52 protein-coding genes, 1 tRNA gene, 4 pseudogenes and 1 riboswitch (1 of these 58 only partly in view) are annotated in these 55,554 nt (G+C 62.8%); of the genes and pseudogenes, 21 read left to right on the top strand and 36 right to left on the bottom strand.

The genetic code is table 11. From position 1 onward, the window contains the following. Positions 1-881: the 5' portion of a LysR family transcriptional regulator gene (locus EOC93_RS11505; RefSeq protein ID WP_127204663.1), read on the bottom strand. Its footprint begins 31 nt before the window's first position; 881 of the gene's 912 nt are visible here — the first part of the coding sequence; it begins with the start codon at positions 879-881; its stop codon lies off the left edge, out of view. 159 nt (positions 882-1,040) lie between these two features. Here EOC93_RS11505 and EOC93_RS11500 point away from each other — a divergent pair, with 159 nt between their 5' ends. Next, a complete protein-coding gene (locus EOC93_RS11500) occupies positions 1,041-1,937 on the top strand; it encodes an MBL fold metallo-hydrolase (RefSeq protein ID WP_206072955.1) in 897 nt (298 codons plus the stop codon). A gap of 217 nt (positions 1,938-2,154) precedes the next feature. Here the strand turns inward: EOC93_RS11500 and EOC93_RS11490 are convergent, their stop codons facing one another. Next, a complete protein-coding gene (locus EOC93_RS11490; protein ID WP_095485644.1) occupies positions 2,155-2,973 on the bottom strand; it encodes a phosphosulfolactate synthase in 819 nt (272 codons plus the stop codon). Between the two features lie 115 nt (positions 2,974-3,088). On the opposite strand from EOC93_RS11490, the gene EOC93_RS11485 reads away from it, so the two are divergent. Next, entirely contained in the window at positions 3,089-4,216 is a 1,128-nt protein-coding gene (locus EOC93_RS11485; RefSeq protein ID WP_095485643.1) for a CapA family protein, read from the top strand. Between the two features lie 27 nt (positions 4,217-4,243). On the opposite strand, the gene EOC93_RS11480 is transcribed toward EOC93_RS11485, so the two are convergent. From EOC93_RS11480 to EOC93_RS11470, 3 genes are all read right to left on the bottom strand, one after another. Next, on the bottom strand, positions 4,244-4,648 hold the full coding sequence (locus EOC93_RS11480; protein WP_095485642.1) for a c-type cytochrome: 405 nt from the start codon (positions 4,646-4,648) through the stop codon (positions 4,244-4,246). 163 nt (positions 4,649-4,811) lie between these two features. Continuing rightward, on the bottom strand, positions 4,812-5,429 hold the full coding sequence (locus tag EOC93_RS11475; RefSeq protein WP_095485641.1) for a hypothetical protein: 618 nt from the start codon (positions 5,427-5,429) through the stop codon (positions 4,812-4,814). A gap of 113 nt (positions 5,430-5,542) precedes the next feature. Next, positions 5,543-5,902: a hypothetical protein gene (locus EOC93_RS11470; protein WP_095485640.1), complete on the bottom strand. Its 360-nt coding sequence runs from the start codon at positions 5,900-5,902 to the stop codon at positions 5,543-5,545. A 356-nt stretch (positions 5,903-6,258) separates the two neighbouring features. On the opposite strand from EOC93_RS11470, the gene EOC93_RS11465 reads away from it, so the two are divergent. Continuing rightward, positions 6,259-7,410 carry a helix-turn-helix transcriptional regulator gene (locus EOC93_RS11465; RefSeq protein ID WP_127204662.1) on the top strand — a complete coding sequence of 384 codons (1,152 nt, stop codon included), beginning with the start codon at positions 6,259-6,261 and terminating at the stop codon, positions 7,408-7,410. An 11-nt stretch (positions 7,411-7,421) separates the two neighbouring features. Here the strand turns inward: EOC93_RS11465 and EOC93_RS11460 are convergent, their stop codons facing one another. Next, positions 7,422-8,123: a response regulator transcription factor gene (locus EOC93_RS11460; RefSeq protein WP_127204661.1), complete on the bottom strand. Its 702-nt coding sequence runs from the start codon at positions 8,121-8,123 to the stop codon at positions 7,422-7,424. A 282-nt stretch (positions 8,124-8,405) separates the two neighbouring features. Between EOC93_RS11460 and EOC93_RS11455 the strand changes: the two genes are divergently transcribed. Both EOC93_RS11455 and EOC93_RS11450 read left to right on the top strand, forming a co-directional pair. Further along, positions 8,406-11,066 (top strand): PAS domain-containing sensor histidine kinase, encoded by a 2,661-nt coding sequence (locus tag EOC93_RS11455; protein WP_127204660.1) that lies wholly within the window; start codon positions 8,406-8,408, stop codon positions 11,064-11,066. Then, complete coding sequence (locus EOC93_RS11450) at positions 11,063-11,776, top strand: response regulator transcription factor (protein WP_095485636.1); 714 nt, start codon at positions 11,063-11,065, stop codon at positions 11,774-11,776. Before EOC93_RS11455 ends, EOC93_RS11450 begins: the two co-directional genes overlap by 4 nt. Before the next feature lie 49 nt (positions 11,777-11,825). Here EOC93_RS11450 and EOC93_RS11445 read toward each other — a convergent pair whose 3' ends face one another. Further along, entirely contained in the window at positions 11,826-12,521 is a 696-nt protein-coding gene (locus tag EOC93_RS11445) for a hypothetical protein (RefSeq protein WP_127204659.1), read from the bottom strand. Positions 12,522-12,848: 327 nt separating this feature from the next. Between EOC93_RS11445 and EOC93_RS11440 the strand changes: the two genes are divergently transcribed. Together EOC93_RS11440 and EOC93_RS11435 are read left to right on the top strand one after the other, a co-directional pair. After that, positions 12,849-13,334, top strand: coding sequence for a hypothetical protein (locus tag EOC93_RS11440; RefSeq protein WP_126107019.1), 486 nt, complete (start codon positions 12,849-12,851; stop codon positions 13,332-13,334). A gap of 95 nt (positions 13,335-13,429) precedes the next feature. Then, a complete protein-coding gene (locus EOC93_RS11435; RefSeq protein WP_127204658.1) occupies positions 13,430-14,299 on the top strand; it encodes an ADYC domain-containing protein in 870 nt (289 codons plus the stop codon). Between the two features lie 112 nt (positions 14,300-14,411). Here EOC93_RS11435 and EOC93_RS11430 read toward each other — a convergent pair whose 3' ends face one another. The 5 genes from EOC93_RS11430 to EOC93_RS11410 all read right to left on the bottom strand — a co-directional run bounded on the left by EOC93_RS11430 (position 14,412) and on the right by EOC93_RS11410 (position 20,934). Continuing rightward, the gene (locus EOC93_RS11430; RefSeq protein ID WP_095485632.1) at positions 14,412-15,281 is read right to left on the bottom strand and encodes a patatin-like phospholipase family protein; all 870 of its coding nucleotides are present in this window, start codon (positions 15,279-15,281) and stop codon (positions 14,412-14,414) included. A gap of 20 nt (positions 15,282-15,301) precedes the next feature. Next, positions 15,302-16,552, bottom strand: a complete 1,251-nt coding sequence (locus EOC93_RS11425) for a pitrilysin family protein (RefSeq protein ID WP_245461439.1) — start codon at positions 16,550-16,552, stop codon at positions 15,302-15,304. A gap of 276 nt (positions 16,553-16,828) precedes the next feature. Beyond that, entirely contained in the window at positions 16,829-18,193 is a 1,365-nt protein-coding gene (locus EOC93_RS11420) for a pitrilysin family protein (RefSeq protein WP_127204656.1), read from the bottom strand. 97 nt (positions 18,194-18,290) lie between these two features. Further along, the gene (gene rsmD, locus EOC93_RS11415) at positions 18,291-18,845 is read right to left on the bottom strand and encodes a 16S rRNA (guanine(966)-N(2))-methyltransferase RsmD (protein ID WP_127204655.1); all 555 of its coding nucleotides are present in this window, start codon (positions 18,843-18,845) and stop codon (positions 18,291-18,293) included. Beyond that, positions 18,826-20,934 carry a pseudouridine synthase gene (locus tag EOC93_RS11410; protein WP_127204654.1) on the bottom strand — a complete coding sequence of 703 codons (2,109 nt, stop codon included), beginning with the start codon at positions 20,932-20,934 and terminating at the stop codon, positions 18,826-18,828. Before EOC93_RS11410 ends, rsmD begins: the two co-directional genes overlap by 20 nt. A gap of 77 nt (positions 20,935-21,011) precedes the next feature. On the opposite strand from EOC93_RS11410, the gene EOC93_RS11405 reads away from it, so the two are divergent. Further along, on the top strand, positions 21,012-21,464 hold the full coding sequence (locus EOC93_RS11405; protein ID WP_095485627.1) for a nucleoside deaminase: 453 nt from the start codon (positions 21,012-21,014) through the stop codon (positions 21,462-21,464). 23 nt (positions 21,465-21,487) lie between these two features. On the opposite strand, the gene EOC93_RS11400 is transcribed toward EOC93_RS11405, so the two are convergent. After that, entirely contained in the window at positions 21,488-22,165 is a 678-nt protein-coding gene (locus EOC93_RS11400) for a hypothetical protein (RefSeq protein ID WP_095485829.1), read from the bottom strand. Between the two features lie 310 nt (positions 22,166-22,475). Continuing rightward, a complete protein-coding gene (gene ileS, locus EOC93_RS11395; RefSeq protein ID WP_127204653.1) occupies positions 22,476-25,475 on the bottom strand; it encodes an isoleucine--tRNA ligase in 3,000 nt (999 codons plus the stop codon). A gap of 43 nt (positions 25,476-25,518) precedes the next feature. Here ileS and EOC93_RS11390 point away from each other — a divergent pair, with 43 nt between their 5' ends. Continuing rightward, on the top strand, positions 25,519-25,704 hold the full coding sequence (locus EOC93_RS11390; protein ID WP_127204652.1) for a hypothetical protein: 186 nt from the start codon (positions 25,519-25,521) through the stop codon (positions 25,702-25,704). A 104-nt stretch (positions 25,705-25,808) separates the two neighbouring features. Here EOC93_RS11390 and EOC93_RS11385 read toward each other — a convergent pair whose 3' ends face one another. Further along, complete coding sequence (locus EOC93_RS11385) at positions 25,809-26,621, bottom strand: MipA/OmpV family protein (RefSeq protein ID WP_127204651.1); 813 nt, start codon at positions 26,619-26,621, stop codon at positions 25,809-25,811. Positions 26,622-26,829: 208 nt separating this feature from the next. Here EOC93_RS11385 and EOC93_RS11380 point away from each other — a divergent pair, with 208 nt between their 5' ends. Beyond that, on the top strand, positions 26,830-27,384 hold the full coding sequence (locus EOC93_RS11380; RefSeq protein WP_127204650.1) for an HdeD family acid-resistance protein: 555 nt from the start codon (positions 26,830-26,832) through the stop codon (positions 27,382-27,384). Positions 27,385-27,442: 58 nt separating this feature from the next. On the opposite strand, the gene EOC93_RS11375 is transcribed toward EOC93_RS11380, so the two are convergent. Continuing rightward, entirely contained in the window at positions 27,443-28,426 is a 984-nt protein-coding gene (locus tag EOC93_RS11375) for a bifunctional riboflavin kinase/FAD synthetase (protein WP_095485625.1), read from the bottom strand. Between the two features lie 26 nt (positions 28,427-28,452). Beyond that, positions 28,453-29,313: a TIGR01459 family HAD-type hydrolase gene (locus EOC93_RS11370; protein ID WP_127204649.1), complete on the bottom strand. Its 861-nt coding sequence runs from the start codon at positions 29,311-29,313 to the stop codon at positions 28,453-28,455. 340 nt (positions 29,314-29,653) lie between these two features. On the opposite strand from EOC93_RS11370, the gene EOC93_RS11365 reads away from it, so the two are divergent. Both EOC93_RS11365 and EOC93_RS11360 read left to right on the top strand, forming a co-directional pair. After that, positions 29,654-31,606: a pilus assembly protein gene (locus EOC93_RS11365; protein ID WP_127204648.1), complete on the top strand. Its 1,953-nt coding sequence runs from the start codon at positions 29,654-29,656 to the stop codon at positions 31,604-31,606. A gap of 230 nt (positions 31,607-31,836) precedes the next feature. Next, on the top strand, positions 31,837-32,469 hold the full coding sequence (locus EOC93_RS11360) for a LysE family translocator (RefSeq protein WP_126107029.1): 633 nt from the start codon (positions 31,837-31,839) through the stop codon (positions 32,467-32,469). Between the two features lie 114 nt (positions 32,470-32,583). Here EOC93_RS11360 and EOC93_RS11355 read toward each other — a convergent pair whose 3' ends face one another. Together EOC93_RS11355 and EOC93_RS11350 are read right to left on the bottom strand one after the other, a co-directional pair. Next, positions 32,584-33,411 carry a DUF2189 domain-containing protein gene (locus EOC93_RS11355; RefSeq protein WP_127204647.1) on the bottom strand — a complete coding sequence of 276 codons (828 nt, stop codon included), beginning with the start codon at positions 33,409-33,411 and terminating at the stop codon, positions 32,584-32,586. Between the two features lie 235 nt (positions 33,412-33,646). Then, on the bottom strand, positions 33,647-34,396 hold the full coding sequence (locus EOC93_RS11350; protein WP_127204646.1) for an SDR family oxidoreductase: 750 nt from the start codon (positions 34,394-34,396) through the stop codon (positions 33,647-33,649). Between the two features lie 163 nt (positions 34,397-34,559). Between EOC93_RS11350 and EOC93_RS11345 the strand changes: the two genes are divergently transcribed. Then, the gene (locus tag EOC93_RS11345; RefSeq protein WP_245461438.1) at positions 34,560-34,862 is read left to right on the top strand and encodes a helix-turn-helix domain-containing protein; all 303 of its coding nucleotides are present in this window, start codon (positions 34,560-34,562) and stop codon (positions 34,860-34,862) included. Positions 34,863-34,954: 92 nt separating this feature from the next. Here EOC93_RS11345 and EOC93_RS11340 read toward each other — a convergent pair whose 3' ends face one another. Beyond that, entirely contained in the window at positions 34,955-35,659 is a 705-nt protein-coding gene (locus EOC93_RS11340) for a glutathione S-transferase family protein (RefSeq protein ID WP_127204644.1), read from the bottom strand. A gap of 108 nt (positions 35,660-35,767) precedes the next feature. Between EOC93_RS11340 and EOC93_RS11335 the strand changes: the two genes are divergently transcribed. Further along, entirely contained in the window at positions 35,768-36,133 is a 366-nt protein-coding gene (locus tag EOC93_RS11335) for a helix-turn-helix domain-containing protein (RefSeq protein ID WP_127204643.1), read from the top strand. A 144-nt stretch (positions 36,134-36,277) separates the two neighbouring features. Here the strand turns inward: EOC93_RS11335 and EOC93_RS11330 are convergent, their stop codons facing one another. Continuing rightward, positions 36,278-37,357: a mechanosensitive ion channel family protein gene (locus tag EOC93_RS11330; RefSeq protein ID WP_127204665.1), complete on the bottom strand. Its 1,080-nt coding sequence runs from the start codon at positions 37,355-37,357 to the stop codon at positions 36,278-36,280. Between the two features lie 247 nt (positions 37,358-37,604). Between EOC93_RS11330 and EOC93_RS11325 the strand changes: the two genes are divergently transcribed. Beyond that, positions 37,605-37,679 (top strand) — tRNA-Asn (locus EOC93_RS11325). Between the two features lie 57 nt (positions 37,680-37,736). Here EOC93_RS11325 and EOC93_RS11320 read toward each other — a convergent pair. From EOC93_RS11320 to EOC93_RS11300, 6 genes and pseudogenes are all read right to left on the bottom strand, one after another. Continuing rightward, a complete protein-coding gene (locus EOC93_RS11320) occupies positions 37,737-38,096 on the bottom strand; it encodes a VOC family protein (RefSeq protein ID WP_127204642.1) in 360 nt (119 codons plus the stop codon). A 136-nt stretch (positions 38,097-38,232) separates the two neighbouring features. Then, a pseudogene (locus tag EOC93_RS34745) lies at positions 38,233-38,454 on the bottom strand (hypothetical protein); the annotation flags it as partial. Positions 38,455-38,474: 20 nt separating this feature from the next. Further along, positions 38,475-38,521, bottom strand: a pseudogene (locus tag EOC93_RS34740) (hypothetical protein); the annotation flags it as partial. A 124-nt stretch (positions 38,522-38,645) separates the two neighbouring features. After that, complete coding sequence (locus EOC93_RS11310; protein WP_164759116.1) at positions 38,646-39,407, bottom strand: ferritin-like domain-containing protein; 762 nt, start codon at positions 39,405-39,407, stop codon at positions 38,646-38,648. Between the two features lie 260 nt (positions 39,408-39,667). Further along, a pseudogene (locus EOC93_RS11305) lies at positions 39,668-40,389 on the bottom strand (RNA polymerase sigma factor). A 408-nt stretch (positions 40,390-40,797) separates the two neighbouring features. Next, the gene (locus tag EOC93_RS11300) at positions 40,798-41,628 is read right to left on the bottom strand and encodes an alpha/beta hydrolase (RefSeq protein WP_127204639.1); all 831 of its coding nucleotides are present in this window, start codon (positions 41,626-41,628) and stop codon (positions 40,798-40,800) included. 397 nt (positions 41,629-42,025) lie between these two features. Here EOC93_RS11300 and EOC93_RS34070 point away from each other — a divergent pair, with 397 nt between their 5' ends. Next, entirely contained in the window at positions 42,026-42,208 is a 183-nt protein-coding gene (locus EOC93_RS34070; RefSeq protein ID WP_164759113.1) for a hypothetical protein, read from the top strand. Here the strand turns inward: EOC93_RS34070 and EOC93_RS11290 are convergent. Beyond that, positions 42,180-42,764, bottom strand: a complete 585-nt coding sequence (locus tag EOC93_RS11290) for a GNAT family N-acetyltransferase (protein WP_245461437.1) — start codon at positions 42,762-42,764, stop codon at positions 42,180-42,182. The two genes, EOC93_RS34070 and EOC93_RS11290, sit on opposite strands and share 29 nt — an antisense overlap. A gap of 363 nt (positions 42,765-43,127) precedes the next feature. Here EOC93_RS11290 and EOC93_RS11285 point away from each other — a divergent pair, with 363 nt between their 5' ends. After that, complete coding sequence (locus tag EOC93_RS11285) at positions 43,128-43,643, top strand: CAP domain-containing protein (RefSeq protein ID WP_126107044.1); 516 nt, start codon at positions 43,128-43,130, stop codon at positions 43,641-43,643. A 28-nt stretch (positions 43,644-43,671) separates the two neighbouring features. On the opposite strand, the gene EOC93_RS11280 is transcribed toward EOC93_RS11285, so the two are convergent. The 6 genes and pseudogenes from EOC93_RS11280 to EOC93_RS11255 form a co-directional block, all read right to left on the bottom strand. Further along, entirely contained in the window at positions 43,672-45,201 is a 1,530-nt protein-coding gene (locus EOC93_RS11280) for a DHA2 family efflux MFS transporter permease subunit (RefSeq protein WP_127204638.1), read from the bottom strand. Positions 45,202-45,652: 451 nt separating this feature from the next. Then, a complete protein-coding gene (locus EOC93_RS11275; protein WP_126107046.1) occupies positions 45,653-46,831 on the bottom strand; it encodes an HlyD family secretion protein in 1,179 nt (392 codons plus the stop codon). After that, the gene (locus EOC93_RS11270; RefSeq protein ID WP_095485822.1) at positions 46,828-47,307 is read right to left on the bottom strand and encodes a MarR family transcriptional regulator; all 480 of its coding nucleotides are present in this window, start codon (positions 47,305-47,307) and stop codon (positions 46,828-46,830) included. The genes EOC93_RS11275 and EOC93_RS11270 overlap by 4 nt, the downstream gene beginning before the upstream one ends. Before the next feature lie 81 nt (positions 47,308-47,388). Next, positions 47,389-48,375, bottom strand: coding sequence for an iron ABC transporter permease (locus EOC93_RS11265; RefSeq protein ID WP_095485821.1), 987 nt, complete (start codon positions 48,373-48,375; stop codon positions 47,389-47,391). A 29-nt stretch (positions 48,376-48,404) separates the two neighbouring features. Beyond that, positions 48,405-49,374 (bottom strand): annotated as a pseudogene (locus EOC93_RS11260) (ABC transporter substrate-binding protein). Further along, positions 49,371-50,189, bottom strand: coding sequence for an ABC transporter ATP-binding protein (locus EOC93_RS11255; RefSeq protein ID WP_127204637.1), 819 nt, complete (start codon positions 50,187-50,189; stop codon positions 49,371-49,373). The pseudogene EOC93_RS11260 and the gene EOC93_RS11255 overlap by 4 nt, the downstream one beginning before the upstream one ends. Positions 50,190-50,280: 91 nt before the next feature. After that, positions 50,281-50,485, bottom strand: a riboswitch (cobalamin riboswitch). A gap of 297 nt (positions 50,486-50,782) precedes the next feature. On the opposite strand from EOC93_RS11255, the gene EOC93_RS11250 reads away from it, so the two are divergent. Further along, positions 50,783-51,616 (top strand): AraC family transcriptional regulator, encoded by an 834-nt coding sequence (locus EOC93_RS11250; protein WP_127204636.1) that lies wholly within the window; start codon positions 50,783-50,785, stop codon positions 51,614-51,616. Between the two features lie 222 nt (positions 51,617-51,838). Here the strand turns inward: EOC93_RS11250 and EOC93_RS11245 are convergent, their stop codons facing one another. After that, a complete protein-coding gene (locus tag EOC93_RS11245; RefSeq protein ID WP_127204635.1) occupies positions 51,839-52,774 on the bottom strand; it encodes a helix-turn-helix domain-containing GNAT family N-acetyltransferase in 936 nt (311 codons plus the stop codon). Between the two features lie 78 nt (positions 52,775-52,852). Next, positions 52,853-53,728 carry a hypothetical protein gene (locus tag EOC93_RS11240; protein WP_245461436.1) on the bottom strand — a complete coding sequence of 292 codons (876 nt, stop codon included), beginning with the start codon at positions 53,726-53,728 and terminating at the stop codon, positions 52,853-52,855. 63 nt (positions 53,729-53,791) lie between these two features. On the opposite strand from EOC93_RS11240, the gene EOC93_RS11235 reads away from it, so the two are divergent. The 3 genes from EOC93_RS11235 to EOC93_RS11225 form a co-directional block, all read left to right on the top strand. Beyond that, a complete protein-coding gene (locus tag EOC93_RS11235; protein WP_127204634.1) occupies positions 53,792-54,589 on the top strand; it encodes a methyltransferase domain-containing protein in 798 nt (265 codons plus the stop codon). 160 nt (positions 54,590-54,749) lie between these two features. Next, positions 54,750-55,046 carry a co-chaperone GroES gene (gene groES / locus EOC93_RS11230; RefSeq protein ID WP_006203049.1) on the top strand — a complete coding sequence of 99 codons (297 nt, stop codon included), beginning with the start codon at positions 54,750-54,752 and terminating at the stop codon, positions 55,044-55,046. Between the two features lie 62 nt (positions 55,047-55,108). After that, a partial coding sequence (locus tag EOC93_RS11225; protein ID WP_281033133.1) for a TCP-1/cpn60 chaperonin family protein occupies positions 55,109-55,554 on the top strand: 446 nt, incomplete at its 3' end.

Here is a 55,554-nt window from a genome sequence, read left to right as displayed (position 1 = left end):
TCCTTCTGCTCAGCCGCAATCAGCATCTCAACAAACCTCGTCACCTTGGGCGGCCGGAAGCGCGCGGCGGGGTAGACCGTGTAGATGCCGCCGGAGGGCAGCTGCCATTCGGGCAGGATGTGGACGAGCCGCCCTGCGGCCAGCTCATCCCGCACCAAAAAATCCGGCAGCACCGACAGGCCGGCGCCGGCGCGGACGGCCGCCAGCACTGCCGGCGTCGCGTCGATGGCGATCGTTGCCTGCATGCGCACGGCCTCATGCTCGGCGTCGCCGCGCGAAAATTGCCATAGCAGCGGTTCGCGCAGCACCATGTTGGCGACGAAGGGTAGCCCGGCAAGGTCTTGCGGTTCGCCGGCCGTGAAGCGCCCGGCAAACTCAGCGCCGCACACCATGAATTGCCGGAAGGTGCCGATCCGTCGCGCCTGCAGGCTGGAATCGGCCAGCCAGCCGACGCGGATCGCCACGTCCATCCCGCCGGAAGCCAGGTCGATCGTCTCGTCGCCCAGAGTCAGCTCCACCCGGCAGGCGGGATAGCGCGCGCTGAAGGCGGCGACCACCGGCACCACCGCCGACGTGCCGTAGTCGTTGGGCGCCGCAATGCGCAGTGTGCCGGTCGGCTCGGTGGCCGCCTGCGCGAGCTCGTCGAAGGCATCCTCGGCCTGCTGCAGGACTTGTAGGCAGCGGGCATGGAATGTCCGGCCGGCTTCGGTCGGATGGACACGCCGCGTCGTGCGGATCAGCAGCGTCGTTCCGACATCGCGCTCCAGCCGCGCCACCTGCTGGCTGACGACCGCCTTGGTGATGCCCAGCCGCTCGGCGGCCCGCGTGAAGGAGCCGGCATCGACCACCGCGGCGAAATAGGCCAGCCGGTTCAGGTTCATGCGTGGCTCATGGCAAATGCGACCTCATTGTCAGGCAATGGCATACATTACGTCTATTTTGTTGGCCTTCAATACGCATTCTACCTTTGCCATCTTCCTAAGATCGAGGCTGCGCGGGAGCCGCCCGAAGTCGGCATTTTCAAACCCCAGGAGACGTCCATGTTCACACGGAGAGCCATCATGAAAACCACCCTCGCCGCCGGCGCCGCCGCCGTCTTCGCTCCCGCCGGGCTTGGCCATGCAGCTGGCGGACTTTCCTGGAAACATTTTCCGGCTGGGGAAAACGGCTTCTTTCGCGCCCCCGTGCTGATCACCGGCGCCTCCGAGGCGCTGCTGATCGACGGCGGTTTCACCTACCCCGACGGCCGAGCCGTGGCCGAGGCGACCAAGGCGACCGGCAAGACGCTGACCACCATCTATGTCAGCCAGTCCGACCCGGACTATTATTTCGGCCTCAAGCCGATCAAGGAGGCTTTCCCGCAGGCACGGGTGATCGCCGCAGCCGAGACGGTGGCCGCCATCAACGGCAGCGTCGACAAGAAAATCGCCGTTTGGGGGCCGCAGCTCAAGGAGAACGGCCCGCAGGCGCTCGCCGATATCGTCATCCCCGAAGTGTTCGACGGTAAGACGCTCACCGTCGATGGCGAGGCCATCGAGATCGTCGACGCGGAAGGCCTCGCCAACCGGCGCTATCTCTCGGTGCCGTCGCTGAATGCGGTGTTCGGCGGGGTGATGATTTTTTCGGGCGTGCATGTCTGGACCGCCGACACGCCGAGCAAAGAACAGCGCGCCGCCTGGCTCGCCAATCTCGAAAAGATCGCTGCCGCCAAGCCAGAAATCGTCGTGCCCGGCCACATGACGCCGCAGGCCGCCACCGACCTGTCGGGCGTTGAGCACACCAAGGCGTATCTCATTGCCTTCGAGGAAGAACTGGCCAAGGCCAAGGACGCGGCCGCGCTCAAGGGCGCCATGGAGGCCCGCTTCCCCGGCCTCGGCATGGGCGTCGCGCTCGACATCGGCTCCAAGGTCGCCACCGGCGAGATGAAGTGGGGCTGAGGGCGGCAATCTTTCCTTCTCCCCTTGTGGGAGAAGGTGGCCGCGAAGCGGTCGGATGAGGGGTGCTCCAGCTTGGCAAGGACGGCGCTCCGTCCAACAACCCTCATCCGGCTCGACGCTGCGCGCCGATCCACCTTCTCCCACAAGGGGAGAAGGCAAGGGGCGAGGGGCGGCGCAAAGCTGGAGTGATTGCCCTTCGCGGTCGCTCAAACGCCCCTCACCCAATGTTCTGAATCCGCCCCCAGGTGCTCTTGGTTCCCCAGATGCCGGAGCGTAGCGCCTCGAGCTGCACGATCTGGCTGTGGTCGACGAACAGATTGATCTCGTTGCCGTAGTTCTTGACGTACCATTCGAAGACCGCCGGGTCGGCGGCTTCGAACATCACCTTCTCCAGCTCGAGCTCGTTGATGATGCGGGCCACCACGTCGGTGCGCCAGGAGGTCACGTTTTCGGTGATTCCTTCACTCTCGATCATGATGATGTCGGCGCCGGCATCGAGGGCGCGCCTGGCCTGTGCGACCAGCCAGCCGACATCCCTGGTGCCTTCGGCTTCGAGCTCCTTGGCCGATGTGTCGCCACCGGCCCCGAACTGGATTCCGAGCTCCGGCTTGGCCTTGAGCCCGGCCTTTTTCACGGTTTCGACCAGGCGCAGCAGCGCTTCCGTGGGCAGGCTGATAAAGCCGGTGGAGATCTCGATCACGTCGAACCCCAGCGCCTTGGCTTCCTCGATGTAGCGGTCGACGGCGTCCGGGCCGAAGCGGAGGACATTCTCGATCCAGCCGCCCGTCGACACATAGGCATCGTGATCATGCGCAAGCTTGTTGATGGATTTCACCGCTTCGGGCGGCATCAGGGCGAATGATCCGCCGGCAAACTTGATGCCGTCGATCCAGTTGCCCATGATTTCCAGTACGTCGGCCAGATGGCGCGGCCCATAGGCGCTGTAATAAGGCCCGCGAATCTCGGTCAGGCCGGTCTTGCGCGGCTTGGAAGAGCGTGCGGCGCGCGGGATGAAGGAGAAGGCTGTGTCGGGCATTTCTGGCCTCGGCGGTCGGTTCTCCTGCGTTAACGATTTGGCCCGCGATCCGATCCCGCGCAAATTGGGCTGGAACCCTTGGCGTCACTGGTTGTTGGCGGGAAGGAGGTCTGGGATGCCGCAGATCGCGAACAATGCCGCCGCCCGAAGCAGCGCAAAACTGTTCCTGTGCGGCGACGTGATGCTCGGGCGCGGGATGGACCAGATCCTCGCCAATCCGGGCGACCCGCACCTGTCCGAGCGCTATGTCAAATCGGCGACGACCTATGTCGAGCTTGCCGAACGCATCAATGGCCCGATCCCTAGAAAGGTCGACGATGCCTATGTCTGGGGCGATGCGCTCAGCGAATTGGAGCGTGAAGCTCCCGATGCGCGCATCATCAATCTCGAGACCAGCATCACAACCAGCCTGTCCTTGGCGCCCAAGGGGATCAATTACAAGATGAACCCGGCCAACATCGGCTGCCTGGCGGCGGCGCGGGTTAGCTGCTGCGTGCTCGCTAACAACCATGTGCTCGACTGGGATGAGCCTGGCCTCGTCGAAACCCTCGGCACACTCCGGCATGCCGGCCTCGCCTATGCCGGGGCCGGCCTTGACGCGGACGAGGCGGCGGCGCCTGCCGCCATCGAACTGGCCGGCGGCGGCCGCGTGCTCGTGTTCGGCTTCGCGCTCGAGACGAGCGGCGTTCCAGCTTCATGGGCAGCCGGAGCCTACAAGCCAGGGATCAATCTGCTGGCGGATGTCTCTGCCCGGTCGCTCGCGCAGATCGCCCGATCCGTGGAGGCCATAAAACAGCCCGGCGACCTCGCGGTGGCCTCGATCCACTGGGGCGGCAACTGGGGCTACGAAGTCCCCGCGGAAGAACGCGCGCTTGCCCATGCTCTTATCGATGTTGCAGGTTTCGACGTCGTGCATGGGCACTCCTCCCACCATCCCAAGCCGATCGAAATCCATGACGGCCGGCTGATCCTTTATGGATGCGGTGACTTCCTCACCGACTATGAGGGAATTACGGGCTACGAAACCTTTCGCGGTCAACTTGCGCTGATGTACCTGCCGCGGCTCGCGATACCGGACGGCACGCTTGTTTCGCTCGACGTCGTGCCGTTCCAGCTCCGCAAATTCCGGCTAAACCGCGCCTCGCCCGAAAATGCCGTCTGGCTCGCGGCTATGCTCGAGCGCGAGTGCTCGCCTTTCGGCACTCATGTGGCGCTCGATAACCGTCTCACTGTCCTTTGGTGAAGCGCCTGCGGTTAGCAGCCAGCGATACTAATTTTCAAGCCTCTCCGGCCGTCCTCGGCCAAGCGCACCGTCGGCGCGGGCCTGCAGGTAGGCATAGATGTCGTCGATGTAGGGTGCGACGTTGGGATCGTCGGCGAAGCCCTTCATCACCGAAGGGCCGATGCGCACGCCGTCGCGAACGTTGCGGCGGAAGACCTCGATGGTGGGCAGCCGGTCGACAAGGGCCGAGGCGAACGTCGAGCCCATGCCATCGGGGCCATGGCAGTGATTGCAGCTGCCATGGTAGCGACGGAAGCCGTTGTAGGTTCGCGCGTCGACCTTAGCGCCGACAACTTCGTAGAACTTGCCCGCGGCCAGCTCAGCTTGCGAAGGCGCGCCGAAGCCGGCGGCAACGGTAAAGACGACGACAGACGGGATGAGCCATGGAGACATCGCCAAGGACGCGCGTGCGAAGAGTGACTGACTTCGACTAATCGCCGCTGCGCGCTGTCGCGAGCGCAAGCGAAAATCCAAAATAGTTGGAACCGTGCGGATTTTCGCTGGGTTTGGCGCGCCTCCGCTCATCCCAAACATTCGCGCCACTTCTCGAAACGTCTCAGTCGAAATTGGCCGGCGACGAGAACGGCCGATTGGCGTCGACAACGAAGATGGCCAGCTCATCGAGATCGTTTGTGCCGGCGTTGAACACCTCCATCGGCGTGTCGGCCCCGTGTCCGACCATCGTCGTGCCGGCTTCGGCATAGGCCACCCCGTGGGGTGTTCTCTGGCCGAGCTTGCCGGCCAGCACATAGAAGGCCTCCGGTCCCGGATGTGTATGGATCGGCGTCTTGACGCCGGGTGATCCACCGGCGCGGTTGACGCGCAGCAAATACTCGCTTGCGCTGATCGGAGGGACCGGTCCGATCTCGACGACCTTGGTTCCGCCGGTCGTAGAGCCATCCTTCGGTCCAAGCGTGAACAGCCAGACCTTGCCTGCGACCTCCGCCGCAAGCGAGGTCGGGCCCGCAGCGCTTTGGGCCTGCGCCAGCGTTGGGAAATTTTCCAGCCGCCAGTACAACGGTCCGGAAGGCAGTTCCCTCACCTTTTTCTCAACCACCGGCTCGACGGCGAATTTGCCGTCTGCGGGCATTGAGGCTGACGTCGTCAGTCCGAAAGCACACAGTGAGAACATAAGCAGGCCAATACGGCGGGCGCTGAGGGAATGCCGCTTCATGGTTGGTCCTCCTATCGATGCAACGTGCCCCGGATTGCGGTTGGTCGGCGGCTACGATGATGCAGCCAGCGCCGCCGCAACGCGCCTGCCCCCGGATCGCTCGACGGCGGTCATCAGTCAACGGCGAGCTTCGGAGAAGAAACCACGATCCCGTCTATCGGATGCGGGCTGACGACAAGCTTACCGCCAACGCGCAATATCTCGACGATCTGGTCCGACTCTCCCAGCTTGCCTGGCACCGAGAGCGCGACCTTCTGATTCTCGGTCAGTGTCGCCACGAAACGCACGGGCAAGCCAGCCTCGCCCTGCGCAATTGTGGTGACCACCCGATAGCCGTCCTCCTCCGGCGTGTAATAGACGACACCAAGAAAGCCGGCGAGATCGATGCTTTCGGCCTTCATGGCTCCAAGCTCGCCGGCATGCGCGGGCATCGCCGCCATGCAAAATGCTGCAAAAGCAATGTACTTGTACATAATGCTGCTCCATCCCGAATTGTCCGGGCCGAACCCGGCTCAAGGTTTCAGCAATAGATGTCGCGCGCCGTGATAGTCGGCGCACGCAGGCAGAATTCTTGATTAGTCCCCCCGGCTGCATCACTGTGGCGAAGGCTCGCGAGCCGGGAACGGCGCTGAACCCCACTGGTTGTCACAGTTCCGTGTGACCTTTTCTTCTGGGGCGCAAGCATTTCACTGCCCGGTTGCTTGCGCATCCCCTGTTTGGGGGAGATAATCGGAATTTAAGCGATCGCTAAAGTTTGGAGAGGCGAGAGCACTGTGAGAGCGCGCGGCTTTCCGCGTCGGACGCGCTGTCGACATGCGGGGGGCCGTCGATGGCCAAGGCATTGTCGCATCATGAGCTGTCGAAGCTGATCGGCTCGATCTACGATTGCGCACTCGACCCGGAGCGATGGGAGCACGCGCTTGCCGGGATCAGGGATGCGCTCAACGCCCAGACAGCGGTCCTGCACCTTGACGACCTCACCAACGACCGGCTGCTGATCCACAGGACCGTGGGAATAGAGCCATACTGGCTGGAGCAACAGGCGAAACACATCCCCGAGATCCATGCTCGGCTGATCGAGGATCTCGCGACATGGCCTTCACTCGAAATGCCGCATGTGGTCTCACGCCATATCCCTCAAACCGCCGTGGAGACCTCCCGATATTTTCAGGAGTGGCTGAAGCCGCAAGGCCTGGTCGACATCATGTCGTTCTTCCTGATCCACACCCCTACCCGTCTTGCCGGCTTCGCCGTTGCCCGACATAAGCGGCAAGGCCTTATCACCGAGCGCGAAATCAAGCTTGGCGGACTGTTGCTGCCGCATATGCGCCGCTCCGTGATGATCAGCAACATGCTCGACATGGGCACGATCGAGCGCGCACGGGTGGCCGAAGCGCTCGATGCGCTCACATGCGCCGTAGTCCTCACCAATGAACGTGGCGCGATCCTGCACGCCAACCACGCGGCCAAGCACATGCTGCGGAGCGGCGGCCCGGTCCAGGATGTCCATGGCATACTGCAAGCGAAGATCCCGTCGGCTTCCAGGGAGCTTCACAGCGCCATCATGCTTGCGGCTCAGGATGATGCGAGCATCGGCAAGACAGGGCTTGCCGTCCTCCTCACCGAACCCGGCCTGCCGCCCGTCTTCGCCCGCGTGCTGCCGATGGCCGGCGGCGATCTGCGCGCCGGCATGGATCCCGCGGCGGTAGCCGCGGTGTTCATCGGCAATGCACCAGACGAGCATGACGCCGCCGACATGCTGGCGAGAGCCTTTGGGCTTACGCTGGCCGAAACCCGCGTGCTTGCCAGCCTTCTCGCCGGGCACACCCTGGCCGAGACCGGCGCCAGCCTTCACATTGCCAGCACGACCACGAAGACGCATCTCGACAATATCTTCCAGAAGACCGGCGTCTCCCGTCAGGCCGATCTGATGCGCCTTGTCATGCAGATCGTTCCGCCCGCGGGGCAGCCTGTTCCCTGAACTACAGTCATTCACCGCTTTGGATACAGGTATCCAACGCCGCGGATCGTCTTGATCAGCTCCGGCTTGGCCGGGTCCTTTTCGAGCCGGCGGCGCAGCCGCGTGATACGGCTGTCGATGCTGCGGTCGAAGGGCTCGTCGCCCCTGGGTGGCGCAAGGTCGAGCAATTCGTCGCGACCAATGACCTGGCCGGCCCGGGTGGCGAAGGCGGCCACCAGATCAAGCTCCATCGGCGTCAGCGGAATGGCCACGCCGTTGGCGTCGACGAGGTTTCTCGCGCGGGCGTCAAACACATAGGTTCCGAAGGCGAAATGCCCGGCCGGCAAAGCGTCGGCATTGTTCAATCCCTTCGGCCTGCGCCTGCGCAACACCGCGGCGATCCTGGCTTCCAGCTCGACTGGTGCAAAGGGCTTTGCCAGATAGTCGTCCGCGCCGACCTCGAGACCCGCCACCTTGTCGAAGACCGAATCGGCGCCGGTCAGCATCAGGATGCCGGTGTCGTGATGCTCGCGCAGCCAGCGGGCCAGGCTAAAGCCGTTCTCGCCCGGCATATTGAGGTCGAGCACGACAAGATCCGCCTTCGCCGCCGCGATCGTCTCGCGCAATTCGGCACCGCCGGATGCCGTGCGCATGCGGTAGCCTTTCGCCTGCAAATAGTCGGCGATCATGAACGCAACGTCGGTCTCGTCGTCCACGACAATGATGTCGGCCATGCGTTCCCCCGCGGCGAGCGACGCTCCAAACCTACAGGGCGCATTAACCCCGGGTCAATGTGCCCTGTCTGCTGCCGATTTCGGGCTGGTTCGACACAATTGAAACAATAGAGGCCGGGAGATTCGGTTCGCGGCATCTTCGTGAAACATCCCGCGGTTATTTGTCGAACGTCCCAGGCGGATGGCCGAGCAGGCGGCTTGACAGGCCGCGGGCCGTTCAGTCCATTGGCCCGCACGGAACAGCAACCGTCGTGACGGCGCATCCGTCTGTGGAGACCTCGCGTGACGACCTCCTCGAAGCTGTCCAGGCATTACGCGTCGTTGATGGCGGCCTGCGTTTTGCCTCTCCTCCTGCTTGTCGCCGGCATCGGCCTCTACCAGTTCTACACCCTGCAACAGTCATTTTTTCCCTATTCGATCATTTTGGTCGGGTTGCTTGTCTCGGCATTCGCTTTGCACCGAATGCTTCTGAGGGAGGTCGTCGGCCCGGCGATCTCGCTTGTCGAGCATGTCCGCTCCGGCGCCGCCGGCGAAAGCACCGACCCCGGGGCCGCGATCAAAACCTCGGCGCTTTGGCAGCCCTGGATAGACATGGCTTCGAGCATCTTCGCCGAAAACCGCAGGGCGCTGCGCGAGCTGGCCGACAGTGAGCAGCGCTACCGCAATGTTGTCGAGGCGCAGACGGAATATATCATCCGGGTCGCGCCCGATGGGCGCATGAGCTTCGCCAATGACGCCTACTGCCGCCTCGTCGGCAGGACGCGTGAGGAGTTGCTGAGCCCGGACTGGCACTATTTCAACTCGTTTTCCGCCGATTTCGGCAGCTTCGACGAGATCATCGGTCGAGTGACCCCGGAACGGCCGGTTTGCGAAGTGGAAGAGACCGGCACCCTGAGCGATGGCCGCAAGGTCCACATTCATTGGACCGATCGCGGCATCTTCGACGCCAGCGGCAAGCTCATCGAAATACAGTCGATCGGACGCGATGTTGCCGAGCAGAAACTCGCCCGTCAGGCACTCGAGGCCAGCGAGCAGCGCTACCGCAGCGTGGTCGAGCTGCAGACCGAGTTCGTCGTCCGGATGTCGCCGGAGGGTCATTTGAGCTTCGTCAACGACGCCTATTGCCGGGCGTGCCGGATGACCCGTGAACAGCTTCTCGACCCGTCCTGGTGCGAACTCGATGTGCTGCCGCCCGACGAACGGCGCAGGTTCCTGGACCACCTTGCCCGCCTCACCCCGCAGGCGCCGGATGCCAGCATGGAACTTCTCAATGCGATGCCGGATGGCGTGCGCCGATGGCTCGCCTGGAACGATCATGGCATTTTCGACAGCGACGGGCGCCTTGTCGAAGTGCAGTCCGTCGGCCGCGACATCTCCGACCGCGTCCTGGCCGAGCAAGCCAGAATTGAAGCCGAGAAACTGTTGGCCGAACGGGAGGCGCAGTTTCGCGCCATAGCCGAAGGCGTGCCGCTGCCGATCACCATCTCGGCAATAGAAGGCCCCGAAATCCTGTTCGTCAACGAGCCGGCGCGCAGGACGCTCGGCATCGAAGTCGGCCAGACCGGAGCCGAAGCGACGTCGACCTGGGAAGACCTCTCGCGGCGAGACCATCTCCTGCGGCTGTTGCTGAGAGACGGCATCGTCGATGCATTCGAAGCCGGCATGACCAATATGCAAGGCTCAAGAATGGATACGTTGGTTTCGGCGCGGCTGATCACGCAGGCCGGCCGTTCGGCCATGCTTGCCGCCGTCACCGACATTACCCGCCAGCGCGAAGCCGAGGCGGAGATCGCCCGCCAGCGCGAAACGCTGTACCAGTCGGAAAAGCTCTCCGCTCTCGGTTCGCTGCTGGCCGGCGTGGCGCACGAACTCAACAATCCGCTGTCGGTCGTCATCGGCTACAGTTCGATGCTAAAGGAATTCTCGACGGACAAGGCGACAGTGGGACGCGCCGACAAGATCCACGCGGCGGCCGAGCGATGCTCGCGAATCGTCCGCACCTTTCTGGCGATGGCCCGCAAAAAGCCGCCGACACGGGGCGCCGTCGACATCAATGAAGTCGTGGTCGCTTCGCTGGAGCTCGCCGCCTACAGCCTGCGTTCGGCTGGGGTCGAGATCCGCACCGAGCTGGCGGAACCGCTCCCCAATATCTGGGGTGATAGGGACCAGCTTCATCAGGTCATCACCAACCTGGTGGTCAATGCGCAGCAAGCTCTGCTGCAGGTTCCGCACCCGCGGCGGCTGACCATCGTCACGTCAGGGGAAGGCGATGCCGTCGAGGTGGTTGTCGCTGACAATGGCCCAGGCATGCCGGAGACTGTGCGCGCGCGCGCTTTTGAGCCTTTCTACACGACCAAAATGGCCGGCGAAGGCACCGGGGTCGGGCTGTCTGTCTGCCAGGGCATCGTGACGGCACACGACGGCAGCATAGAGCTGGATTCGACGCAGGGCGGCGGCGCACGGTTCACGGTCCGGCTTCCGAGCGGCAAGGCAGAGACGGCTCCTGCGCCCGAGGCTGCCGGAAGGGCGCCGCCTGCGCCATCGGCGGCACGAATTCTGGTGGTCGACGACGATGCCGACATTGCCTCGATGATCGCCGAGATGCTGCGCCGCGACGGCCACGACGTCACCATTGCCGACGATGCGAATGCCGCCCTCAAGGCTGTGCGCGCGGATGGAATCGATCTGTTGATCAGCGATATACGCATGCCCGGCCTCGACGGCCCCGGCCTCTATCGCGCGCTGGAGCAACTGCGTCCCGGACTCGCCAATCGGCTTCTGTTCGTGACCGGCGACACGCTGGCGCCCGAGATCGATCGCTTCATCGGCGAGACGGGCGCGCCGGTGATCGAGAAACCACTCGATCCGCAGACCTTTCGGAGGCTCGTGATGGAGCGCCTGAGGGCGATGGAGACCAGCGCAATGGAAGAGGCTAAAGCGTGACAAAACAGAAATTGCTCATTGTCGACGACGAAGCGCCCTTGCGCGAGATGCTGTCGGATTACCTGCTCATGCACGGCTTCGACGTTCGATCCGTTCCGGATGGGGCGGGAATGCTGACCGAACTCGATCGCTTTGGCCCCGACCTCGTCATTCTCGACGTCAATCTCGTCGGCGAAAGCGGCTACGACCTCGCCCGCGAAATCGCCAAGGGCAGCCGCGTCGGCATCCTGATGCTGACCGCGGTCGGAGACCTGCCGCATCGGCTCGAAGGTCTTGCCGCCGGCGCCGACGACTATATGGCCAAGCCGTTCGAGCCGCGCGAACTCCTGGCGCGTGTTAGGAGCGTCATCCGGCGCCTGGGCGAGGAAGAACAGACCCCGGAAAATCGCATCCGTTTCGGTGGCTGCATCCTCGATATGGACGGCCGCACGATGGTCGATTTGGATGGCGCCGACGTGCAGTTGACGTCCATGGAATTCGACCTGCTGTGCGTCTTCGCGCGCCATCCCCGGCAGATATTGTCGCGCGACCAGCTGTGCAGGCTGGCCCACAACCGCGACCTCGAGCCGGGCGACCGGAGCATCGACATCCGCATCACCCGACTGCGCAAGAAGTTCGAGAGCGAGCCCGACGCTCCGACCGTTCTGGTGACGGTTCGCGGCGAAGGCTATGTCTACGAGCCTGCCCAGGACGACGCGCGGCGCCGGTAGATACGGCGCTTCAAAGAGGCTGAGCCGTCCAGCTGTGACGGTTCACAGCTTACGCGATCGGCTTGCGCGCCCGGCGAAATTCCCTTCGCAGGCTTCGAGCCGTGTCGCGCGCGACCGGTATGGTCCAGCGCGCGGTCATCGTCGCGATCAGCAGCCCGGCAACCGGATCGATGAAGCGGGCAATGATCGTGCCTTCCCAAATCATGGCTGTTGCGAGCGACGCGGCGATGAGCAGGTTCGACGAGAGCTTGTCCGAAAACAGACAGATTTGCGCGCGGGCCAGCGCGGAAGCGGCAGCATTGTTGCGGGCTTTCCACCGGCGCAGGATCCAGAAATTGATCGCCGCGTAGGCCCCGTTCAGGCTCATGGCGAGAACAATGCCGGGACCGTGGGGTTCGACGCCGCCGACGGTGATCCGCTGGATGGCGATGCCGGCGACGACTGCCATGGAAAAGCACATGCCGACGGCGGCCAGCCCATTGACGAGCGTCTCGGCCAGGGCTGCTCGCCGCTTGTTCATGCCCAGTTTCTTGCTGCCGCCAGCCACAACCAGGACTGAGACCAGCACCAGCATGTCCATCAGCGTCAGGGCGAGATCGGCACGGATGGTCAGCGATGTGGATGTCGCCGCCGCATATGCCGTCAAAAGCAGGCCCGGCGTGCCCGCCAGCACCGCCAGACGTGCCGTTCGGGCAGCCGTCGCCTCGCCGTTCAGTCTGTCATCGGTTTTTCGCGCAGGTTGCATCGCCAGAGATCTCCTCGTTCTGGCGTCACCGATGAGGCAGGGATGTTGCACTGATTTGCCGATTTGCCGGCTGAAGGTTTCCTTTGTGTCGCCGCACCGGGCGCACGCCGCGATTGTTCATTTGAGGGGATGCAGACGCGGGGGCGTCATGCCCGTCTGCATCACGACAAGGCGGACGTTCGCTGATCAAGCGCACTGCCCGGATCGCAACAACTGAAACAATTCGGACGGATTTCGGCATTCGTCCGAAACAGTCGGGAGCGAAAAGCCGCGCCATGGAGCGAACCCGATGGGACGGCTCCGCTGAAAACGAAAAGGGAAATCAACATGAATCGCTTCAAGACTTACCTAGCTGCTGCCTCAGCAATGGCCTGCGTCGCGGCTCCGGCTAGCGCGGCGGGCCCGGAAGGCTCCAACGGCAAATCGCTGAACGGCCTGGAGAAGAATTCGCTGACCAGTAACTCGCTCACCAGCAATTCGTTGACCAGCAACGGCCTCGGCGTCCTTGCGCTCAACGGCGTGCATGCTGACGGCATCGTTCTGGCGAAGAGTCTCGCTCCGGCCAGCAAGTCTATCGTCGACCCGAATGTCCGCTCCATCATCGACCCAAATATTCGCAGTCTACCGGCTGTCCAGCACGGCAGCGGCTCGGTGATCGATCCTAATTTCGGCAATCTGCCGGCTGTCCAGAAGGGCAACGTCCGGGCATCGACCGCAGGTAAGAAAAGCAGCGGCCTTCCGTCTGGCCAGCACGGCACCGGTAGCGGCGCCGGGACCAACCATGACCGGCCAACCCCTTCGCCGAGGCGTTGATATCCGGCGTCCGTGATCAATGGAACGGATGGCGTTGTGCTGTCCGTTCTCTTTGGCCGCGCTTCACCTGCTAGATATGCCGTCAGGAACCAACAATGTCAGCCCACAGAAACCGCCTCGTTCATATCGGCCGCCACGCGTTGGTTGCTGTCGCCGCAGCCATTTCCAGCATGGCCGCCATGCCTCCCGCCGAGGCCGGGACCGGACATGCGATCAGCTCGATCTCCGTTGTCGGCACCAGATTCGAGGTGACGACGGCAGATGGTCGCGTTGTCGCTCAGGAGGATCTCGTCGGCGCCGTTCTGACGATTGGTGGTGACGGACAGGACCGGATGCCACTGCGCATCGACGCGGTCGAGATCGATCCGAGGAACCCGGATGGCGAGATCATGCTCTACACCATGTCGGCCCGCGACGCGGCAAGCGGTGCATGGCGCAACATCTGCGAGCCGGACATCGAGGGCCGGCGCATGGGCTTTCCGCTCGGCGGCACCTGGACGCAGGATGGTCGCCATTTGCCATCCGACACGGCGTTCAGCATTACCTGCACCGGCGGCGCCCAGGCGAAATGCGTGCGCTTCGGCTATCGCCCCTGGGAAAAGTCACCGGACGGCACTTCGCTCTGGGATCATCATCAAGCATGCACCCGCATGATCCGCGCTGATTATTGCGGCGATGGCGTCGGCCATACCCGCAACGGGACGCCGATCGTCATCTATGATCGCAAGGGCATTCAGCAGGACGAGGCCGCGCCTGATATGTCGTTCGAGGCGGCCTGGAGTGCCGACGGCGCGCTTTGCGTCAGCCACACCAGAATACCCGACGTGCTCACGATGGAGGGTCTGGCGGCGATCTGCCCAGGCGTGCGGCAGCAGCCACAGATAGCGGCGTGCGAAAGCGATGCCGGGGCGCTGATCCTCAACCGTTCGATCGATCCGCGAACGGTTCAGGCCGCAGCGAAATAGTCATAGCGCGGAAGATCTGCTGGGCTTGTCGGAGTGCGGATGTCCCGAATGGTCAAACGCATGCGCTCGTTCGACTGAGGCCATCAAGCATCCGACCTTCCGCGCCACTCCCTCACCCACCCACCTGCTTGGTGCGCTTGGCCGCGTCGACCTTGGCTCGCGCCTCCACCGCCTTCTCGATCTCGCGCTTCAGCTCGTCCTTGATCGCTACCGTTTCGGCCATCAAGGCGTCGATCTTCATGAAATCGAGCACCCGGTATTTCGACACTGCCGGGCGGATCAGAATGTCGGGCCGGCTCTGCATCAGCTTGGCGGCGATGATCGACTGCATCATCAATTGCGTCGCGCCGAACATCAGGTCGACGGAGGTTGGATGTTTGCGCCCGGCTTCGGTCGGTGCGCCAACGACGTCGACGGCGATGATGATGTCGGCGTCGAGTTCGATCAAGTCGAACGGCACCGGATTGTAGATGCCGCCGTCGATCAGCAGCGTGCCGTCGCGCATCACCGGGCGGAACACCGCGGGGATAGCCGCCGAGGCGGCCAGCGCCGAGTGCAGGTCGCCGTCGTTGAGCACGGCTAGCTTATGGCCGAAGAAATCCGTCGCCGTCACCTTTAGCGGTATGGACAGTTCGGCGAAGGTTTCGGGAATGGCGTCGGGCAGGAATGCCTTGAGAATACGCTCGACATTGAACTGGCTGACCCGTAGCCCGCCTTGCAGCACCTCGGCGAAGGTGCCGGGCCGCGCCCGCCACATGCGCGTCGCCACCTCGGCGCGGCGGCTGAGGATCGAGCGCGTATAGGCGTGCATGTCCTTGCCTGTCATGCCCGACGCCATGCAGGCGCCCATGATGGCGCCGATCGACGAGCCTGAGATGGCAACCGGTCTTATGCCCAGCTCGTCCAGCGCCTCGATGACATGGATATGCGCCAGACCGCGTGCGCCACCGCCGCCAAAGGCGATGCCGAAGCTCGGGCTCATCCTTTGCCCCTCATTTGGGCTCATTCCTTCTTGGCCTCGCCGAGCTTCGGTCCGACGACCATGATGGCCGGCTCGGCGGAGAGCAGCTTTTTTGCTGCCGCCTTGACCTGATCCAGCGTCACCGCGTTGATGAGGGCGGCGCGCCGCTGCATGTAATCAATGCCGAGCTTGTCGAGCTGCAGTTCGAGCAGCGTCGCGGCGATGGCGCCGGACGAGTTTAGATTGTTGATGGCGTAGGCGCCGATCATGTATTTCTTGGTCGCGGCCAGTTCCGCTTCGGTCGGCCCCTCCTCAGCCATGCGCCTCACCACCGCGCGCACGACCGCCAGCGTCTCCGCCGCCCGGTCCGAGCGGGTCGCAGTGGTGATGGCCAGTGCGTTGGCATGCTGATGATCGACCAGGTCGGAACTGACGCTGTAGGCCAGGCCACGCTTTTCGCGCACCTCGTCGAACAGCCGTGAGGTGAAGGCGCTGCCGCCAAGAATCTCGTTCATCAGCACCGCGGCGAAGAAATCCGGCGCACTGCGCTTGACGCCGGGATAGGCCAGTTGCAGCGAAGTCTGCGGCTGATCGTAATTGACCTCGAGCTGCTGGTTGAGTTTCGGATCCGTATCGGCGACCGCGCTGAGCGCCTGGTGTTCCGGCAGGCCGCCGAAGACCATATCGAGCTTTTTCTTCAACGTCTCGGCATCGATAGCGCCGACCACCGCCACATGCAGCCCGTCGCGGGCGAAGTTCGCCTTGTGAAAGGCGATGAGATCGTCCGGTGCGATCGTGGCGATGCTTTGCCTGGTGCCCTGGTCTGGTCGTGCATAGGGATGGGTGCGGTATAGTGCTTCCAGCCATTTGCGCTGGGCGACCGTGTCGGGGTCAAGCTCGTTGGCGATGATGCCGGACAGCACTTGCGCGCGGATGCGGTCGATTGGCGCCTGGTCGAAACGCGGCTCGGTGACCGCCAGCCGCAACAGGTCGAACGCCGCGTCCCGCTGCTCGGCCAGCATGCGCATCGAGCCGTAGGTGCCGTCGCGCGCCGCTTCGAAGCTCATCTCGGCGCCGACGTCGTCCAGCTTTATCTGGAAGGCCTCGCTGTCGAGATCGCCGGCGCCCTCGTCGAACAGGCCGCTCATCAGATTGGCGAGACCTTCCTTACCAGCCGGATCCTGCGTCGTGCCGCCGTCGAAGACGAAGCGGATGGCGACGAGCGGCACGGAATAGTCCTCCACCAGCCAGGCAGTGATGCCCTTTGACGAGGTCACCTCCTGGATGCTCATGGCCGCGCGAGCGGAAAGCGCCGGCAGGACGAGGAAGAGCAGGGAGAGAAGTAAAGTGAGTACAGGTGCGACGGCACGCCGGGCCTTGCCTTCTCCCCTTGTGGGAGAAGGTGGATTGGCGCGAAGCGCCAAGACGGTTGAGGGGTGTTGGACGGAGCGCCGTCGACGCCAAGCTGGAACACCCCTCATCCGGCCGAGCTTCGCTCGGCCACCTTCTCCCACAACAAGGGGAGAAGGCAAGATCGGGCAGCGCATGAAGCTCAAGCTCATCATCAATCAATTCCCTGCCTGTGTCTGCGGCAAGAGATAGCCTGATGTCGAATGGTTGAGATTGAGGTAGCGCGCGGCAACCGCCTTGACTTCGTCGGCGGTGACCTTGCGGATGCGGCCCGGCCATTTCTCGACATCCCTGACGGTGCCGCCGGTGGCGAGCGTCGCGCCGTAGATGTTGGCCATCGAATCCTGCTTGTCGCGGGCGAAGATCATCGAGCGAACGAAACGATCCTTGGCCTTCTCCAACTCGCCTGGTGTGACGCCGTCCTTGGCGATGCGGGCGACCTCGACCTCGACTGCCGCCTGGACGTCGGCCAGCTTGGCGTCGCCGCGCGGCGCGCCATAGACGGTGAAGTTGCTGGCATCGAGCATGGTGCCCTGGAAGAAGGCGCCGGCCTCGGCGGCGATGCCTTGCTTGACGACCAGCTGCTGGTGGAGCCGGCTGCGGCTGCCGCCGCCGAGGATCTCCGCCAGCAGGTCCAGCGCTTCCGCTTCGCCCGGCTTTGCAGTGTGATAGGAGGGAACCACCCATTGCGTCGAAAAGTTCGGCACGCTGACGCGCGCGTCAGTGAGTGTCACCGTGCGCCTGGTGTTCTGTTCGGGTTCGACCGGACGGATGCGCGGCGGCAGGTCTGGGCCACGCGCAATCTTGCCATAGGTCTTTTCGGCCAGCGCCTTGACCACTTCCGGCTCGACATCGCCGGCCACCACCAGCACGGCGTTGTTGGGCGTGTAATATTTGTCGTAAAAGGCCTTGGCGTCGGTGCGGTTCAGCTTCTCCATCTCCTGCATCCAGCCGATCACCGGAATGCGGTAGGGCTGGTTCTGCCAGAGCGTGGCGTCGACCTCCTCGCCGAGCACTGCCTGCGGATTGCTGTCGATGCGGGAGCGGCGCTCCTCGAGGATCACGTCGCGCTCGGTGGCGATGACATCGTCGTTGAGGATGAGGTTGCGCATGCGATCGGCCTCGAAATCCATCATCTGCTCGAGCGCCTGCGGCACCACCGTCTCGTAAAAGGCGGTGTAGTCATACGAGGTGAAAGCGTTGTTGGAACCGCCGATGGCGGAGACGGCGCGGTCGAACGCGCCGGCGGCATGATTGGTCGTCGCCTTGAACATCAGATGCTCGAAAAAATGGGCGATGCCGGACTTGCCCGGCGGCTCATCCGCGCTGCCGATCTTGTACCACACCATATGAGTGACGATCGGCGCACGGTGATCGGGGATGACGACAACCTCCATGCCGTTGTCGAGCAGGAAATCCGTCACCTTGCCGTCGTCCGGCTTGGTGTCGGCCAGAACCGGGCCGGTCATCACGAGAGCCAGCGCCAAGAGCGTTCCGCGTAGCCATTCAGCCTGAGATGTCATCAATGGCTCCAGGTGTCATGGGGTGGGACGATAGGCGGGGATTGCGAAACAGGCAAAGTGATTTGTTCGTCATTTTCGCGCGCAAAGGCGGCCGAACTCAGGCGGCTTCGATGAAGCGGATGACGGTCTCGCCGTAGTTGCGCTCGTCGACAACCGAAAAGCCCGGCCCTGCGTCGAAGGGCGCCACCGCCGCCTCCTCGACGACGCAGAGCCCGCCGGGCGCGAGCCAGCCGCCAGCCTTGGCCGAGCGCAAGGCACGCTCGCCCAGGCCCTTGCCATAGGGCGGATCGGCGAACACCAGGCCGAACGCGGCCATCGTGCCCGCCTCGCCCAAAGCCGTGGCGTCGCGGCGGAATATCTTGGTGCGCCCGGTCAGGCCGAAGGCCTCGACATTGGTGCGGATCAGGCCGCGCCCTTCGGCCGATTCTTCGATGAAGACGCCGTAAGACGCACCGCGTGACAGCGCCTCGAGGCCGAGCGCGCCGGTGCCGGCGAACAGGTCGAGCACACGGGCCCCGTCCAGCCTATCGGGGAAGCGATGCGCCAGCACGTTGAAGACAGCCTCGCGCGTGCGGTCGGTCGTCGGGCGGATGGCGCTTGAACGGGGCGTCGCCAGCGGACGCCCGCGAAATTCACCGCCGACGATCCGCATTGCCTCCCCTTGATCCCCCAGGGCCACTGCGCGGCCGGTCGCCATCACTCTTGCCGGAATTTGGGCGTTCGCCACGCGGCTTGCCGAACGGCTTTGCGCCTCCGGGTTTTCCACCTCCCGGTCCACTGGCGGGCTTGCCATAGGACGGCTTGAACGAGGCCTTGCGTGCCTTGGTTTCGGCTGCCTTGGCGGCATCGGCCTCCGCCCTGCCTTTGCCGATCGGCCGCGCGCCTGGCGCCATCCAGACATTGGCCTTGCGCTGGCCCGGCGGCTCGATCGGGCGCTGCTCGCGTTCGGACTTCTTCCCGCCGCCCGGTCTGCCGCCAAAGCCGCCTGGCCCGCTACGTTCAGATTTGGGGCCACGCTCACCAAAGCTCTTTTCCGGCCCAAAGCTTCTGCCTGGACTTGTCGACAGCTTGCCCAGCGCCTCGTCGCGGCTGCCTTCGCGGCGCTTGCGGTTCTTGATCAATCCGCCTTCGCCGATCGGACGGCGTTCGCCGTCGCGGGTGAATTTCGGCCGCTCCGGTTCCTCTTCCCGCACCGCTTCACGCCGTACCGGCTTGTTGGAAAACGGCTTGGTGATCTCGGCGTCGAAATTGGCGCCGGACTCCTCGACCAGGCGTTCGCCGAGCTGGTCGCGCAGCACGCGGCCCTTGATCTCCAGCACATGACCCTCGGGCAGGTCGTCGAGCTGGAACGGCCCGTAGGAAATGCGGATCAGCCGTGTCACGTCGAGACCAAGCGAGCCCAGTATGTTCCTGACCTCGCGGTTCTTGCCTTCGCGCAGGCCGAGAGTCAGCCAGGCATTGGTGCCTTGCTCGCGGTCGAGCGTCGCCTCGATGGCGCCGTAGAAGACGCCGTCGACGGCGATGCCTTCGCGCAAGCCGGCGAGCGCACTTTCCTCGACCTTGCCGTGGACGCGCACGCGGTAGCGCCTGAGCCAGCCGGTGGCCGGCAATTCGAGCACGCGCGACAGGCCGCCATCATTGGTAAGCAACAGCAGCCCTTCGGTGTTGATGTCGAGCCGGCCGATGGTCATCAGCCGCGGCAGGTCGGCCGGCAGCACGTCGAAGACGGTCTTGCGGCCCTCGGGATCACGGTTGGTGGTGACCACGCCAGCCGGCTTGTGGAACAGGAACAGCCGGGTGCGCTCGATCGGCGGGATCTCCATGCCGTCGAGATGGATGATATCGCCGGGCATCACATTGAAGGCGGGCGAGGACAGCACCCTTCCATTGACCTTGACGCGGCCGGCTGCGATCAGCTCCTCTGCATCGCGGCGCGAGGCAAGGCCGGCGCGGGCCAGCCGCTTGGCAATGCGCTCGCCAGCCTCTTCCGTCGCCTCGGCGGGACGCGGGCGCGGCTTGAAACCACCGCCTGATGTCCCCGGGGGTCGATCACCGCCGAAATCGCGCTTGGGCCGATCGCCGAAGTCGCGCTTGGGGCGATCACTGAAGTCTCCCTTGGGACGGTCGAAGCGCCTTTCGCCACGCTCGCCTTCGGCAGCCGCCGGCCGGTCGCCGCGCGGCGCGTAGGGCTTGCGCGGACCTTCGCGCTTCTCATAAGGCTTGCCTTCCGGACGCGGCCCTTTGCCGAACGGCCTGTCGCCGCCCTTGAAGTCGTGCGTCGGCCGCTCGCCTTCGGCCGCCATCGGGCGGTCGCCCCGCGGCGCATATGGCTTGCGCGGCCCCTCGCGCTTTTCATAGGGCTTGCCTTCCGGACGCGGCCCTTTGCTGAATGGCCTATCGCCGCTTTTGAAGTCACGCTTTGGCCGCTCGCCATCAGCCGCCATCGGCCGGTCGCCGCGCGGCGCGTAGGGCTTGCGTGGACCCTCGCGCTTTTCATAGGGCTTGCCTTCAGGGCGCGGTCCCTTGCTGAACGGCTTATCGCCGCTTTTGAAGTCGCGCTTCGGCCGCTCGCCGTCAGCCGCCATCGGTCGGTCGCCGCGTGGCGCGTAAGGTTTTTTCGCGCCGAAAGACGGCTTACCGCCTTTGCCGGCAGCGGCGTCACGACCACGCGGGCCCGACGGTTTCGGGCCGTTCTTGCGCGGGCCTTTTTGACCCGGGAATTTCTTGTTTTTGTCGTCCATGTGGCCTTTGCTCGTTTGGGCGGGTAGATAACAGGATCGCGCCTGAGTAGCGAGGAGATAATAGGAATGGAAACCGCTTGAGGCGGCCGGATTTCATGGCGCTGGCGCTGAAAGAGGCCGAAACTGCCGCCTTGCGCGGCGAAGTGCCGGTCGGCGCGGTCATCGCCAGCGGCGATACGGTCGTTGCCAGTGCCGGCAACCGCACCCGCGAGCTTGCCGATCCCACGGCCCATGCCGAAATGCTGGTGATCCGCGAAGCCTGCAGCAAGCTGTCGAGCGAGCGGCTCACCGGCCACGATCTCTATGTGACGCTGGAGCCCTGCGCCATGTGCGCCGGCGCCATTTCCTTCGCCAGGCTGCGCCGGCTCTATTTCGGCGCCGCCGACGAGAAGGGCGGCGCTGTGGTCAACGGCGTCCGCTTCTTCGCCTCACCGACCTGCCACCATGTGCCAGACATCTACCCAGGCATGGCCGAGAGCGACGCGGCGCTGCTTCTGAAGGATTTTTTCAGGGAGCGACGCGAACCGTAGCGGCGCCAGCTTTCCCTAGCAGCTTACCACGGCAGCCAGTCGAACATGCCGCCGCTCTTGTTCTTGGCGGCCGCTTCCTTCTTGAGGCGGCGTTCTTTCTTGTACTCGTCCTCGCCGAGATCGCCCGCAGGCGCGGTGCCGGCAGCGGCGCGGTATTGCACGGGCGGCTCGCTCAGATATTTGCGGGTGTTCGGGTCGCCCTGCTTGCCTTGGGCGAGGCGGCGCTTGACCTCGGCGGCGCGGCCCTTGTCCGAATCCGCCGGAGTCCAGGCCGGCGGATGGCTGGATCCCGACTGCGCCATCGCAGCCTTGATCGCCGTTGGATCCGTCTGGACGTCATCGACGATCTGCGCCTGGTAGTCCGGATCGTCCTGATGGAGCGTGGCGTCGGCGCGCAGGCGAGCACGGCGTTGCTCCGGCGATTCGGGCCAATCGGCGCTCGCCGTCGCGATACTGTCTTGCGGCGGCGGCAGTTCCTTCTGCCCCGGCGCCGGCTTCACCAGCTCGGGACGCGGCTTGTAGTCGATCCTGTCCTTGTTCTTCGGCACGACTGAAAAAGCGCTGGTGAGATCGCCGGCAAGCTGTGCAGCGGCGGGCTTGTCGGTGCCGTAGGTCGGCGAGCCCATGCAGCCGGACAGGGCCAGGCCGGATACGACAAGCGGCGCCAGCAGCGCAACGCGCGCGCAAGTTCTTTCGGTCATGCCAAAAAGTCCCACTCTAGACAGCCTCTCGATCGCACCGGCCAAAAGGTCCGGTCCCCATCGCTTATGCTCTTCCGACGGAAATCCGGCGACAATTTGTCGTCCGGAGTTTCGCGTGTTTACCTCAACCACTCGTTAAGGGCAACGCGCGGGGGCCGATCAGCCGCCCGCCGTGGCATTTGTGCACCGATATGGCGGCTGTGCATGTCGTTATCCCAAAACCGCTCCACACTTTTGGGCGACATGCACCGATATGGCGGCTGTGCATGTCGTTATCCCAAAACCGCTTCACACTTTTGGGCGACATGCATCATATACGACCAAGCGACTTCAACTCGTGCAGCACAGCGGCATCCCGGGCCGAAACATCGGGGAATTCCGCGTCGCTGCCGACATCTGCGGTATAGCGCCATGAGCGCGCGCATTTGACCAGGCCCCGGTCCTCGGCCTTCTCGACCACGACGGCGACGCCCTTGACGTCGTCCAGCGTGAAGGCGCCAGAAGGCGCGCTGCCATGCGCAATGACCAGATCGCTGGTGATCGCCATCTCGGCCATGTCGACATCTGATATCGCCGCTTCGAGCGCCGCATCGTCGAGCGTGACGACCGGCACCGCTTCCAGCGACGAGCCGATGACCTTCTGGGCGCGTGCGATCTCCAGCGCGCCGGTGACGACACGGCGGACCTGCCTGACCTTGCGCCATTTTTCCGCCAGCGCCTCGTTCTTCCAGTCGGCCGGGATTTGCGGAAACTGGTCGAGATGAACCGAGACGGCGTCAGGATGACGGTCGAGCCAGGCTTCCTCCATCGTGAAGGGCAGCATCGGCGCCAGCCATTTCACCAGGCAGTCGAACAGATGGCGCACCACCTGAACGGAGGCCTTGCGCTTCACGCTGGACGGGGCCTCGCAGTACAGCGCGTCCTTGCGGATGTCGAAATAGAAGGCCGACAGCTCGACCACCATGAAATCGAGCAGCATGCGGGTGATGCGCTTGAACTCGAACGCGTCGTAGCCCGCGCGCACGACCTCATCGAGTTCGGAGAGCCGGTGCAGCATCAGCCGCTCCAGCTCCGGCATCTTGTCCAGCGGCACTTCCTCGCCATCGTCATGGGCAAGCGTGCCCAGCATCCAGCGGATGGTGTTGCGCAGCTTGCGGTAGGCGTCGATGTTGGTCTGCAGCACATTCTTGCCGAGCCGCTGGTCTTCCCAGTAATCGGTCGTCACCACCCATAGCCGCAGGATATCGGCACCCGACTGCTTGATGACGTCCTGCGGCACCACGGTGTTGCCGAGCGACTTCGACATTTTCCGTCCCTCCTCGTCCATGGTGAAGCCATGGGTGACGACGGTGTCGTAAGGCGCCCTGCCCCTGGTGCCGCAGCTTTCAAGCAGCGAGGAATGGAACCAGCCGCGATGCTGGTCGGAGCCTTCCAGGTAGACGTCGGCCGGCCACTTCAGGTCCGGACGATCCTCGAGCGTAAAGACATGGGTCGAGCCGGAATCGAACCAGACGTCGAGGATGTCCATAACCTGCTGCCATATCGAGGCATCGTGATTGCCAAGGAAACGCTCTTTGGCGCCGGCCGCAAACCAGGCGTCGGCGCCTTCCTTCTCGAAGGCATCCATGATGCGCTGGTTGACGGCCTCGTCGCGCAGGACGTTGCCGTCGGCATCGGCGAAGACGGCGATCGGCACGCCCCAGGCGCGCTGGCGCGACAGCACCCAATCGGGGCGCTCCTCGATCATGGCGCGGATGCGGTTCTGGCCGGCGGCCGGCACGAAGCGGGTGTCGTCGATCGCCTTCAAGGCACGGCTGCGCAGCGTCGTGCCGTCGCCCAGTTCCTTGTCCATATAGACGAACCATTGCGGCGTGTTGCGGAAGATGATCGGCTTCTTCGACCGCCACGAATGCGGGTAGGAATGCTTCAATCGCCCGCGCGCGAACAGCGCGTTGCGCTTGATCAGCTCGTCGATGACCGCCTGGTTGGCATTGCCCTTCTTGCCGTTGTCGTCGATGACGCGCGCAGCTCCGCCCTCGCGGTCCGGGCCAAGGCCCGGCGCATCCTTGGTGAAGAAGCCGGCATCGTCGACGGTGAACGGGATGGCGGTGTCGATGCCGCGCTGGCGCAGGTCCGACGCAGCATCCATCCAGGCGTCGAAGTCTTCGCGGCCATGGCCCGGCGCGGTGTGGACGAAGCCGGTGCCGGCTTCGTCGGTGACATGATCGCCGGCGAGCATCGGCACGGGGAAATCGTAACCGCCATTCAAACCTTTGAAGGGATGGGAAAGCGTAAGGCTTCCAAGCTCTTCGGCGGAAACGCTACGAAGACGATTCATCGTCACTTTGGCCTTGAGAGCGGATTCTTCCGCCAGAGCGTCGGCAAAGATCAGTCTTTCGCCGGACTGCGGGCCGAAAGCGTTCTCCGCTGCCGTGACCTCATAGAGGCCATAGTTGATGCGTGGCGAATAGTTGACGGCGCGGTTACCGGGGATCGTCCACGGCGTCGTCGTCCAGATGACAACGTGGGCCTCCAGCAAGTCCAGTGACGTCTCCGTCAGCTTTGGATCCAAGGCTGGCTGCCCATCTTCGACGTTGGTGACCTGACGAGCGAGGCTGACGACCGGAAACTTCGCCCAGATCGTGTCGCTCTCATAATCCTGGTACTCGACCTCGGCCTCGGCCAGCGCGGTGCGCTCGACCACGCTCCACATCACCGGCTTGGAGCCGCGATAGAGCTGGCCCGACGTGGCGAATTTCAACAATTCGCCGGCGATGCGCGCCTCAGCATGAAACGCCATCGTCGTATAGGGATTGTCGAAATCGCCGACGACTCCCAGCCGCTGGAATTCTGCGCCCTGCACCTTGATCCAGTGCGCGGCGAACTCGCGGCATTCCTTACGGAACTCGTTGACCGGCACCTCGTCCTTGTTCTTGCCCTTGGCGCGGTATTGCTCCTCGATCTTCCATTCGATCGGCAGGCCGTGGCAATCCCAGCCGGGCACATAGTTTGAGTCATAGCCGCGCATCTGGAACGAGCGGGTGATGACGTCCTTGAGGATCTTGTTCAGCGCGTGGCCGATGTGGATATTGCCGTTGGCGTAGGGCGGCCCGTCATGCAGCACGTATTTTTCGCGGCCGGCGGCGTTTTCGCGCAGCTTGCGGTAAAGGTCCATGTCCTGCCAGCGCTTGACCAGCAACGGCTCCTTCTCGGGCAAGCCGGCGCGCATCGGGAAGTCCGTCTGCGGCAGATAAAGCGTCTTGGAATAGTCGATCGTTTCGACGGCGTCGGTCGTTGGGGTGTCGGTCATTGGTCTGCCATATGCATTGCCCGGCGGCAAAAGAGCCCGGGTGTTGAACTATCATGATCTGGAAAAAGCGCGAGAGGCCGTGCGCAAAATTCCCGGCGGCTCCGGCGGCGGTCAGGCCGCCCGGAACACCGGGCTTGTAATTCGTATCGTCAGCGCGAGAAGGCGCGAAAAGCTCTTCATCGCAGGGCTTTTAACCGAGACAGCCGATATTGAAAAGCCCGAACTCTGATGCTTGCCCTAGGAGCGTGTACCAATTGCGTGGAAGACGAACCGCATCGCCTACGGCATAGTCGCCTGAGCCATGCGGCTGCGCGCAATACACAACCCGCGACATCACATCGAGAAATCAAACCGATAAGTCGTCGACACGCCGATCGTGAACTGGTTGCGGTCGCCGCGCTCCTTGACCAGGCTGGAATCGGCCGCCGGAGCCATCAGGCGCGAATATTCGCCGAACAGGCTGGCCGTCATCGGCTCGGTCACCTTCCAGGTCACCGCGCCACCAAGGCCCGCCGATCTCACCCCGCCGCCCGGATGGTATTCGCTGAGGCCCGAAGCCACGGCTTCCTCGGCATTGACGCCGTAATAGGCGTCGAAATAGTCCGATGAGGCGAACGAAACGCGCGGCCCGCCCGAAATCCTGACCTCCGGCGTCACATCATAAAAGGCGTCGGCGGCGATGTCGGCGACAAAGCCGCTATGGGCGCGAATGCCGTGCCGCAATTCGGCGCGAGCGCGCAACCAGTCAAAAGGATAGAATTCGAAGAAGCCGCCGGCCTCGCCGCCCCAGCGCACCGGGTCGAGGCCCTTCAGCTCGTCGGCGTCGCCGCCATCGCGCGAAAACAGGATCTTTCCGGTCAGGCCGGCGCGCAGGCCGCCATCGTCGATCAGCGCCAGCGAGATGTTGTCGTTGCGTGAGGTGAAGCGGGCCGCGGGACCCGCCTTGCCGAGCGAGATGATCGGCGAGGCGCTGAGCAGGTATTTCTTGCTGCCCTCGAAATCCGGCGCGACCATGCCGGTGGCGCCGACCGTCAGATACCAGTCGCCGGACAGCCAGCCCAAGGCCCCCTCGCCTGCTTCGGCGGCACCGGGCGCGCCAAGCATGAAGGTGGCCAAGACCAGCTGAAACACCCTGACAGAACGCATCGTCACTCCATACGCACGGAACACCGGCAGGAACAACCGGCCTGGCCAAGAGCCATGGCGCCGGTTCAGTAAACTTTGATTTAAATTCGAAACGCTTCCTCGCTTTTTTGGCATGCGTCTGGCGCACGCTGCTCGCTGGACGGGCAAGGCCTTCGGCGCTACCCTCCAATTGGCAAGATGCCAGGCAACTTCGATGGAGATGGCGGCAATGACCCTGCAAGGCGATGTTTTAAAGGATGCGATTGGGCAGACACAGGCGAAATGGGGGTGGTTCGTCGGGCTCGGCGTGCTGCTGTTGATCCTCGGCGGCATCGCCTTCGGCAATCTGTTCATTGCCACGGTCGCCTCGGTCTACGTCGTCGGCTGGCTGATGCTGATGGCCGGTGTCATCGAGATCATGCATGCCTTAGGTGTGAAGACATGGAGCCGGTTCTTCTATTGGCTGCTCAGCGGTCTTCTCTATGCAGTCGCCGGGTTCTTCGCCTTCTATAATCCGCTGCTGGCCTCGGCGGTGCTGACCTTCCTGCTGGCGGTCGCCCTTCTCGCTTCAGGCGTGCTCAGGGCCTGGGTCGGGTACAAGCACAGACCGGCCAAGGGTTGGGGCTGGCTCGTTGCGGCGGGCATCATCAGCGCGCTGGCAGGCCTGGTCATCGCCATGGGCTGGCCAGTCAACAGCGTATGGGTGCTGGGACTGTTTCTCGCTATCGACCTGATCTTCCAGGGCTGGGCCTTCATTGCAGTCGGCCTGGCGCTGAAGAAATAGGTTCTTGTTTTAGCATGATCTTGTCCGAAAACCGGTTCCCACTTTTTGGGATCATGCTTTAGAAAGCAATGGCCGCGTCGAGCTCGGAAAGCGGGCTGACGCCGGCCAGCAGCGCCCTCGCCTCCGCTTCGTCGCGTTTCATCTGCGCGACCAGCGCGTCGAGCCCGTCGAACTTCACCTCGGCGCGCAGGAAGCCGAAGAAGGATACCGCGCATATCTCACCGTAGAGGTCGCCGTAAAAATCGAAAACGAAGGTTTCCAGAAGCGGCGTGCCGTTGTCGTCGACGGTCGGGCGGCGGCCGAAGCTGGCAACGCCGTCATGAAGCGTGCCGTCGGCGCGACGGAAGCGGACGGCATAAATCCCTTCCTTCAGAGTGGCTTCCGGCGAAAGCCTCATATTGGCGGTTGGAAAGCCCAGCGTCCGGCCAAGCCGTTGGCCGCCGATCACCTCGCTCTCGACCGTGAAGCGATAACCGAGCAGGCCGGCGGCCTCGGCCACCTCGCCCTCGCCGAGCTGCGCGCGAATGCGGCTCGACGACACCACCTCGGCGCCCTCGTCGCGAAACGCGTCGACCAGCGTGACACCGAAGCCGTGGCGTTCGCCGGCCGCCATCAGATAGGCCGGGCCGCCCTGCCTGTCCTTGCCGAAGTGGAAGTCGAAGCCGGTCACGGCGTGAACGATGCCGAGATTCCTGTCCAGCACGTCGGTCACGAACGCTTCCGCCGACAGCGCGGCGAAGTCGCGCGTGAACGGCTGTTCGACGAGTGCGGCAAAGCCTAGATACGACAGCAGTCGTGCCTTCATCGGCGGCGGCGTCAGCACGAACAGCGGTATATCAGGCCGGAACACCTTTCTCGGATGCGGCTCGAAGGTCAGCACCAGAGCCGGCACGTCGCGCTGGCGGGCCTCGGCAAGCGCGCGCTCGAGCACGGCCTGATGGCCGCGGTGAACGCCGTCGAAATTGCCGATCGCCACCACGCCGCCGCGCAAATGGGCCGGCAGCGGCGAGATTGCAGAAACGCGTTCGAAGGCTTGCGTCATTTCGAGGCTTCCGTCATCGAGCGACCCTACCGCAGTCTCGGAATGACCGCGACCGGCCGGTAGCCGTGCTTTTCCAGAAAGGCAATTAGCCTGGCCGGATCCGGTTGTAGCGGATCGCCATAGTCGCGGGCATGGATGCCGCCCGATACGTAGAGCACGTCGAAGCCGTTGTCGGCAGCACCTTTGATGTCGGTCATCATGCCATCGCCGATGGCCAGCACGTCCGAGCGCTCGATCGGGCGGCCGAGCAGTTCGGCGATCTCTTTCATCGCGACGTCATAGACGGGGGCATAAGGTTTTCCGGCGATCAGCGTGCGCCCGCCGAGCTGGGCATAGTCGCGGGCCAAGGCCCCCGCGCACCATATCATCCGCTCGCCGCGCTCGACCACGATGTCGGGATTGGCGCAGATGAACGGCAGGTTCCTGGCGCGCAATCGCCGCAGAAGTTCGGCGTAGTCTTCCGGCTTCTCCACCTCGTCGTCGAACAACCCGGTGCAGACCACGCCGGACGCCTCGAACTCCTCGACGAGCTCGACATCAAGACCGTCATAGAGCGTGAGATCGCGATCACCGCCGATGTGGAAGATTTTTCGCGGCCCCTCGATGATCAGGTCGCGGGTCACGTCGCCGGACGTGACGACGCGGTCATAGGCGCTTGGGGGAACACCGATCGCATTCATCTGCGCCACCACGTCGGTGCTTCGCCGCGGCGAATTGGTGATCAGCACGATAGGTATTTTCGCCTCGCGCGCAGTGGCCAGCGCCAGAGCCGCGGCCGGAAAATGCCGTTCGCCATTGTGAACCACGCCCCAGACATCGCACAGGATGGCCGAATAGGCTCCCGACAAATCTGCGAGCGAGCCGATGATGTCGGGTGAATCCGCCATACTATTTTTCCCAAGTCATGATCGGCCGCTACCGACGGTCCGTGCGGCAGGCCCGCATTAACCGAAGCGCTTGATCCTGTCACCAGCTTTCGCAACGTTCAGGATTGCCTGGCGATGATCAAGGCAGGCGCACAAAGCATAAAAGCCGCCTCTTTCCAGAGGTTTAGCCCATTGCGGAGTCTTCCCCGGGGTCCAATCGTGGGCAGCACTGCCGCCATCTGCGGCATGGTTAACGAGCTTTAAAAAACTGTGCCGATCTTGGACATATTTTAGCAATCTGAAATTTAACTATTGGTGGCATCGTTCGCCGACAAAGGGTTCTGGCGGGGTTCTGAAGGCAATGTTCCGTAAATTCGGTAGGGACCGGCGTGGCAACTATACGCTCATGACGGCCATCACGATTGTGCCGCTCATGGGGGGCTTGGCGCTCAGCGTCGATTACTCGGAACTGCTCCGCCAGAAGCACGGTACGTTGAACGCCCTTGACGCCGCCGGCCTCGCCACCGCTCAGCACATCGTCGCCGGCGCAAGCGACGCCGACACCGTGGCCTTTGCCAAGACCTTCTTCGAAGCCAATCTTGGTCCCGTCGATCCGGCGAATACGTCGCTTACCGTCACCCTGCCCAACAACAATGCGGGTGGCGGCACGCTGAAGCTGTGCAGCGCCCTGACGTATACGCCTTATTTTCTACCGGCTGCCGCCATGCTGACGGGTGGGAGCGGCACAGCCTTCACGGCTTGCTCGGAAATCCGCCTCAAGAACACGCTGGAAGTAGCCCTTGTGCTCGACAATTCCGGCTCGATGAACAACCTCGGTTCCGGCACCGGCGTGAAGCGAATAGACCTGCTGAAGACTGCCGCCAAGCAGCTTGTCGACACGCTGGCGCTGCAGGCACAGCAGATGAAGCAGGTCAGCAAACCGGTGCAGTTCTCCCTCGTGCCGTTCGCTGCTTCGGTCAATGTCGGCCCCACCCATGACCAAGAAGGCTGGATGGATCAGGACGGCATCTCCCCGATCCAGCACGAGGATTTCGATTGGACGACGATGACCCCCGCCAACAATCCGGACAAATACGCCGAGAAGCTCAACGGCGTCTGGTACAAGCGCGGCACCGGCTGGGGCGACACCCAGGATCAACCACTGACCCGCTTCAGCCTTTACGCCGACATCACGGTCGAGTCCGGCCGCGAAGAAGTGCCTAACACGAAACAGTACATCTGCGACACCTATAACAAAAAAGGCAACTGCAGCAGCGGCCATTGGACCACCCCGGAATACATCTACACCACCAGCCGCTATGCGAGCTGGCAGGGTTGCGTGGAGGCGAGGCCGTACCCGTATAATAACGACGACACGACGCCGACCACCGCCGCGCCTGCCACGCTGTTCGTGCCAATGTTTGCGCCGGACGAAGCTGGCACCCTCTGGCTCGATTTCGACCGAGACGGTGTCAACGACGCGACCTACCTGTCCTATAGCTACGGCAACAACTGGTGGGCCGACTGGCCGTATTACAGCGATAGCCCAACCGCCTCGCAGCGGCAGTCGGACATGCGCAAATATTTCCTGGTGAAGCCTTACGGCTCGAAGTCGGCTGCCGCGGGCGACGGCCCGAATGCGTCCTGCACGACCAACCCGGTCACGACGCTCAAAGACGTAAGCCAGCTTGCCCAGAAAGAGGAGATCAACGACGCCATCGACGCCATGGCACCGAACGGCAACACCAACGTGCCGGAAGGCCTTGCCTGGGGCTGGCGGACGGTGTCGAGCAACGAACCTTTCACGGAAGGCCGACCGAACGCCGAAAAGGGCAACGACAAAGTGGTCATCGTGCTGACCGACGGCGCCAACACCTACAGCGCCGTCAGCGACAGCGACTATGCCAATAACAGGTCGACCTATGCCGCTTACGGTTACACCGGCCTCACATATCCAGGGTCGGGAAGCGTGACGCGCCTGTTCATGAACACAAGCACCGACATCGGCAAGACGACCTTTACTGGCGGCAACTACACGGCCGCGCTGGACGAGCAGATGCAGACCCTTTGCGCCAATGCGAAGAAGTCGAACGTTCTCGTCATGACCGTTGCGCTCGACCTGTCGACCACCGACGCCGGCGACAAGAAAGCGCTCGACGCCCTGAAGGCATGCTCCTCGGACTCGCGCTTCCGCAAGGATCCCACCGATCCGACCAAGCCGGCCAAGCTGTTCTGGAACGCTACCGGGGCGACTCTGTCAGACAATTTCAAGGAAATCGCCAACGAATTGTCGAACCTGCGCATCGTCGGCTGAGGTTACGGGACTGACCGCGCCCTCTTTCACCGGAGATTGGCGAAGCCGAGGGCGACATCCGATCTCCCCCAAGCGGGAGAGATGTCCGGCAGGACAGAGGGGGCGAAGGATCGCTGACCTAACCGTTCTTCCGGCTGACAGTGGGGCTGGCGCAAAGGCTATCGCCACCTTGCCCTTGCGGCGGTCGAACGGACATGGTGAGTGTCCCCACCGCCACCGGAGATGCGCCCGTGCCCGACGCCGCCAACCATCTCGCCTTCGCGCTGGTCTGCCTTGGCATGGTGCTGACGCCTGGCCCGAACATGATCTATTTGATCTCGCGGTCGCTGTCACAGGGGCCGAAGGCCGGCCTGATTTCGCTCGGTGGCGTGGCGCTCGGCTTTGTCTTCTACGTGTTGTCGGCGGCATTCGGCATCACCGCGCTGCTGCTTGCCGTGCCCTACGCCTATGACGTGCTGCGCTTTGCCGGCGCGCTCTACCTCTTGTGGCTTGCCTGGCAAGCAGTGAGGCCAGGCGGACGCTCGCCGTTCCAGGTTCGGGAACTGCCGAAGGACAGGCCGCGCAAACTGTTCGCCATGGGCCTGATGACCAATCTGCTCAACCCGAAAGTGGCGGTGCTTTATCTGTCGCTGCTGCCGCAGTTCATCAGCCCCGGTAAGGGCCACGTGCTGTCGCAGCTTCTGGTGCTCGGCACCACCCAGATCGCGATAAGCCTCACCGTCAACGCGATCATCGCGGTCACCGCCGGCTCGATCGCCGTCTTCCTCGCCGGCCGGCCGCTGTGGCTGGTGATCCAGCGCTGGATGATGGGCACGGTGCTGACCGCGCTGGCCCTGAAGATGGCGACCGACGCGCAGCGTTAACCGGAGCATCGGACCCAAAAGCATGCCCTCGGGCCTGACCCGAGGGTGGATACCGGTTTTGGGAAAATCCGATGCTCAAACAAAAAGATAGAGCGGCGGCACCGCTGCGCTTGCTTACATCGGCCGCCGGTCCTGCTGCACCCGCTCCGGCTCCACCACCCTGCGATAGAGATGCCACGTCGCATGGCCAAGCACGGGCATGACGACGGCGAGCCCGGCAAACAGCGGGATCGAGCCGATGACCAGCAGCACGGCGACCATCAAGCCCCACAGCGCCATCTGCAGCGGGTTAGCCATCACCGCCCGTGCCGAGGTCTCGATTGCCGAGACAGCGCCGACATCGCGGTCGAGCAGCAGCGGAAAGGCGATGACGGTCGTCGCCAGCACGATCACGGCGAAAACGAACCCAGCCGCATTGCCGAGCAGGATCAGCGTCCAGCCTTTGGTCGTCGTCAGCACCTCGCGCACAAAGTCGCCGATCGAGGCCGGCGGCTGATTGCCGAACAGGCTGGTGTAGATCGATTGCGCGGTGAACAGCCAGAGCAGGAACAGTGCCACCAGCATGACGCCGATGACCGCGATCGCGGGCAGCGCCGGCGAGTGACGCACATCGAGCGCGTGCCACCAGGACGTGTCCATGCCGAGTTCGCGGCGGCGACTGATCTCGTAGAGGCCGATTGCGGCGAAGGGTCCAAGCAGGGCGAAGCCGGACATCAGCGGGTAGAGGAGCTGGATGGCATAGGACCCGGATGTCGTCCATTGCGCCAGGATCAATCCGACCACCGGATAGATCAGGCACAGGAACACGTAATGCGATGGCTTTGCCCAGAAATCCTCGACGCCGAGCCGCAGCACATCCATCAGGTCCGCCGTCGTGATGCGGCGCACCGTGGGCTGCACGTGCATTCCGCGCGCGTCCGACATGACATGAAAGCTGGCCATAACCATTCTCCCGTGTGTCGGGGCGGTCACCGCCAGGATGGCCGCCCATAGCTGCCACTTCTCGTACAAGCATAATGATAGTCGATTTAGGGGCGATTGTCGCCAAGTCGATGGTGGCGATGGTAAATCCGGCTAGAGCGGGATGCATTTGGATTGGACGGGGCATCCCGCTCTATCTGTTTGTTTCAGCCGCATTTGTGCGACGCCGAGTGTAACCACTTGGCTGCAAAATGCTCTAGAGATTTCCGACGCCGCCATCGACGAGCAGTTCCGTGCCGACGACGAAGCTCGACTCATCCGATGCTAGAAACACCGCTGCCTTGGCGAGCTCCCAGGGTTTGCCCATGCGGCCAATCGGCACCAGCGCGCGTATCCGATCGCCCAGCGCCTTCTCTTCCGCTTCGGGCAGACCCAGCTTGCCCAGGGCCGGCGTCTCGGTCGGGCCGGGGCTGAGGCCATTGACGCGAATACCGCGCTCGATCATCTCCCCCGAGAGGGTGCGCGCCAATGACAGGAGACCCGCCTTGCTGGCGGCGTAGGCGCTGCTCTGGGGCAGGCCGATATGGGCACTGACCGAGCCGCACAGAATGATCGACGACGGGTTGGAAAACATCGGCAACAGGGCCTGGATCAGAAAGAACGGCCCCTTCAGATTGGTCTGCATCAGACGGTCGTAGACCGCCTCGTCCCAATCCTGCAGCGGCTGGTGCATCACATCGCCGGCGTTGATGTTGAGTATATCGAGCCGAGGCCAGCGCTGCGCAAGCTCGGCGGCAAGCGCACGCTGATCGGCGAGATTGCCGGCATCATTCCTGATCACCTGCGCCGATCCGCCCAGCTCGCGCTGCGCAGCGTCGAGCCCGGACGGGTTTCTGCCAGTGATTGCCACCGTAGCGCCCTCGGCCAGAAACTGGCGCGCGGTTTCGAGACCGATGCCGCTGGTTGCCCCGGTGATGAGGGCATATTTGCCTTTTAAGCGACCCATGATTTGCCTTCCCAATGAGATGAGAACGGCATTGTCGGCATGATAGTATGCTTTGTATAGTAGGCACCGAATGGGTACTAAAGGAAATAATTTCATGGCACAGGCAAAAGCCATCGAGGTCCCGCCAATCAAAGGCGGAAATGGCGCGACCGATCGTTGCCCGATGATCGATTTCGTCAATCTGGTTTCGGGAAAATGGGCCATTCCCATTCTTTATCGCCTGATCGTCACCGGTTGCCCGATCCGCTTCGGCGAGCTCCAGCGGGCCGTCGCGCCGATTACGCAAAAGGAGCTCACGCGGCAGCTGCGCCTGTTCGAACATCGCGGCCTGGTCTATCGGAGGGTCTATGCCGAGATGCCGCCGCGCGTGGAGTATGAGATAACGCCGCTGGGCAGAACCTTGCGCGGCACGCTGGATTCGCTGGCCGACTGGATGCGTGTCAACGCATCCCACCTGATCACCTGACTTGACGGATTCTCCACCCTGCCCGACCAAGCCACAGCCGGTCACCGCGCGGCGCCACACTTTGGCGCCGCGCGGTGACACGCGTGACAAAACTAGGCAGCGAAGCGTTCGATCACCTCGGCCAATGGGACATGGCCGAGGCAGGCGCCCGAACCAGCGAGCTTTTCGCCATCCTCGATGGCTTGCGCATATCGCACGGCCGGATCGGCTTCGATCCTGCCGCGCAACGCAGCCAGCTTGGGGTAGCTCGTCGCGTCGACGGCCTGGTGGAATTCCGCCCAACGTGCCACGCCAATCAGCGTGGTGTCGGCAAGCGTCAGGCGGTCGTCGACCAGAAAGTCGGTGTCGGCGATCATCGCCTCAAGCCGGTCATGGCGTTCGGTAACGGCCTTGCGGCCGAAGTCGCGCAAGGTCGCCAGCAGGACAGGCTCGGCCGATTCCATTTCATATGCGGCCCAGAGGGGGGTGAAAGCGGCGGTGAAGCCGGTGTTCACGAAAGCCATCAGCTGATGCATCCGGTCGGCTTCCGGCGAGCGAGGGTCGAAGCTGATACGACGTTGCGTGTCGCGGGCTTCGAGCCAAGCGGCAATCGCCATGGTCTCGGTGAGCACCTTGCCTTGGTCCGTGATCAACACCGGCGTTTCCTGACGGCCGTTGATGCTGGCATAGGCGTCGTTCTTCATTTCAGCGAGCATGTCGACGCGGCACAGGCGGTAGGGCTGTCCGACGCGTTCAAAAGCAGCGACAAGCCCCATCGAACTTCCCGCCGGGATGCCGTAAAGGAGGATAGGTTCCATTTCTTTGTCTCTTCCATGATTTAGGGATCACGCTGCGCAGCGAAACTTGACCCTAAACGCTGGTCGCCCCATGTAAATTACGCACTATTCTGTAACCAGGTCCCCGCCATGAAAGATGTCGTCTCACGCTGCCCGATCGAAGAAACCATGCGTGTGCTCAGCGGTCGCTGGCCCACTTTGCTGCTTTACTATCTGAAAGACGGGACCAAGCGCTTCAGCGATCTGAGGCGGGACAACCCGGCCGTATCGCACCGCATTCTAGCGCTGGAACTGCGCAAGCTGGAGGAAGCCGGGATTGTGCGGCGAACGGCGCATGCCGGCTATCCGCTACGCGTGGACTACGACCTCACGGCGCCCGGCCTGAAGCTTGTGCCGCTCATCGACGCCCTGGGCGACTGGTGGGAAGTTACCGAGGACGATCGGGCCGGCCGGGTCGGGTCGGCGGCGGAAACGAGGCTAGACACAGCGGCCTAGCCAGTGGTGAAAATCTGACGGCTGGTGCCCGAGGCTGGACAACCGCTTTGGGTCGGATCTGCCGTCCGGGCCGGATACCGGAATGCGCGGGTGGCCAACTGCCGACGCTCTGCGCAGCGACGCGCGGGCGGGGCGTGAGGAAGTTCACCTCAAATTGCTCTTCGGAAACAACACGCGATCGGGTTTTGCATTCATTCGCGCCAGCATTTCCTTGATCAGGCGTGTTTTGGTGCGCCCCGCTTCCTTCGGCGGCACGAGGTAACGCACGATGGCCTCGAGCCAGGTGTTTTCACTGACGCGAAAATGAACCACGGGATGCTCCTTCACTTCGAGTTCGTCCACCGGCGTCTGTGACAGGATGTGCTTATAGACCTTCACCTTCTGGCTCATGATGTCGCCGATCTGCTCGTCAACGACCTCTCTCATGGTTTTCGCTACGAATTCCAGATCGCTTTCATAAGCGAGCTGGAACTTGATTTCGTTCCAGACATAGGGAAACAGCGGCCAAGAATAGTTGAAGACCGGCGTGTCAAACACGGTGGAGTTCGGAAACTTGATGACGCGTCCGCTCGGATGATCGGTCCAAAGATGTTCGCCGCCGAATTCCCATAACGTCGTGTCGAGATAGCTGACATCAATGACATCGCCATGGGCATCGCCGATGCGAATGCGGTCGCCAACGCGATAAGGCGCCCTGGCCAGAATATAAACCCACGCGATGAAACTGGAGATCGGCATTTGCAGCGCAAAGCCGAGAATCAGTGAAATCAGGCCGAGTGAAACAACCGCAGCGTACCAGTTCACAAATAAGACTGAAATGGCCACGAAGACGATGGCGACGACGACGACCAATCGAAAAATACGTTGCAGGTTGAAACGCGAAACACGATTGGGAATTCGGCCAATGAGAAAGACTTCGATAACATTCGCAACGGTCAGCATAACGAAAATGAGAAGGCCGCCCCTGACGTAGTTCAGAACGCGAACGCGCAAAGGCGCGTCAAGCCATTCTAAGCGCCAATTGATCAGGACTTGGATGCCAAAAAGCAGCAAGGCAGCGGCAGCGAAACCAAACGTCCACCAGATGTCTTCCTTGCGAAGGCTGAAGCGGAATTTTTCCTCGGGCTTTTTCGCCTTCTGTTCGATAGTTTTTGGATCAGCAGTCTGTTGCGCGGCCCGTTCGAGTCGGGAAAGGTTCTCCTCTTCCTTGGCGCGCGGTTCCATGGGTTCACCTCCCGATGTGGCCATCAACACCCAGCCAGTGCCTTCTCGTTCCTCAACGGCGGCATTCGGCAAACGACCAATGTCAGTCGCTGACTGGCTCCTTGCCGGTTCACGAAAGCTGGCCTTCATTCCGGCGGCCCCGTCCGTGGTGAAATAGGGCGGCAAGCCGAAGATGCGACGCCGCCACCATATTCGGCAAATGCCTTATAGCCCGATCCGAAATTAAGCTGAGTTTGATATCAGCAGCTCCCCGATAGCTCACCGGTAGAGATCGCGAGTGTTAATCGAGTGCCCGTTGGTTCGAATCCAACTCGGGGAGCCAGCCTTCATCGGCCGGCGCGTTTCTTGCGTGAGGCGGACTTCGCTCTGCTGGCGGGATTCATGCCGGCGGATAGGGCCGCGAGGGCGGCGTCGCCAGCGTGAGCAGGTTGCCGTCAGGATCACGCACCTGCGCCAGCGTCGAGTAGTCGCCCTCAATGTCGTCCTCAAGCACGATCCCCAGGCTCTGCAGCCTACGGCGCTCGGCCGCGACATCCTCGACGATAAGGAACATCACGCCCCTGCCGGCGATCTCGCTGTCGGGTGAAAGCGCTAGCCCGCCCTGTTCGAAGAGCTCCCACTGCACCAGCGTGTCCATCGGCCGGTAATCCGGTCCACGACCGAGCAGCTTCGTATACCAGCCTTCGGCCGCCGCAAGGTCTGCGGTGAGCAATGCAGTGTAGATCTTCTGCAGGTTCATTTGTACTTCCCCGGGGCCAGACTCGGTATGAACGCCACTCGACCAGCAAGGTTCCCGTGCCATCTGGAGCTGATCGAACGGCAACTCGATTTAGCGCTTGGAAGTGGACTGTCAGGAACCCACCAAGCACAGCCGTTCATGACCGCTCCAATGGCGGCCCGGACCGAAACCGGGGGCCGCCAGCGTAGTCCGATTCAGTTCCCTCTGCGAGGCTCAGCGCATCTTCGATGTCCACGCCGAGGTATCGAACGGTGTTTTCAATCTTGGTGTGGCCGAGCAGGATTTGCACTGCTCGAAGATCACCAGTGGCTTTGTAGATGATCGAAGCCTTGGTGCGTCAGTCGAGACGTACAGAATGAAAGGCCACCGGCGCTGGCAATCGCCGCGCCGGTCACAGAGACTTTCAGGAAATTGCGGCGAGACATCACTCGGCTTGAAGCTGCCGATCCGTGGTTCACATCATCATCTTTGCTCATGGTCTTTCTCCAAGAGCAACCGCTATGAGGCCGCTCGGTTTCCGGCGGCGCATCGTCACTCGTCGCAACAGGCTCAGGTGCTCTTGAGCGTGCCGTTCATCCCTTCCGGATAGAAGCCGCCCTTGCTCACTCCATCCCTGTCGGTGAGGTAGACGATCCGGAGTACCTCCCGCGGCGTTCTGGTGAACGCGATCGCATCGGGCGTCGAAGGAACGATGTTGGCTTTGCCGTCCGCCTGGATACTCTGGTCCTTATCACCCGATCCGTCGATTTTGTCTCGGGCATCGGAGACAGCATTGGCGGCCTTCCAAGCTTCCTCTCCCTTCCGGTATAGCGTAGATCGCGCCATTCCCATGTGGTAGGCCTCGACCGCCAGGATGCCTGCGGCGGCGGCGAGGAAGTCCTTGTTTTTCAGAACTGTCGCAGCACCGGCATAGGCGGTGACGCCGACATCCTCAAACAGCATCCCGCCGAGAACGAAGTTCGTTTCGTTGCCGAAGGGGTCGAAGTCCGCACCGAGACCAGCTGCCTCCGCAACCGCCTTGAACCCTGCATCGAAATCGATCGCCGGCCGGTCGACGGCGTTGGCCCCAAGCGTCTTGCGGTAGAAGCGAACGTGCGCGAGTTCGTTTTCCGCGACTTCCTGCATGAATTCGCCGATGGCCGGCGTCTCGAACGAGACTTGCTTTCCACCAACGACGTCGCCGGGTTTCGAACCGGCATCGGCCGCGTCGATGCCCATTCCGGTGGTGCCGCGGAGGTAGTATTCAGCCTCCATGTATTCGAGGTTGAGCGCAAAGCGGAAAATGTCCTCGTCCGATATGTCCTGTGCCAATACCGGAGAAGGCCGCGCGATTCGGCCGAGTGCCGCTCCGGCACCGAGTACGACAAGTCCCTGAAGCGACTGACGCCGGGATAGGTGAAGTGCGCCCTGCATGGCGGTCTCCTATGTTTGTTGATTCAACACCGCTGTCAGCACCGCGGCGCCGAATGCATTTGCCTGACGATTAGATGGTCCGGGCCGCCAAAATATTCCCGCGTCCCGCTGCAAGCGCTCCGCGAAAGGAGGCGGCGTGATCTCGGCGTGGACGGCGTCTACGTGCGATCAGTCGCCGTGTTCACTGATGAGTATCCTTTCGAACCAGGCGGATTGCGAGCCGATCCAAGACTGATTGCGCGAGGCGGTCACAACGGGCGCCAGCGAAGAGAAACGTATCCGTGAACACGGTGGCGAGCTTGTCCCGCAGCGCCTCGCGCAGCAGCCGGCGTGCGCGATAAAGACGGGTGCTCACTGTCTGAGGTCGCAATGCCAGAAGAAAAGCCGTTTCCTCAATGCTCATTTCCTCGACGTCCCGCATGACAAAGACGATGCGAAAGGGCTCTGGCAAGCCACCGACGGCTCGCTCCAGGAGGCTGCGGATTTCAGCGAGAGCGGCCGCCTCTTCGGGATCAGGCTTGTGGGCACTGAACGGAGCGACCATGCCTTCGATGGCTTTCACGTCCACGGTAGGCCGCTTTTTCCGGCGGCGTCCCAGCGCCTCGTTCAGCGCGATCCGGGTGAGCCAGGTCGACAGCTGCGCCTCCGCGCGGAATTCGGCCAGATGCGTGAAGGCGTGGATATAGGTCTCCTGAAGTACGTCCTCCGCCTCGGTGTCGTCATTCAAGATGGCGCGGGCGACCCGGTGAAGCCGCTGATTGTGACGCTTGATGATTAACCAGAATGCGGCGGAGTCACGCTGTCGCGCGTGTTCAACCAGCCCCGCGTCGTCAAGGTCCTCGATCCTCACTGCCTCGGTGGATCCGGTCGGCTTCATCATCGGCGCTCCAGATGCATCAGCTTACTATGAGATAAGCGTTTTCCGGGTTTTCGGTCTGCGGCCAGGTGGAGACTTGGGACTCTAGCGGACCAGAGGCCTGCTCACCAAGTAAATCGGACCTCCTCCACCGCACGATCATACTGTGAAAGTCCCATCGTGTTTTTCCTTCGGCCACCATTGGCCGAAAGGAAAGCGAGTGGACGATGGGGTTGGGGGCCGTTAGCGGACCGGCACCTTCTGGCTTCGGATCTTCAATAGCGGACTGTCAGGTCGGCGCGAGCCCTTGTCTTAAGCTGGCCCGTTGCTGACCCTCGCCAGCCGGCCATCAACGAGACACAACGGCCCCGAAGCGGACATTGAAGAGAGTGAGGGAAAATTGTTCACCCTTCCCAAGGGTCGCTCCCTTCATCAGTATTCGCCTTCGCTCGATAGGAACGCGTTCAGCCGTTCCAGCACGAGATGCGGGGCTTCGAGCTGAGGCAGGTGGCCGACACTGGGCAGCGTTTCGAACGAGGCCTGCGGGATCAGCGCATGAAGCGCTTTGCCTCGATCCAGCGGGATCCATGGATCGTCCTCGCCCCAGATTATTCTTACCGGGCACCGAATATCCCCGAACACCGGCTCAACCTCGGCGGTATATTTTTCATCGGCTTGCTCGAATTGCCGATAGAAGCTTCCTCGTCCCCCCTCGGAAAGCCACGGCTCGACCAGCGTCTCGAAATCACCGGAATCGATGTCGTTGACGATTGCCCCTTTGATGTAAGCCTCCACGACCGCCTTGTGGATATGCGGCGGCAGGCCCAGAAAGGCATCCACATGTCGACCGACGTGATCGAAGAACTCCGACCCCCAAGGACGCATCGCGACGACATTCATCAGAACATACCGCTCGAACTCGCAGCCATGCAGCAAATGCGCCCGTAGCGTCGTCGCTCCACCGAAATCATGGGCAACAACCATAGGCTGCTCGAGTTCCCAATGCGCAAGTATCTCGGCGAATACCTGACCTTGCACATCGAGCGACGTGCGCTGCTCCGCGGCTTTGTCGGATCGCCCGTATCCGGGCATATCGTACCAATGCACACGATACCGCCTTGCAAGCTCCGGAATAATCCGATGCCATGAGAACGAAGACCACGGCCAGCCGTGGGCCAGCACGAGGGCAGGCCCATTACCAAGTCGACCCGTTGCAACAGCGCCCGCAGATGTTTCCACGGTCTCGTCGAGTTTCCACGACATCAAATATTCTCCTCCGTTTTCGACACCGTGCCGCGACTTGATTGCGCGCCGCAAGGCTGCCGGCAAAGACGCTCTGATGACCGAGTATCCAGGCGTGCCCCATGTGCATTCGACGACCCCATAGCTCCGCCCAGGTACGTTGTTCAGAGCGCGCAAACATCGCGCAATTGCCGCCGCCGCGAAGATGATGGGAAAATAATCAATATCGAGACCGGTAAGCCCTTCTCCTACAATGACGCTTGCGTAGAACTCGGCCCGACTGTGGATACGACAAAGCAGCGACAGAAGCGGTACAAGCGGCCGTGAAGGAATTCCTGATTGGAGTATTTCGCATCAACTGATTTCAGACAATCAGCTTGGCGGCAGTCGTCGCGCAGCGGAAACCGAGCTTCCGGGATTGATCTCGGATCTCGTGCGCGCCACGGCACCCGACATCACCGCGATTCGCTTTCCCACCGGCGAGAAGGGCCAGGTGCGCGGCTTCGACGGCGTGCTCGACAGCTCCGTGGCCGCCCGTCCGACAGGGTCAAACTATCTGATCAACCTGACGCTCAACGAGGTCGCCGCAGCATCGGGATGAGCGTCGGCGACGAACCGACCTGGATCGCGCCGAGCGGTTCGAAGCCGTGCCGCTGGTAGAATGATATGTTGCGCGGGTTCGAGGATTCCAAATAGGCCGGCGCGTGATCGCGGTCGCACTGCGCGAGTGCGTACGCCATCAAGGCATCGCCGTGACCTTCGCCTTGATGCGCCGGGTCGACGCCGATCAGGGGCAGGTACCAATGCGGCTCGGTCGGGTGGTACGTGGCCATCTGCTCGAATATGGCCGCGGTTTCAGGGGCGAGAGAGGATTCAACCGTGCTCTCGAGCACGGCGCCAAGCTCTTCCTCGTCGGAATGCACGCCGGGCGGCAGCCACAGCGCCGTCCCGGCGTAGCCGTCGGTGCAAAAGGCGCTTCCGTTAGAGAATGCCCTGCGCCCGAACGCGCGGGCCATTCGCGGCATGGCTGCAAGGTACGGGTGTGCATGCGGCCAGGTCCATCGCGCCATAGGGTCGGCCGCAAATGCCAGCACGATTATCTCGACCGCTGAATCTTCATCGGCTGCGGCCATAACTCTCACCGTCGGCAATTTCACGCTGTCCTCCTGACGTAGGTGGTTCGACGAGGCGCCCGCGCCCGTTCTCAGCCACTCATCGTAACCCGGTTGGAGTGGGAGCGATACCGGTTGCTGTCGGCTCAGCGGTTCTGGAAAAGCTGAAGCGTCCACCTGGTCACCAGCGATGTCCGCTTCTGGAGGACGGCAGGGGCCAGCGGAATGACCGGGATGCGGCGCGAAGCCGTCATTCGTAGCGCGCAGTGGAGGTCATCGATGGGTCAAACCGGTATTCCGTCTCGGTACCACGCGTCGGATTTCACCACCGGCAAGACGAACCGCAGCCACCGAGATTTTTGAGCGCCTGCCCGCCAAAAAGCCATGATCACCGCTATGTCAGCGGACATGACCGTTGCGAAAATTGAAAATTGCCAAGCCCGATCAAACCTTAACAGGCGAATGCTGCTTGGAGCTGCCGGTCTTGCCGCGCTGGCCGGGCTTGCCGCTTGCGCCACTGTCCTGTCCACCGGCGAAGGCGCCGGTGTCTCTGCTTCCGCCGCCGGCACCCTGACCAGCATTCGCGCATCAGCCGGCCTCGGGCCGCTTGTCCCCGATCCTCAGCTCGAACAGGCAGCCCTGCAGCAGGCCGGCTATATGGCACGAGGCGGCCGCATGACCCACACCACCGGCTGGGGCAAGGGATTTGCCTCGCGCGTCAAGGGTAACGGCATCACCGGTGCGGCCGCCGAAAACATCGCCGAGGGTCGCTTCGATCAGCAGAAGCTGTTCGATATCTGGATGCATTCGGCCGGCCACCGCCGCAATATGCTCGACCCGCGCTTCACCCGCTTCGGTCTGGCCTATGTGCGGGACGGCCGCGACAGCTCGTTGCGCTACTGGAGCCTCGTTCTCGGCAAATAGGAGACGTGACCGGCACGTCGACGAGCCGTCAGTCCATATGTGCGGCGGGACCGGCGGTCGGACCAGCCTTTGGCTTGCGCAGCAGAAAAACGAACGGGATGGCAAGCAGCGTCATCATCATCAGCAGCTTGAAGTCATTGACGTAGGAGATCATCATCGCCTGGATGTTGACCATCCCATCCATCTGGGAAAGCGCCGTGGGATCGGCGCCCGCCGCTGCCGGCGACGCCGCCCAGAGATTGGGATTGAACGGATTGATGTAGGCCGAAAGCTCGGCGTGATTGATCTGCGTGTTGCGCACCAGCAGAACCGTCACCACCGAGACGCCGATCGAGGAGCCGAGATTGCGCACCAGGCTGAACAGCGCCGTGGCATCGGTGCGGTAGCGCGCGTCGAGCGTGGCGAAAGCCACGGTCGACAGCGGTACGAACACCATGCCCATTCCCAGGCCCTGAATAACGCCGGAACTGAGGATCAGCCAGTTGTCCATCTGCGGCGAGAAGCTGGACATGGTGTGGAGCGACTGCGCGGTCAAAAGGAAGCCGATGACGACCAGGATCCTGGCATCGATCCTGTGCATGATGCGGCCGACCAGGAGCATCGCAACCATCGTGCCGATGCCGCGGGGACCTATGACGACACCGATGGTCATGGTCGGATAGCCGAAGATGGTCGCCAGCATTGGCGGCAGCAGCGACATGCTCGCAAGGATGAGCACGCCCATGACGAAGATGAATGCCAGCCCGGTCACGAAATTGCGGTCGAGGAAGATCTTCGGGTCGATGAAGGGGTGCTCCGCCGTCATCGTGTGAATGATGAACACCCAGAAGCCGGTCAGCGAAAGACCGAGCTCGATCCAGATCTCGACCGAGGAAAACCAGTCGACCTCGCCGCCGCGATCCAGCATCAGCTGCAGCGCTCCGACGCCGAGCGAGAGCATGGCGAAGCCGAAGAAATCGAAGCTGCGTATCCGCCTTGCAACGGCCGGCAAGTAGGCGGCCATGCCAAGGAAGGCGATGATGCCGACCGGCAGGTTGATGAAGAACACCCAGCGCCAGTTGAAATTCTCGGTCAGCCAGCCACCGAGCGTCGGGCCCAGGATCGGCCCCAGCATGATGCCGGCGCCCCAGATGGCCATGGCCTGGCCGTGGCGCTCCTTCGGGTTGATGTCGAGCAGGAAGGTCTGTGACAGCGGCACGATTGCCGCGCCGAACACGCCCTGCATCAACCGGAAGAACACCATGGTCTCCAGGCTCCAGGCGATGCCGCACAGCATGGAGAATATGGTGAAGCCGACCACCGACGTCAGGAACAGCTCCTTGCGGCCAAAGCGGTCGGCCAGCCAGCCGGTCACCGGCGTCATGATTGCCGCGGCAACGATGTAGGAGGTCAGCACCCAGTTGATGTTGTCGGGGGACGCGCCAAGATCGCCGGTCATGGTCGGCAGCGCGACGTTGGCGATCGTGGTGTCGAGCGCCTGCATGATCGTCGCCAGCATGAGCGCCACGGTGATCAGGCCGCGGTGCGGCACTTCGCGAAAGGGTTCTGGCGTGCTCATGATGTGGAACTTCCGGCAGGTAACAAAAAAATGTACACTAGAGCGACGTGCGTCCATTTGGACGCACAAAGTACGCTCTAGTACTTTGAGTCAGCGCATCGTGCTTTCCGAAAATCGATTCCGATTTTCGGGCCGATGCGCGAGGTTTCCGGGCGGCGCGGCCTTCCGTATGGAGAGACCCTCATCGCGGTGGGACGCGACTATCGATGTGGGGGTTACATCGACCGAGCGTCTCGATAAAACGGCGCCTGCCGCCCGGAAACCTGAGGACCGAAACGAGTCTGCGTCGCGTTGTTCAGGCTTCGCTCAGGCCGCAACGCAGCCCGATCCAAACCCTAACCCCTGGTGCATCTCCCGTCGGACCAATCCTGTCAGCTGCGTTCCTCTCCGTGCGCGGCCTGCATTCTACTTGTTGCGTCTCAGACCTCATCGTCCAATGGAACGAGGCGGTCTATTGTGCCTCACTCGCCGTGGCGTGGCCGAAGATGCTGGGAAGCCCGCGGGAAACGCCGGTGTCCACCGTGACGGTCGCGCTCATGCCGGTGCGCAGCGCCATCTTGGCGTCGGCATCGGCCAGTTCCAGGCGCACCGGAATGCGCTGGGTGACTTTGACCCAATTGCCGGTGGCGTTCTGGGCGGGCAACAGCGAGAACTCGGCTCCCGTGCCGGCGCCGATCGCCTTGACGGTGGCCTCGAACGTCTTGCCCGGATAGGTGTCGACCACGATTTCGGCCTTCTGGCCCGGCTTCATGTGGGTGAGCTGCGTTTCCTTGAAATTGGCATCGATCCAGGTGTCCCCGGTCTCGACCAGCGAAAACAGCGGCGTGCCAGAGCCGACATACTGGCCGACCTTGAACGAGGCAGCCTGGCTGACGATGCCGTCAGCCGGCGCCCTGACAGTGGTCTGCGCCAAATCGTAGGCAGCCTTGTCGCGCGCGGCGAGCGCCGCCATCACGGTCGGATGCTTATCGGTCTCGATATCGGGATTGCCGCCAAGGCCCGCCTTGGCGCTGAGGATGCCCTGCTCGGCCACGGCCAGTTGCTGCTTGGCTTTGTCGAGATCGTTCCTGGCCTCGTCGAGCGAGGACTTGGCATTGATGCCCTTGCGGGCAAGGTCGGCGGCTCGGTCGTATTGCGACTGCGCGTAGTCGACCTGGCTGGCGTCGGACTTCTCCTGCGCCAGCGCCTGGCTGTAGGCCGCACGCAGCTGCTCGACATTGAGGCGCGCGCCGGCCACCGCCGCGTCGGCCTGGGCCAATGCGATCCGGTAGGGCTCGGGATCGATGGCGAACAGCACGTCGCCCTGCTTGACGGACTGGTTGTCGAAAATATCGACCTGAACGATGCGACCCGCCGTATCGGCGGCTATCGAGACCTTGGCCTGCTGCAGATTGGCGTTTTCGGTCTCCTGGTAGCGGCCGCCGGTCACCCAGACGTAGCTGCCGCCGGCGATCAGTGCCACGGGGAGCGCAAACATCAATAGGAAGCGGCCGACACGGCGCTTCTTCTTCGGCACCACCGGCGCCGGTGCTAGCTGCGGAGCGACCGCCACCGGAGCCGCCGCCGGCTGCGCCGGAGCTTCCACCTCCAGCTTGGTTGCATTCTCATCTACCTTGGCTACCGCGTTCATGCTGCTGCGCCTTCTGCACCTTTGACTTTTTCGCCGGACGCCGTCTCGCCGTCCGCCAGGTTCTTGGCCATCGCCTCCAGACCCTTGATCAGGATGCGGCGATCTTCGAGCGACACGCCGGTAAGCGATTCCTCATAGACTTCGCCAGCAAGGCTCTTGATCTCTGCGTAGGCCTCGCTCGCTTTGGCGGTCGGGAAGATCATGCGGACGCGGCGATCGGTGGCGTCGGAACGGCGCTCGATCCAGCCGCTCTCCTCCATGCGGTCGACCAGGCGCGACACGCTGATCGGCTCGATCTCGAGAAGCTCGGCGAGCCGCGCTTGCGTGATGCCTTCTTCCTTGGCGACGCGGACCATCAGCCGCCATTGCGCCGAGGAAAGGCCGAGCCCGCTGGCCTTCGCCTCGAAGCGCTTGCGCATCAGGCGCTGCACGTCGTGGATCAAAAAGCCCAATCTATCGATGCCGTCGGAAACCATGAGCGGCATATATTATAAGCGTGCTTACTATTCAAGATGCGGCATTATGCCAGAAGCCGGCAAGTGTGGATGGCAGTCACATCAGGAACGATTGCGAATGAGCATCGTGACCACGAAAAAAGCGCCGACCGAGCTGGTGATGATGCCGATCGGCAGTTCCTGCGGCGGCAGCAGCGTGCGGGCGAGAAGGTCGCTTGCCAGCAACAGCACCGCTCCAAAGAGGGCGCAGCTTGCAATCAGGCGCAGATGCAACGGGCCGGCCAGGGGCCGGGACAGATGCGGGATCATCAGGCCGACGAAACCTATGACGCCTGCCACCGAGACGAGGATCGCCGTCGAGAAAGCGGCGACGAAAAATGTCGTCCTGCGCATCCGCGCAACCGGCACGCCGAGGGTTTCGGCGGCATTTTCGCCGGCCAGGAAAGCGTCGAGCCGACGGTGGTTCCAAAGTCCGAAGACTAGGATGGTGCCTGCGCCCAGAGCAGCCAGTCCGACATTGTCCCACCGCGCCAGCCCGAGCCCGCCCATCGTCCAGAACAGCACCGAGTGAGCGGCGCGCTGGTCGCCGGCAAAGACGAGATAGTTGGTCAAGGCGGTGAACATGAACGAGACGGCAAGCCCGGCCAGTATCAGCCGTTCGGGGCCTTGCCCCCTCACCCGCGAAACCAGCAACAGCACGATGCCGGCGGCCAAAATGCCGCCGGTGAAGGCAGCGACCGGCAACGTCCAGATGCCGAAATGGTCGCCAAAAATGGTGATAACGGAAACCGCGCCGGCCGCGGCACCGGACGACAGGCCGAACAGGAACGGATCGGCGAGGTCGTTGCGCGTTACCGTCTGCAGCAGCGCGCCGATGACGCCCAGCCCGGCGCCGACACAGATGGCCATGATCGTGCGCGGCAGCCTGAGATCGACAACGATTTTGCCGACCGGGCCGGGCACGATGTCTGCGGCCACTCCGGCCGCATGTCCGAGCGCAGCAACCACGTCGCTCAACGCTATGACCGTCGATCCATAGGCGATCGACAGCAGAGCAAGAGCGGCGATCGCTGCTGCTCCTGCTGTCATGGCCAATTCGAACGCCCTGTGGCGCAAGCTCAGAAAGCTTCCGGGTGCATCGCCCTGGCGATCTTGCCGATCGCCTCGATGTTGGCAGGCCCGGGCGTCAGCTCGGCATACCGCAGCGCGACGAAGCGCTCATTCCTAACCGCGTCGGTCTCCTTCATCGCCGGATGGACTTTGAGGAAATCGAGCAGTTTCCTGTAGCCGCCACCCTCCTGGTAGTCGAGCAGGATCAGGAACTGCGGATTGCGGGAAGCGACCGTTTCCCAATCCGTGTTGCCCCAGCTCGTCTGCATGTCGGCCATGATGTTGTCGCCGCCGGCAGCGGCGATCATGGCGCTGGGGATCGCGAACTTGCCTGATGTGAAGGGTTTGTCTTCGCCGGAGTCGTAAAGAAATACGCGCGTTCCCTTGTGGTCGCCAACCTTCGCCGTGATATCGGCGAGTTGCGCTTTCCAGTCCGAAACAAGTTTCTTCGCCTCGGCTTCCTTGTCGAAAATCCTGCCCAGCTTTTCGACGTCGTCGTAGAGCAGGTCCATCGAGGCGGCAGGGCGGTTGTTGTCGAGATGGACGCAGCTTTCCGTCAGCACCAGCGTCTTGATACCGTGCGGCGCCAACGTATCGGGCGTCACCTCGCCGCCCGACTTCATGCCGTAATACCAGCCGGCGAAGAAGAAATCGGGCTCGACGGCGACGAGGATTTCAAGTGTCGGATATTTCGGCGCGAGTTCCGGGATCGAGCCCTGCTCGGCCTTGAATTCCGGACCGACCTCGTACCATCCGGTGATGCCGGTCAGGCCGACGATCGACGGTTGCAGCCCCAGCGCGAAGGCCATCTCGGCCATGTTCAGATCCTGGATAACGGCGCGCTTCGGCGCGGCGTCGAACGTCAGCGGCGTGCCGCAGCTGTCAACTGTTACCGGGAAAAGCAAAGGCGGTCACCGGGAAAGCGAAGGCGGTCTGGGCAAGCAGGAGGGAGGCGAAAGACAATGCGAGGCGTTTCACGAATATTGCTCCTTGGTCAAATCGGAATGTGAAGAGGCACGGTTCGGAACGTCGAATACCGTGAGTTCGCGGTCTTCGGTGGGATGGCGCAGCCGAAGCACGTCGACGCCGAAAATCTGGCGGATCAACAGCTTGGTCAGCGCCTCGCGCGGACCGGCAAACGCCTGTAGGCGGGCCTCGTTCATCACCGCGACCTTGGTGGCAAATGGCGTGACCAGCGACAGGTCATGAAGCACCGCCACGACGGTCATGCCAAACTGCGACACGAGTTCGAGAAGCTCGCTGCGGGCGCGCGGATCGAGATGATTGGTCGGTTCATCGAGGAACAGGATTTTTGGCTCCTGGGCAACGGCGCGTGCCAGCTGGGCGCGTTGCCGCTCGCCACCCGATAGCGAGCCGATCGTGCGGCCGAGCAGCGGCAGCAGGCCGGTTCTGCGAAGCGCTTCGACGGCGATGTCGCGTTGCTCGCTCCTCCGTCGCAAGCCGACATGCGGGACGCGGCCAAGCTCGACGTAGTCGATCACGGCAAGCCGCGGATCAGGCTGATCGGTCTGGCCGACGACAGCCATGTGCAGCGCCCGCTCGGCGGCCGAAAACGTCTCCAGCCGGCGTCCGGAAAATCTCACATCTCCTGCGCTTGGCCGCAGGGTGCCGCACAGCATGCGCAACAGCGTCGTCTTGCCGGCGCCGTTGGGACCGATGATTGCGAGGCGATCGCCCGCCGCCACCGAAAGGCTGACCGCGCTGACCAGGCATTGGCCATTCGCCGTCGCGCTCAGCTCACGCGCTTCAAGAAGAGGCTGGGAGGCGTCCAACTTACCGTCACTTTCTCAATGGCGACGGAAGGAAGCTGGACGGACCGGCCGACAAGACCGATGTCCACGTCTCCTCCCGGCACACCCCGTCCGGTCAACTCATGCTGATGGCAGGTCTCCTGGCTCGCGGGTCTTTGCGCCATCCTGCCTTCCCAGCCTTGCCGGCCAGTGGCATTTCGGATTTTGCTAACCGCTTACAGTTGCGGGGGCAGCCACGGCCTCGATCCGAAGATCTCACCGTGTTCCCTTTTCACCCCTTGCCTTTCGACTCGGGGACCATCACCCAGGCACCCTAGTTTTCCGCCAATCACAGCGCAATAAATTTCCAGGGTTGAAACAGCCGCTGGAGCGAAGGGTCTTGTCAGAAAGAGCCATACGAATCTCGTTATGTAATAACGTTACCATTTAAAAGACGCCGCTTGCTCCTGTCAAGCTCTTTCGCCCGACGCCTTCGACTTGCCGGCCGCCGTCGCTCGCGATTTGCGCGGTGCGCAATTTCGATCAAACCGCCTCCACCAGGAAGCGGCACCATGACTTTGCCAAATGCGAAGACTGGGCCAAATGCGAAGACTGGGCCAAATGCGAGGAGCCATATGAACCCGACCGAGAAAGCGCTGTGGTTCGTCGAAAGCCATCTGCCGGAATCCGTCTCGCTCGACGATGTCGCCAAGAGCAGCGGCGTGTCGCGCTTTCACGTGACGCGGGCCTTTGGGGCTGCGACCGGCCGTTCGGTGATGGGCTACATGCGTTCTCGCCGGCTGACCGAAGCGGCGCGCAGGCTCGCCGCCGGCGCACCCGACATCCTCTCGCTCGCGCTCGACACCGGCTACGCTTCGCATGAGGCCTTCACCCGTGCCTTCCGCGACCAATTCGGCACCACGCCGGAACTGGTGCGCGCGCAAGGCTCGCTCGACAATCTCGCTCTCGTGGAGCCGATCCTGATGGACCAGTCCTTCCTCACCAATCTCGAGCCGCCGCGCTTTGAGACCAGCCGGCCGTTTCTCATCGCTGGTCTCGGCGAACGCTACAGCTGCGAGACCAGCGCCGGCATCCCGATGCTGTGGCAGCGGTTTGGCCCCTATATCGGCAACATTCCAGGCGGGATCGGCGACGTCGCCTATGGCGTCTGCGTCAACGGCGACGACACCGGCAATTTCGACTACATCGCCGGCGTCGAGGTGTCCGATTTTTCGGATCTGCCGAGGGAGTTTTCGCGCGCGCGCGTGCCGGCGCAAAAATACGCCGTGTTCGCCCATCGTGACCACATCTCGACCATCCGCCGCACGGTCAACACGATCTGGAACAAATGGCTGCCGGCCTCCGGGCACGAGATCGCCGATGCGCCCGAATTCGAGCGCTACGGCCCCGAATTCGATCCACGCAGCGGCAATGGCGGGCTGGAAATCTGGATACCGGTGAAGGGGTGAAGCGCGGCCAGCCAAGGGCAATTGCTTCAGACAAATGATGCTTCCAGCTTGTGTTGCTCCGCCCGGTTTTTGCCTTCTCCCCTTGTGGGAGAAGGTGTCGCCGAAGGCGACGGATGAGGGGTGCTCCAGCCTGGCGCCGATGGCGTTCCGTCCAGCACCCCTCAACCGTCTCGGCGCTGCGCGCCGATCCACCTTCTCCCACAAGGGGAGAAGGGAAAGACGTTACAGCTCCAGGTTCCAGTTCTGGCCGACCAGATCCTTGCCGAAGGCGTGATGGCGTTCTTCGTCGGCCAGCTTGAATCCTGATGCCTCGTAGATGCGGCGCGCTGAGGTGAGCACGTCGTTGGTCCACAGCGTCAGCGTCTTGTATCCCTTCGCGCGGGCAAAGCCGATGCATTCCTCGACCAGCCGCTTGCCGATGCCGAGACCGCGCGCCGAGGGTTCGACATAGAGCAGGCGCAGCTTCGCCACCGTGTCCGACTGGCGCACGACGAAGACCGAGCCGACGACGTCCCCGTCCCGCTCGGCGATCCAGCTGCGCTCCCATTTCGGATCGAAGGATTTGAGGAAGGCACCGAGGATTTCGGCGACCAGCGCCTCATAGGTTTCGTCCCAGCCATACTCCTGCGCGTAGAGCAGGCCCTGGCGATGGATGATCCAGCCGATGTCGCCGACCTGCAAAGGCCGCAGCATGTAGGGGACCTTGGGCTCGGCACTCTCGCCCAGCAGGCGCTGCACCGTCTGCATCGCCTTGACCAGCCTGTCCTGTTCCGGAGCGGAAAGCCGGTCGAGCAAGGCCGCGACCTGATCGTGCGAACCCTGGTTCAGCGGCGCGAAGGCCGTCCTTCCCGCCGGCGTCAGCGCGATCGACGAGCGCCGCGCATCGGCTTCAGTCGCTGCGCGCTCCACTAGGCCGCGCTCCTCGAACTTTTTCAACAACCGGCTGAGATAGCCGGGATCGAGGCCGAGATCGCGCGCAAGGTCGGTGGCGGTCAGCCCATCGCGATGCGCCAGTTCATAGAGCACCCGAGCCTCGGTCAGCGAGAAGGTGCTTTTCAGCCATCCTTCGTCGAGCAAGCCGATCTGACGGGTGTAGAAGCGGTTGAAGCCTCGCACCGCATCGATCCGCTCCTTGCCGGGTTGATGATGAATCGTCATGGCATCCTCCTGCCCGCACACGATCAATCATTTGCTTGACTTAGTCAAGTATCTAGAGAAAGGACCAGACGGTGGTGATCAGGCATCCGATCGCCGGATCAGCCCTTCGAAACCGTCCGCCAGATGAGAGGCTCCGGCCGAGAACATCTTCACGAGGTTTTTTGGGCGGCCGGGGGTCTTGTTGGCATCCAGCAGCACCGCCCTGCCCTCATGTATGACGAAATCGAACTTGCCATAGTCAAAACCGAGTTCGCGTCGCAGCTGGCGCATTTCCTGGGGAACAGGCACGGGCTCACGACGGATCGTCTCGGACGCCTTGACCAGGGCGTTTGGCGAGACGTAGCGGGTGCAACGTTCGCTCTCTCCGCAAAACACCCAGAACCGCGCCGCGAAACCATCAGGTTCTTTTTCCGGAATGAACTTGTCCACGACCAGATCGTCGCGCTCGAAGACGCCATCCGGGATATCGCTAATAGATCCGTAGACCTCATAGGACTGCAGGACTGGCATGTCCGGAAAAGGCGGTGGTTTCCTCGCGCGCCGCGCTCGCCGATTGAGGAACGTCTCTGGAATGCCCTGATTGTTGAGGTTGCTTTTGACGATGACCGGACCTTGCCAAGCGTCTCCCTCGTTCACCAACGCTCCGCTGATCCGTCGTTTGGATATGTCGGCCGTCCCGACATTGAGGCAGAATGGGAAACTCCGTGCATAGTCGAGATAGTCCGCGGGCGTTATCGTCGCATCGACATGCAGAACCGCGACGTCGGCGCTGTGTGTCTTCGACAGACCTTGCTGAATCCGGACCGAATGGCCGCGCCTTTTCAATTCTCCCAGAACGTCGAAAAGCAAATAGGGACTGCCCCTGCGCAGCAGGATATCGCGCTTGCCAAGGAACTGATCGTGCTCATGCGTTATGACGACGATACGCGCCACAGCTCCCCCCTTGGCTTCCATACCCACTTCCATTATGCGGCTATGGGCAGTTGACGCCAGCCTTTTTAGGTCCGACGGGCACGCATGACCAATCATTGGGACAGTTATCACCGTCACTGGATGCTCCTGGAGGCGCCGCTCCGGCCAACTCCGGAGACAGTTGGCATTGTCGAGCGCGAGCTTGATCTGGACGAGGCCGATGTTCTCCTGCTGGGCGTTACCCCGGAACTGGCCGGCCTCGGCAAGACGATGCTGGCCGTCGACGGATCCGCCGCCATGGTTTCGGGCGTATGGCCGGGCGACAGCGCCTGCCGCAAGGCAACGACCGGGAACTGGCTGGACCTTCCGCTCGGCCGCGCCAGCGTCGGCGCGGTCATAGGCGACGGTTGTCTGACGGTCGTCGATTCCGCACGCGCTCGCCGCGCCCTCCTGGGCGAGGTTGCCAGAGTGCTGAAGCCCGGCAGCCGCGCGGCGATCCGCGTTTTCGCCGGCCCTGAGACGTTCGAGGATTTGCAGGACATCAAGGCCCAAGCCTTGGCCGGCGGAATTGAGAATTTCCATGCGCTCAAATGGCGGATCGCCATGGCGTGTACGACCAGCGATTCCGATCGCGCCATAAATGTGCAGGTGATCCGCGACGCTTTTGACGAGATATTCCCGGACCGCGCCGCCCTTGCCGCGCGGACAGGGTGGAGCATGCTCTCCATCGGCACCATCGACGTCTATGCGGGTTCCCAAACGACTTATTGCTTCGCGACGCTTGCCATGCTCGTCGACCAGGCGAACGACTGGTTCGACGAAGTGCGCGTCGTGCCGAGCGGATCCTATCCGCTGGCGGAACGATGCCCGCTTCTGGTGCTTGGTTCTCCGAGGCGCCAATAGTTCGTCGCCGGGCGTCGATCGGCTCACTCGGCGCCTTGACTCTCGCCGGCCACCGGCCTATCTCAGCGCCACGTTAGCACTCGCCATTGGTGAGTGCTAACCAGGTCCGGCGCCGCCGGACGGAGGAACTGTTCTCACCATTCTCATCGAGGAATAAAAAATGGCAAAGTCGAAGTTCCGCCCGCTTCATGACCGCGTGGTCGTACGCCGGGTTGAATCCGAATCCAAGACCGCCGGCGGGATCATCATCCCGGATACGGCGAAGGAAAAGCCGCAGGAAGGCGAGATCATCGCCGTTGGTTCCGGCGCCCGTGACGAAGCCGGCAAGCTCGTCCCGCTGGACGTCAAGGCCGGCGATCGCATCCTGTTCGGCAAGTGGTCGGGCACCGAAGTCAAGCTCAATGGCGAAGACCTTCTGATCATGAAGGAATCCGACATCATGGGCATCATCGGCTGAATATCGGCCTCACCGTCACTTAAATCTTCGGGCTCAATTCAAGCCCCTGCCAGGAGCTAAAAATGGCTGCCAAAGACGTAAAATTTTCCCGTGATGCCCGTGAGCGCATGCTGCGCGGCGTCAACATCCTCGCCGACGCAGTGAAGGTCACGCTCGGCCCCAAGGGCCGCAACGTCGTCATCGACAAGTCGTTCGGCGCACCGCGCATCACCAAGGACGGCGTCACCGTCGCCAAGGAAATCGAGCTTGAAGACAAGTTCGAGAACATGGGCGCGCAGATGGTCCGCGAAGTTGCTTCGAAGACCAACGACATCGCCGGCGACGGCACCACGACCGCGACCGTTCTGGCGCAGTCGATCGTCCAGGAAGGCCACAAGGCGGTTGCCGCCGGCATGAACCCGATGGACCTGAAGCGCGGCATCGACCTCGCCGTTGCCGACGTCGTCGCGACGCTGATCAAGAACGCCAAGAAGATCAAGACCTCGGAAGAAGTTGCCCAGGTCGGCAC

It is taken from the genome of Mesorhizobium sp. M6A.T.Ce.TU.002.03.1.1, assembly GCF_003997275.1.
Classification (GTDB): domain Bacteria; phylum Pseudomonadota; class Alphaproteobacteria; order Rhizobiales; family Rhizobiaceae; genus Mesorhizobium; species Mesorhizobium mediterraneum.
This window is presented reverse-complemented; position numbering and strand designations above follow the sequence as displayed.

Bases quoted from the DNA above. Each gene is read 5' to 3' on its own strand.
- EOC93_RS11500 (WP_206072955.1), top strand. From the start codon at position 1,041: ATGTTCACACGGAGAGCCATCATGAAAACCACCCTCGCCGCCGGCGCC.
- EOC93_RS11490 (WP_095485644.1), bottom strand. From the start codon at position 2,973: ATGCCCGACACAGCCTTCTCCTTCATCCCGCGCGCCGCACGCTCTTCC.
- EOC93_RS11485 (WP_095485643.1), top strand. From the start codon at position 3,089: ATGCCGCAGATCGCGAACAATGCCGCCGCCCGAAGCAGCGCAAAACTG.
- EOC93_RS11480 (WP_095485642.1), bottom strand. From the start codon at position 4,648: ATGTCTCCATGGCTCATCCCGTCTGTCGTCGTCTTTACCGTTGCCGCC.
- EOC93_RS11475 (WP_095485641.1), bottom strand. From the start codon at position 5,429: ATGAAGCGGCATTCCCTCAGCGCCCGCCGTATTGGCCTGCTTATGTTC.
- EOC93_RS11470 (WP_095485640.1), bottom strand. From the start codon at position 5,902: ATGTACAAGTACATTGCTTTTGCAGCATTTTGCATGGCGGCGATGCCC.
- EOC93_RS11465 (WP_127204662.1), top strand. From the start codon at position 6,259: ATGGCCAAGGCATTGTCGCATCATGAGCTGTCGAAGCTGATCGGCTCG.
- EOC93_RS11460 (WP_127204661.1), bottom strand. From the start codon at position 8,123: ATGGCCGACATCATTGTCGTGGACGACGAGACCGACGTTGCGTTCATG.
- EOC93_RS11445 (WP_127204659.1), bottom strand. From the start codon at position 12,521: ATGCAACCTGCGCGAAAAACCGATGACAGACTGAACGGCGAGGCGACG.
- EOC93_RS11440 (WP_126107019.1), top strand. From the start codon at position 12,849: ATGAATCGCTTCAAGACTTACCTAGCTGCTGCCTCAGCAATGGCCTGC.
- EOC93_RS11435 (WP_127204658.1), top strand. From the start codon at position 13,430: ATGTCAGCCCACAGAAACCGCCTCGTTCATATCGGCCGCCACGCGTTG.
- EOC93_RS11430 (WP_095485632.1), bottom strand. From the start codon at position 15,281: ATGAGCCCGAGCTTCGGCATCGCCTTTGGCGGCGGTGGCGCACGCGGT.
- EOC93_RS11425 (WP_245461439.1), bottom strand. From the start codon at position 16,552: ATGAGCATCCAGGAGGTGACCTCGTCAAAGGGCATCACTGCCTGGCTG.
- EOC93_RS11420 (WP_127204656.1), bottom strand. From the start codon at position 18,193: ATGACATCTCAGGCTGAATGGCTACGCGGAACGCTCTTGGCGCTGGCT.
- rsmD (WP_127204655.1), bottom strand. From the start codon at position 18,845: ATGCGGATCGTCGGCGGTGAATTTCGCGGGCGTCCGCTGGCGACGCCC.
- EOC93_RS11410 (WP_127204654.1), bottom strand. From the start codon at position 20,934: ATGGACGACAAAAACAAGAAATTCCCGGGTCAAAAAGGCCCGCGCAAG.
- EOC93_RS11400 (WP_095485829.1), bottom strand. From the start codon at position 22,165: ATGACCGAAAGAACTTGCGCGCGCGTTGCGCTGCTGGCGCCGCTTGTC.
- ileS (WP_127204653.1), bottom strand. From the start codon at position 25,475: ATGACCGACACCCCAACGACCGACGCCGTCGAAACGATCGACTATTCC.
- EOC93_RS11385 (WP_127204651.1), bottom strand. From the start codon at position 26,621: ATGCGTTCTGTCAGGGTGTTTCAGCTGGTCTTGGCCACCTTCATGCTT.
- EOC93_RS11380 (WP_127204650.1), top strand. From the start codon at position 26,830: ATGACCCTGCAAGGCGATGTTTTAAAGGATGCGATTGGGCAGACACAG.
- EOC93_RS11375 (WP_095485625.1), bottom strand. From the start codon at position 28,426: ATGACGCAAGCCTTCGAACGCGTTTCTGCAATCTCGCCGCTGCCGGCC.
- EOC93_RS11370 (WP_127204649.1), bottom strand. From the start codon at position 29,313: ATGGCGGATTCACCCGACATCATCGGCTCGCTCGCAGATTTGTCGGGA.
- EOC93_RS11365 (WP_127204648.1), top strand. From the start codon at position 29,654: ATGTTCCGTAAATTCGGTAGGGACCGGCGTGGCAACTATACGCTCATG.
- EOC93_RS11355 (WP_127204647.1), bottom strand. From the start codon at position 33,411: ATGGCCAGCTTTCATGTCATGTCGGACGCGCGCGGAATGCACGTGCAG.
- EOC93_RS11350 (WP_127204646.1), bottom strand. From the start codon at position 34,396: ATGGGTCGCTTAAAAGGCAAATATGCCCTCATCACCGGGGCAACCAGC.
- EOC93_RS11345 (WP_245461438.1), top strand. From the start codon at position 34,560: ATGATCGATTTCGTCAATCTGGTTTCGGGAAAATGGGCCATTCCCATT.
- EOC93_RS11340 (WP_127204644.1), bottom strand. From the start codon at position 35,659: ATGGAACCTATCCTCCTTTACGGCATCCCGGCGGGAAGTTCGATGGGG.
- EOC93_RS11335 (WP_127204643.1), top strand. From the start codon at position 35,768: ATGAAAGATGTCGTCTCACGCTGCCCGATCGAAGAAACCATGCGTGTG.
- EOC93_RS11330 (WP_127204665.1), bottom strand. From the start codon at position 37,357: ATGGAACCGCGCGCCAAGGAAGAGGAGAACCTTTCCCGACTCGAACGG.
- EOC93_RS11320 (WP_127204642.1), bottom strand. From the start codon at position 38,096: ATGAACCTGCAGAAGATCTACACTGCATTGCTCACCGCAGACCTTGCG.
- EOC93_RS11300 (WP_127204639.1), bottom strand. From the start codon at position 41,628: ATGTCGTGGAAACTCGACGAGACCGTGGAAACATCTGCGGGCGCTGTT.
- EOC93_RS11285 (WP_126107044.1), top strand. From the start codon at position 43,128: ATGACCGTTGCGAAAATTGAAAATTGCCAAGCCCGATCAAACCTTAAC.
- EOC93_RS11280 (WP_127204638.1), bottom strand. From the start codon at position 45,201: ATGAGCACGCCAGAACCCTTTCGCGAAGTGCCGCACCGCGGCCTGATC.
- EOC93_RS11275 (WP_126107046.1), bottom strand. From the start codon at position 46,831: ATGAACGCGGTAGCCAAGGTAGATGAGAATGCAACCAAGCTGGAGGTG.
- EOC93_RS11270 (WP_095485822.1), bottom strand. From the start codon at position 47,307: ATGGTTTCCGACGGCATCGATAGATTGGGCTTTTTGATCCACGACGTG.
- EOC93_RS11265 (WP_095485821.1), bottom strand. From the start codon at position 48,375: ATGACAGCAGGAGCAGCAGCGATCGCCGCTCTTGCTCTGCTGTCGATC.
- EOC93_RS11250 (WP_127204636.1), top strand. From the start codon at position 50,783: ATGAACCCGACCGAGAAAGCGCTGTGGTTCGTCGAAAGCCATCTGCCG.
- EOC93_RS11245 (WP_127204635.1), bottom strand. From the start codon at position 52,774: ATGACGATTCATCATCAACCCGGCAAGGAGCGGATCGATGCGGTGCGA.
- EOC93_RS11240 (WP_245461436.1), bottom strand. From the start codon at position 53,728: ATGGAAGCCAAGGGGGGAGCTGTGGCGCGTATCGTCGTCATAACGCAT.
- EOC93_RS11235 (WP_127204634.1), top strand. From the start codon at position 53,792: ATGACCAATCATTGGGACAGTTATCACCGTCACTGGATGCTCCTGGAG.
- groES (WP_006203049.1), top strand. From the start codon at position 54,750: ATGGCAAAGTCGAAGTTCCGCCCGCTTCATGACCGCGTGGTCGTACGC.